The organism is Janthinobacterium sp. GW821-FHT03A03 (assembly GCF_059421435.1).
The window spans coordinates 176,386-233,564 of record NZ_JBWKUZ010000004.1 but is presented as its reverse complement, the minus strand read 5'-3'; the positions used below and the strand labels follow the sequence as shown (position 1 = coordinate 233,564).

53 protein-coding genes and 1 pseudogene are annotated in these 57,179 nt (G+C 59.7%); 32 read left to right on the top strand and 22 right to left on the bottom strand.

All coding sequences use genetic code 11. The features are described from left to right. Window positions 1-9: 9 nt before the first annotated feature. Window positions 10-735, bottom strand: coding sequence for a helix-turn-helix domain-containing protein (locus AC07VI_RS11900; RefSeq protein ID WP_226935584.1), 726 nt, complete (start codon window positions 733-735; stop codon window positions 10-12). A 359-nt stretch (window positions 736-1,094) separates the two neighbouring features. Here AC07VI_RS11900 and AC07VI_RS11895 point away from each other — a divergent pair, with 359 nt between their 5' ends. Then, window positions 1,095-1,811, top strand: a complete 717-nt coding sequence (locus AC07VI_RS11895) for a response regulator (protein ID WP_226935587.1) — start codon at window positions 1,095-1,097, stop codon at window positions 1,809-1,811. A gap of 364 nt (window positions 1,812-2,175) precedes the next feature. Here the strand turns inward: AC07VI_RS11895 and AC07VI_RS11890 are convergent, their stop codons facing one another. The 3 genes from AC07VI_RS11890 to AC07VI_RS11880 all read right to left on the bottom strand — a co-directional run bounded on the left by AC07VI_RS11890 (window position 2,176) and on the right by AC07VI_RS11880 (window position 4,217). Beyond that, entirely contained in the window at window positions 2,176-2,961 is a 786-nt protein-coding gene (locus AC07VI_RS11890) for a Crp/Fnr family transcriptional regulator (RefSeq protein ID WP_086145211.1), read from the bottom strand. A gap of 3 nt (window positions 2,962-2,964) precedes the next feature. After that, on the bottom strand, window positions 2,965-3,678 hold the full coding sequence (locus tag AC07VI_RS11885) for a helix-turn-helix domain-containing protein (protein WP_086145210.1): 714 nt from the start codon (window positions 3,676-3,678) through the stop codon (window positions 2,965-2,967). Between the two features lie 104 nt (window positions 3,679-3,782). Beyond that, the gene (locus AC07VI_RS11880) at window positions 3,783-4,217 is read right to left on the bottom strand and encodes a lipid-binding SYLF domain-containing protein (protein ID WP_157792405.1); all 435 of its coding nucleotides are present in this window, start codon (window positions 4,215-4,217) and stop codon (window positions 3,783-3,785) included. Window positions 4,218-4,650: 433 nt separating this feature from the next. On the opposite strand from AC07VI_RS11880, the pseudogene AC07VI_RS11875 reads away from it, so the two are divergent. The 4 genes and pseudogenes from AC07VI_RS11875 to AC07VI_RS11860 all read left to right on the top strand — a co-directional run bounded on the left by AC07VI_RS11875 (window position 4,651) and on the right by AC07VI_RS11860 (window position 6,883). Further along, window positions 4,651-5,103 (top strand): annotated as a pseudogene (locus AC07VI_RS11875) (Hsp20/alpha crystallin family protein). Between the two features lie 87 nt (window positions 5,104-5,190). Continuing rightward, on the top strand, window positions 5,191-6,240 hold the full coding sequence (locus AC07VI_RS11870; protein ID WP_086145208.1) for a zinc-dependent alcohol dehydrogenase family protein: 1,050 nt from the start codon (window positions 5,191-5,193) through the stop codon (window positions 6,238-6,240). Between the two features lie 100 nt (window positions 6,241-6,340). Next, on the top strand, window positions 6,341-6,577 hold the full coding sequence (locus tag AC07VI_RS11865) for a hypothetical protein (RefSeq protein WP_216356328.1): 237 nt from the start codon (window positions 6,341-6,343) through the stop codon (window positions 6,575-6,577). An 81-nt stretch (window positions 6,578-6,658) separates the two neighbouring features. Then, the gene (locus tag AC07VI_RS11860) at window positions 6,659-6,883 is read left to right on the top strand and encodes a nitroreductase family protein (RefSeq protein WP_216356327.1); all 225 of its coding nucleotides are present in this window, start codon (window positions 6,659-6,661) and stop codon (window positions 6,881-6,883) included. Between the two features lie 156 nt (window positions 6,884-7,039). On the opposite strand, the gene AC07VI_RS11855 is transcribed toward AC07VI_RS11860, so the two are convergent. The 3 genes from AC07VI_RS11855 to AC07VI_RS11845 form a co-directional block, all read right to left on the bottom strand. Then, on the bottom strand, window positions 7,040-7,876 hold the full coding sequence (locus AC07VI_RS11855) for a universal stress protein (protein ID WP_086145207.1): 837 nt from the start codon (window positions 7,874-7,876) through the stop codon (window positions 7,040-7,042). 663 nt (window positions 7,877-8,539) lie between these two features. After that, window positions 8,540-8,911: a hypothetical protein gene (locus tag AC07VI_RS11850; protein WP_086145206.1), complete on the bottom strand. Its 372-nt coding sequence runs from the start codon at window positions 8,909-8,911 to the stop codon at window positions 8,540-8,542. Window positions 8,912-9,110: 199 nt separating this feature from the next. Beyond that, a complete protein-coding gene (locus tag AC07VI_RS11845; protein ID WP_099420866.1) occupies window positions 9,111-9,899 on the bottom strand; it encodes a universal stress protein in 789 nt (262 codons plus the stop codon). 16 nt (window positions 9,900-9,915) lie between these two features. On the opposite strand from AC07VI_RS11845, the gene AC07VI_RS11840 reads away from it, so the two are divergent. Next, window positions 9,916-10,218, top strand: coding sequence for a hypothetical protein (locus AC07VI_RS11840; protein ID WP_492993767.1), 303 nt, complete (start codon window positions 9,916-9,918; stop codon window positions 10,216-10,218). An 889-nt stretch (window positions 10,219-11,107) separates the two neighbouring features. On the opposite strand, the gene AC07VI_RS11835 is transcribed toward AC07VI_RS11840, so the two are convergent. The 6 genes from AC07VI_RS11835 to AC07VI_RS11810 all read right to left on the bottom strand — a co-directional run bounded on the left by AC07VI_RS11835 (window position 11,108) and on the right by AC07VI_RS11810 (window position 18,778). Beyond that, window positions 11,108-11,545, bottom strand: a complete 438-nt coding sequence (locus tag AC07VI_RS11835; protein ID WP_492993769.1) for a helix-turn-helix domain-containing protein — start codon at window positions 11,543-11,545, stop codon at window positions 11,108-11,110. Between the two features lie 709 nt (window positions 11,546-12,254). Continuing rightward, a complete protein-coding gene (locus tag AC07VI_RS11830) occupies window positions 12,255-12,692 on the bottom strand; it encodes a hypothetical protein (protein ID WP_086145201.1) in 438 nt (145 codons plus the stop codon). Between the two features lie 50 nt (window positions 12,693-12,742). Then, entirely contained in the window at window positions 12,743-16,546 is a 3,804-nt protein-coding gene (locus AC07VI_RS11825; protein WP_492993771.1) for a type VI secretion system Vgr family protein, read from the bottom strand. After that, window positions 16,546-17,325: a type IVB secretion system protein IcmH/DotU gene (gene icmH, locus AC07VI_RS11820; RefSeq protein ID WP_099376116.1), complete on the bottom strand. Its 780-nt coding sequence runs from the start codon at window positions 17,323-17,325 to the stop codon at window positions 16,546-16,548. The genes AC07VI_RS11825 and icmH overlap by 1 nt, the downstream gene beginning before the upstream one ends. Before the next feature lie 9 nt (window positions 17,326-17,334). Further along, the gene (gene tssK / locus AC07VI_RS11815; RefSeq protein ID WP_086145198.1) at window positions 17,335-18,681 is read right to left on the bottom strand and encodes a type VI secretion system baseplate subunit TssK; all 1,347 of its coding nucleotides are present in this window, start codon (window positions 18,679-18,681) and stop codon (window positions 17,335-17,337) included. Beyond that, window positions 18,650-18,778 (bottom strand): hypothetical protein, encoded by a 129-nt coding sequence (locus tag AC07VI_RS11810; protein WP_301178803.1) that lies wholly within the window; start codon window positions 18,776-18,778, stop codon window positions 18,650-18,652. The genes tssK and AC07VI_RS11810 overlap by 32 nt, the downstream gene beginning before the upstream one ends. Before the next feature lie 261 nt (window positions 18,779-19,039). On the opposite strand from AC07VI_RS11810, the gene AC07VI_RS11805 reads away from it, so the two are divergent. The 18 genes from AC07VI_RS11805 (at window position 19,040) to AC07VI_RS11720 (ending at window position 38,201) form a co-directional block, all read left to right on the top strand. After that, entirely contained in the window at window positions 19,040-19,618 is a 579-nt protein-coding gene (locus AC07VI_RS11805) for an outer membrane protein assembly factor BamD (protein WP_086145258.1), read from the top strand. 68 nt (window positions 19,619-19,686) lie between these two features. Further along, window positions 19,687-20,196 carry a type VI secretion system contractile sheath small subunit gene (gene tssB / locus AC07VI_RS11800; protein ID WP_086145197.1) on the top strand — a complete coding sequence of 170 codons (510 nt, stop codon included), beginning with the start codon at window positions 19,687-19,689 and terminating at the stop codon, window positions 20,194-20,196. 4 nt (window positions 20,197-20,200) lie between these two features. Beyond that, on the top strand, window positions 20,201-21,685 hold the full coding sequence (tssC, locus tag AC07VI_RS11795) for a type VI secretion system contractile sheath large subunit (RefSeq protein ID WP_086145196.1): 1,485 nt from the start codon (window positions 20,201-20,203) through the stop codon (window positions 21,683-21,685). 29 nt (window positions 21,686-21,714) lie between these two features. Beyond that, a complete protein-coding gene (locus AC07VI_RS11790; protein ID WP_086145195.1) occupies window positions 21,715-22,206 on the top strand; it encodes an Hcp family type VI secretion system effector in 492 nt (163 codons plus the stop codon). 146 nt (window positions 22,207-22,352) lie between these two features. Next, the gene (gene tssE / locus AC07VI_RS11785; protein ID WP_086145194.1) at window positions 22,353-22,841 is read left to right on the top strand and encodes a type VI secretion system baseplate subunit TssE; all 489 of its coding nucleotides are present in this window, start codon (window positions 22,353-22,355) and stop codon (window positions 22,839-22,841) included. Between the two features lie 2 nt (window positions 22,842-22,843). After that, window positions 22,844-24,688, top strand: coding sequence for a type VI secretion system baseplate subunit TssF (gene tssF, locus AC07VI_RS11780; RefSeq protein ID WP_086145193.1), 1,845 nt, complete (start codon window positions 22,844-22,846; stop codon window positions 24,686-24,688). Beyond that, window positions 24,652-25,746, top strand: a complete 1,095-nt coding sequence (tssG, locus tag AC07VI_RS11775; protein WP_099420871.1) for a type VI secretion system baseplate subunit TssG — start codon at window positions 24,652-24,654, stop codon at window positions 25,744-25,746. Before tssF ends, tssG begins: the two co-directional genes overlap by 37 nt. Window positions 25,747-25,792: 46 nt before the next feature. Beyond that, window positions 25,793-28,480 carry a type VI secretion system ATPase TssH gene (gene tssH / locus AC07VI_RS11770; RefSeq protein WP_086145191.1) on the top strand — a complete coding sequence of 896 codons (2,688 nt, stop codon included), beginning with the start codon at window positions 25,793-25,795 and terminating at the stop codon, window positions 28,478-28,480. A gap of 15 nt (window positions 28,481-28,495) precedes the next feature. After that, a complete protein-coding gene (locus AC07VI_RS11765) occupies window positions 28,496-31,033 on the top strand; it encodes a type VI secretion system Vgr family protein (RefSeq protein WP_086145190.1) in 2,538 nt (845 codons plus the stop codon). Between the two features lie 37 nt (window positions 31,034-31,070). Next, window positions 31,071-31,319 (top strand): hypothetical protein, encoded by a 249-nt coding sequence (locus tag AC07VI_RS11760; RefSeq protein WP_143450787.1) that lies wholly within the window; start codon window positions 31,071-31,073, stop codon window positions 31,317-31,319. Continuing rightward, window positions 31,316-32,230: a DUF4123 domain-containing protein gene (locus AC07VI_RS11755; RefSeq protein WP_157792404.1), complete on the top strand. Its 915-nt coding sequence runs from the start codon at window positions 31,316-31,318 to the stop codon at window positions 32,228-32,230. Before AC07VI_RS11760 ends, AC07VI_RS11755 begins: the two co-directional genes overlap by 4 nt. After that, window positions 32,227-32,703 carry a hypothetical protein gene (locus AC07VI_RS11750; protein WP_143450788.1) on the top strand — a complete coding sequence of 159 codons (477 nt, stop codon included), beginning with the start codon at window positions 32,227-32,229 and terminating at the stop codon, window positions 32,701-32,703. The genes AC07VI_RS11755 and AC07VI_RS11750 overlap by 4 nt, the downstream gene beginning before the upstream one ends. A 1-nt stretch (window position 32,704) precedes the next feature. Next, window positions 32,705-33,211 carry a hypothetical protein gene (locus tag AC07VI_RS11745; RefSeq protein WP_143450789.1) on the top strand — a complete coding sequence of 169 codons (507 nt, stop codon included), beginning with the start codon at window positions 32,705-32,707 and terminating at the stop codon, window positions 33,209-33,211. Between the two features lie 103 nt (window positions 33,212-33,314). Next, window positions 33,315-33,818, top strand: a complete 504-nt coding sequence (locus tag AC07VI_RS11740; protein ID WP_143450790.1) for a hypothetical protein — start codon at window positions 33,315-33,317, stop codon at window positions 33,816-33,818. A 1-nt stretch (window position 33,819) separates the two neighbouring features. Next, on the top strand, window positions 33,820-35,955 hold the full coding sequence (locus tag AC07VI_RS11735) for a T6SS phospholipase effector Tle1-like catalytic domain-containing protein (protein WP_492993778.1): 2,136 nt from the start codon (window positions 33,820-33,822) through the stop codon (window positions 35,953-35,955). Window position 35,956: 1 nt separating this feature from the next. Further along, window positions 35,957-36,223: a PAAR domain-containing protein gene (locus tag AC07VI_RS11730; protein ID WP_034788038.1), complete on the top strand. Its 267-nt coding sequence runs from the start codon at window positions 35,957-35,959 to the stop codon at window positions 36,221-36,223. A 7-nt stretch (window positions 36,224-36,230) separates the two neighbouring features. Then, the gene (locus AC07VI_RS11725; RefSeq protein ID WP_492993780.1) at window positions 36,231-37,571 is read left to right on the top strand and encodes a hypothetical protein; all 1,341 of its coding nucleotides are present in this window, start codon (window positions 36,231-36,233) and stop codon (window positions 37,569-37,571) included. A gap of 129 nt (window positions 37,572-37,700) precedes the next feature. Beyond that, window positions 37,701-38,201 (top strand): DUF3304 domain-containing protein, encoded by a 501-nt coding sequence (locus AC07VI_RS11720; protein WP_492993782.1) that lies wholly within the window; start codon window positions 37,701-37,703, stop codon window positions 38,199-38,201. Between the two features lie 266 nt (window positions 38,202-38,467). Here AC07VI_RS11720 and tssA read toward each other — a convergent pair whose 3' ends face one another. The 7 genes from tssA to AC07VI_RS11685 are packed head-to-tail and all read right to left on the bottom strand — an operon-like array spanning window position 38,468 to window position 47,876. Beyond that, on the bottom strand, window positions 38,468-39,508 hold the full coding sequence (gene tssA / locus AC07VI_RS11715; protein WP_099376123.1) for a type VI secretion system protein TssA: 1,041 nt from the start codon (window positions 39,506-39,508) through the stop codon (window positions 38,468-38,470). A gap of 19 nt (window positions 39,509-39,527) precedes the next feature. Next, the gene (locus tag AC07VI_RS11710; protein ID WP_492993784.1) at window positions 39,528-40,346 is read right to left on the bottom strand and encodes an OmpA family protein; all 819 of its coding nucleotides are present in this window, start codon (window positions 40,344-40,346) and stop codon (window positions 39,528-39,530) included. Window positions 40,347-40,348: 2 nt separating this feature from the next. Beyond that, window positions 40,349-41,329, bottom strand: coding sequence for a type VI secretion system-associated protein TagF (gene tagF, locus AC07VI_RS11705; RefSeq protein ID WP_086145180.1), 981 nt, complete (start codon window positions 41,327-41,329; stop codon window positions 40,349-40,351). Further along, window positions 41,326-45,231 carry a type VI secretion system membrane subunit TssM gene (tssM, locus tag AC07VI_RS11700; protein ID WP_099420638.1) on the bottom strand — a complete coding sequence of 1,302 codons (3,906 nt, stop codon included), beginning with the start codon at window positions 45,229-45,231 and terminating at the stop codon, window positions 41,326-41,328. The genes tagF and tssM overlap by 4 nt, the downstream gene beginning before the upstream one ends. 46 nt (window positions 45,232-45,277) lie before the next feature. Next, a complete protein-coding gene (locus AC07VI_RS11695; protein ID WP_492993786.1) occupies window positions 45,278-46,714 on the bottom strand; it encodes a hypothetical protein in 1,437 nt (478 codons plus the stop codon). 31 nt (window positions 46,715-46,745) lie between these two features. Next, the gene (locus tag AC07VI_RS11690; protein ID WP_099376125.1) at window positions 46,746-47,015 is read right to left on the bottom strand and encodes a PAAR domain-containing protein; all 270 of its coding nucleotides are present in this window, start codon (window positions 47,013-47,015) and stop codon (window positions 46,746-46,748) included. Between the two features lie 15 nt (window positions 47,016-47,030). Then, window positions 47,031-47,876, bottom strand: coding sequence for a M15 family metallopeptidase (locus tag AC07VI_RS11685; protein WP_193068840.1), 846 nt, complete (start codon window positions 47,874-47,876; stop codon window positions 47,031-47,033). A 217-nt stretch (window positions 47,877-48,093) separates the two neighbouring features. Here AC07VI_RS11685 and AC07VI_RS11680 point away from each other — a divergent pair, with 217 nt between their 5' ends. Continuing rightward, a complete protein-coding gene (locus AC07VI_RS11680; protein WP_139842661.1) occupies window positions 48,094-48,855 on the top strand; it encodes a hypothetical protein in 762 nt (253 codons plus the stop codon). After that, window positions 48,852-49,529 carry a hypothetical protein gene (locus AC07VI_RS11675; protein ID WP_099376126.1) on the top strand — a complete coding sequence of 226 codons (678 nt, stop codon included), beginning with the start codon at window positions 48,852-48,854 and terminating at the stop codon, window positions 49,527-49,529. The genes AC07VI_RS11680 and AC07VI_RS11675 overlap by 4 nt, the downstream gene beginning before the upstream one ends. On the opposite strand, the gene AC07VI_RS11670 is transcribed toward AC07VI_RS11675, so the two are convergent. Beyond that, entirely contained in the window at window positions 49,526-49,669 is a 144-nt protein-coding gene (locus AC07VI_RS11670; protein WP_172404902.1) for a hypothetical protein, read from the bottom strand. The genes AC07VI_RS11675 and AC07VI_RS11670 overlap by 4 nt on opposite strands. Between AC07VI_RS11670 and AC07VI_RS11665 the strand changes: the two genes are divergently transcribed. Continuing rightward, window positions 49,664-50,359 (top strand): putative type VI secretion system effector, encoded by a 696-nt coding sequence (locus tag AC07VI_RS11665; protein WP_143450793.1) that lies wholly within the window; start codon window positions 49,664-49,666, stop codon window positions 50,357-50,359. The genes AC07VI_RS11670 and AC07VI_RS11665 overlap by 6 nt on opposite strands. A 14-nt stretch (window positions 50,360-50,373) precedes the next feature. Further along, window positions 50,374-51,156, top strand: a complete 783-nt coding sequence (locus tag AC07VI_RS11660; RefSeq protein WP_494808796.1) for a hypothetical protein — start codon at window positions 50,374-50,376, stop codon at window positions 51,154-51,156. 56 nt (window positions 51,157-51,212) lie between these two features. On the opposite strand, the gene AC07VI_RS11655 is transcribed toward AC07VI_RS11660, so the two are convergent. Continuing rightward, complete coding sequence (locus tag AC07VI_RS11655) at window positions 51,213-51,830, bottom strand: DUF4291 domain-containing protein (protein ID WP_086148290.1); 618 nt, start codon at window positions 51,828-51,830, stop codon at window positions 51,213-51,215. An 824-nt stretch (window positions 51,831-52,654) separates the two neighbouring features. Between AC07VI_RS11655 and AC07VI_RS11650 the strand changes: the two genes are divergently transcribed. The 4 genes from AC07VI_RS11650 to AC07VI_RS11635 all read left to right on the top strand — a co-directional run. After that, window positions 52,655-52,831, top strand: a complete 177-nt coding sequence (locus AC07VI_RS11650) for a hypothetical protein (protein ID WP_157792400.1) — start codon at window positions 52,655-52,657, stop codon at window positions 52,829-52,831. A gap of 59 nt (window positions 52,832-52,890) precedes the next feature. Next, window positions 52,891-53,736, top strand: coding sequence for a phage tail protein (locus AC07VI_RS11645; protein WP_492993793.1), 846 nt, complete (start codon window positions 52,891-52,893; stop codon window positions 53,734-53,736). A gap of 28 nt (window positions 53,737-53,764) precedes the next feature. Continuing rightward, entirely contained in the window at window positions 53,765-54,703 is a 939-nt protein-coding gene (locus AC07VI_RS11640) for a tetratricopeptide repeat protein (RefSeq protein ID WP_086148288.1), read from the top strand. 60 nt (window positions 54,704-54,763) lie between these two features. After that, window positions 54,764-57,179, top strand: a 2,416-nt coding sequence (locus AC07VI_RS11635) for a two-partner secretion domain-containing protein (RefSeq protein WP_494808795.1), incomplete at its 3' end; no start/stop codon positions are given.

Sequence of the window (57,179 nt, the reverse complement as noted above, 5' to 3'; positions counted from 1 at the left end):
TATGCGGGTTCAATGATTGGCGGTTGCTTTTGAGCTGAGGGGCTGTCTTGCCTTGGCTTTGCGCGACAATGTTGTGGCGATATCTTGCGCTTCGATGTCGTCGTCGTTGGCGATGGTTTCGATGGCGCCGTAATCGCATATACGCAGATTCTTGCCATCTGTGTCAATCCAGCCATTTTTCCTGAACTTCGACATCAGGCGGCTGATGCTTTCCATGGTCAGCCCCATATGGTTGCCTATGTCTTCGCGTGACATGAGTACTTGAAAGTGGCTACTTGAGTATCCTCTCGCGGCATAGCGCGCTGACAGGTCAAGCAGGAAAATGGCGAAACGCTGTTCGGCCCTGCTACCCAGGAAGCGCATAATGCGTTGCTCGCGATTAATTTCGTCGCTCAGCATCCTGTGGAAGTGCTGCTGCAATATCGGGACCTCAGCACATAGTTCTTGCAGGTGCAGGAAAGGAACTTCACATACTTCGCTGTCTTCAAGCGCCATGGCATTGTTATCCTGGAAACCGCTGCTGATCGCGCTCATCCCAAGTAACTCACCAGCCATATGGAAGCCGGTGACATACTGTTTTCCACGCATATTATCCTGAAATGTCTTGAACTGGCCACAATGAATAATATACAAGTTTTGAAATGTTTCGCCGACACGGAAGAGCAGATGGTTCCGTTCGATCCAGCGACGTTTGCCGATGATCTTGTCGAGTTGCGTTATAGCGCGCTCATCCAAGCCGGACGGTAGACAGCGAATCCGGGAGCTGCATTTAGCGCACGTACTGGCTGGAGAATGGGTGGTTGCTCGTAACGAGAGCAAAGTATGGCATGCGTTCATTTACTTCCCCAGTCCTGGTAAGTGGTGTCAAGGAGTTGATTTTTCTTCTGATTCCCTCTTGACATAGTATGTGCGCGGATGGGTTCGCCCGATATAAGATAAAGACCTAGCTTTGCGTAGTGATTTATCTGGTGCGTTGATGTGGGGGATCACCTACGGACCGCAAACAGGGGGGCACCAGATTTCATGATTGTTCATCGCTCCGATGTTGTGCTGGATTAACTTGATTATCCTTGCATGCATGGCCTTCCGATGGCATGGAAGCATCCGTTGACGTGGTTGCCAGTTCAGCGGAAAATAAAATGCTGTTTTTCAGGGAATGGATGCGAGCTATGGAAGCGGAAGGCATTCGTGTGCTGTTGGTTGACGATCAGGCCGTAGTGCGCAATGGCGTCGGCTTAATGCTGAGTATGGCAGCAGACATCCGCATCGGCGGCGAGGCAAGGAATTTTCAGGAAGCGGTCGAGCGTGTCGCCAGCGAGGAATTTGACGTTGCCCTGGTGGATATCGTCATGCCTGGCAAGAACGGTCTGGAGCTCTTGAAATCGTTACGTGTCATGAAGCCCGGTATGGCCGTACTGATGCTGAGCACATATTCAGAGGAGGTCTACGCCTTGCGTGCACTGCGCCTGGGAGCGGCAGGTTACCTGACCAAGGATGTGTCAACGAGCATCTTGATCGAGGCAGTGCGCAAGGCGGCATCCGGTGGCCGGTATATCAGCGCAGCGTTGACGGAGCGGTTGACCACGCTGATCAGCAAGAAGGGAGCGAGCGGGGCGCATGAGGTGTTATCGGAGCGTGAAATGGAGGTCTTCCTGCTGATTGCCGCAGGCGAATCGCTGATACGCATCGGGGCAATGCTGCAGCTGAGCCCCAATACTGTGACGAGTTACCGCGCGCGCATTCTGATCAAGATGGAGTTGTCTTGCAACGCTGAATTGACGCGCTATGCGCTGGAGCATGGCATGCTGTAAGCGGGAATGGTGTCGAAGGAGTGCCGTGATATCAGGCTACCATTTTTTCGATGGAAATGCCGGCGCTCATTGCCTGCTCAATGATCGCCAGCCGACGTGTGGCGTATTACTTTCTCGCCAGCACTCATGGCGAGCTGAAGAGGTAACGTCTCCTTGGGCGTGGCTGTGAGTCACTGCGGAAGACACTCTTGATGGGAGCGTCGCTCCGTAGCCCCGGACCTGGTTTGAATACGCAGCGCGGAAAACCAGGTCCGGCACCGAAGTAACCATGATCTGGATCAATCCAACGTACGTTAACAACCGCAATATTTCTCCATCACACTGTCAACGCTCATCCATAGTGCCATCGTTATTTTTCTGGCACTCAGAGTGTTGCATGTTCCAGTGTGCTTTCATGCGTCGCCGGAGATGGGGCATATTGCCCCGTAGCGATCTGCTGCAAGGCTGGCCTGTCGAGCAACTGGAGATGACGATGTCTCACTGACAGGATGCCAAGCCGCTGCAGGCGGCTCAGCAGTCTGGCGATGGTTGCATGGGTCACACTTAGATAGTCTGCAACTTCTTTACGCGATAACACAAGGTCCAGGTATGGCCCCTTGCCATTTTGTTGTGTCTCTTTCCAAACCAGCTGCAACAGGAACTGAGCGAACTTTTGTTCTGCATGGTGATATCTGAGCAGGAGAGTAAGGTCATACAGTCGAGCCAGTTCCTTGCTCAGCATCTGTTCCAGGCGCAAGAAGAGTCCAGGAAAGTGCTGGCCCGTTTCTACCAGCTGTACATAAGAAAACTCGCATACTATGCTGTCGCAGACAGCTGTCGTGGTATCCGTATAGTGCGTAAGGCTAATGCTGTCGAGTCCCAACAAGTCTCCCTTACCTGACAGTCTGGTAATGCACTGCTCTCCTCGATGGTCGAATTGATAGGATTTAAACTGGCCATGGCGAATGGCATACAGGCGCCCCAGTGCCGGTTCATGTATGCTTTGCAGGGTTGCCCCTCGTCGTAGGTGATGCTGCCGCAGTATGAATCCTTCGACCTTGGCGCAGTCCGTATCGTTCATGCCTGCAGGCAAACATCGTTCGCGGGCGTGGCAATCGCGGCATGAGAAGGACTTCGTCCCGTGATCAGTGAGATTGGCTGCCGTGGACATGAGTCAACTCCCCATAGCGTGGCTAAGCTCCGTACTGAAGGTGGCGCGGTTGCCATTCGCAAGCGCCATCTGTTCAAGTGCTGACAGATCCGTGATAACGATGTCTCGGTTTTCAAGCAAAATGAGGCCGGCCAGTTTGAAATGGTGCAGTAGTCTGCTGACACTTTCCGGGGCAAGGTGCAGATAGTTGGCGATGTCGGGGCGTGACATCGGCAAGCGATAGCGTGTCGGCGCGTCGCCCTGTTGACCATACTGCCGGGAAAGACGGAGCAAGAAGGTGGCGAGGCGCTGTTCCGCAGGACTGCGATATAGTTGTAGAGAGGTATTGCGGATATCCAGAATATTTTGACGGATGAGACTATGGAACAAGAGCGGCTGCTGGCGCAAGGTGGCGTAGCCAATCTCGCACACTTCACTGTCCTCCATCGCGACGGCCGTACCAAGATGTTTTGTCTGCCCAATACTATCGAGTGCCAGGAAGTCGCCGCATACAGGAAAGCAGGTGATTTTTTGTGCGCCAGTTCCATCAGCGCGGTAGTGCTTGAAACTTCCGTAGCGTATGGCAAATACGCATTCAGCAACGGGATCGCCAGCGCGATACAGGAACGCCTTGCGTCGTACCCGGCTGCAGCGACCGTCGATTCGCCCGCTGTCAAACTGGCGCACGCCGAAGGCGCGAGCCGAATGGACGGCGGGGGCTATGTCGTTGTGCATCATATTCTCCTGGGCAGGCGAGTCAACTATACTGACCCCGTGTTAATGTGGCGCTTGGCGGAAACAGCTCGTGCATCCGCGGCGGCGGGCAGGCGGCTATTGTTGCCCTACTTGTTCGGCGCACTGACTGGGCCAAGCGCCTGTTGCAGACCTTGCACCTGATTGTCGCTCACATGGTCGCTGAGCACGTCGTTGGCCGACAACTTCCTGTGATAGTCAGCATCAGTCATTTTTTCATCGTAGCGGATATCATCCACGCTCACGGCTGCCACATCGGTAAAGATCGCTCTTGCGCTTGACCAGGCAATCACGTTTCCATTGCCAATTGACCCGCGGGCAACCCTTGTCCAATTGGCGACAGCTAGTCCCGGATCGGCACCCACGGAGAAATTAATTCGCTGCGTGAACCGCTGAATGGCCTTGTCATTGAGCAGGACGAAAGCGAATGGTCCCACTACTGTACCTACTTGCAGTCCGACACTGAGCTCTCCCAGAGTAAAAAATGCGGGGGAGCTCCATTTTCCGTTATCGCGTTTGCGCAACAGGACACCGGTATCCACCTGCTGGGATTGAACGATGCCGGCGAACTGGCGAACTGGCGAGCAAGGCGCCGCAAAGTAGTATCCCGACAGGTTTAATGTTGCTAATCATGGCCGTTCTCCTGCGCACGCGTAGATAACTTCCTTGCACACTACAGCCGGGCACAGGTCGCTTGCCATGATTTACATCAAGGTACCAGGGGAATATGCTTGCTTAGGTAAAGCAATGCCTGTGATTGTCCAAGGAATTTGGATGGGTATTCTGTGCATGTTGCAAGACTAAATCGTTTCTCTGCGATCGATTGCTGACATTTTTGACGAAGATCATTTATCAAACAGACAAACAGTAACTGGCGATTTATATTGAAACATGAAGGACGAGAATGTCGCGTTCGCGTTGATGGGCAGTCAATGGCCTGACTAAAAAGAAGGAACCATGGCAAACCATCTGACCCTTTTCGATCCGTTCTGCGACCTGGCCAGCATCGATTCTCTGCGCAACATAGATGACTTCTTCCGGGACATGGGTTTCAAACATGCTCTCAAGGATTTTGTGCGGCCATCCCAGATTCGGCTCGACGTTACTGAAAGTGATCAAGCGTATTGCGTCAAGGCCGAACTGCCAGGTTTTAAGCTGGAAGAAATATCCGTGGATATCGATGGAAATCGCGTTTCGATCGCTGTTGAGACGAAGTAGGAGCGCTCGGAGACGAAGGGCGAGACGATGCTCCGTCGTGAACGTTACATCTGGCAATATTTGCGCAGTTTTTCGCCGGGACAGGATATCGATGACGCCAAATCAGTTGCCAAGTACCGTGACGGTGTGCTTGAGTTGACACTGCCGAAACGAAAAAGTAGTGCGGCGAAGAACTTGATCATTGCTTCTTGATGAGAAATGTAGCAGTCATGCGCGCAGTTATGCATGTGCACTAGCCTTGATGGACTATTGTCTGCAGTGCAAAATGGGGAGTAAGGTATGCGCGCGCTGGTGTATGAAGTTCCAGGCAATCCGGTACTGTGGAACAAGCCAGTTCCAGTGATACTGTTTCCGACTGATGCTATCGTCCGGATAAGCAAGACCACGATCTGCGGAACTGATTTGGATATCCTGAAAGGGAAAGTGCCCACTTGCCTTCCGGGCACAACCTTGGGCCATGAGGGCATAGGCGTGATTGATTCGGTGGGCAGTGCTGTCACGGGTTTTCACCCCGGTGATGGCGTGCTGATTTCCTGTATCAGTTCCTGTGGCCGTTGCGAGTACTGTCAGCGTGGCATGAGTTCGCACTGTGTCGATGGGGGCTGGATACTGGGGCATAAAATTGATGGCACTCAGGCCGAGTATGTGCGGATTCCTTTTGCGGACACGAGTCTGTACAGGATTCCACCCGATGTCGATGAAGATTCGTTGGTCATGCTTAGCGAAATTTTGCCAACAGGTTTTGAATGTGGTGTGCTCAATGGCAAAATCCAGCCTGGCAGCAGCGTTGCGATCGTGGGGGCCGGCCCTGTCGGCCTGGCCGCATTGATGACCGCCCAGTTTTTCGCTCCATCCAGCATTATCATGGTCGATGTTGATCCACATCGTCTCGAAGTGAGTCGCCGGTTTGCTGCAAGTCACACGGTGCGGGCAGTTGAGCGCGCAGCCGCCATTGCAGTATTGGGGCTGACAGGTGGACGCGGCGTTGACACGGCGATAGAGGCGGTCGGGACTCCCGCCACGTTCGAATTGTGTACATATATCGTTGCGCCTGGCGGTACGGTCGCCAATGTGGGGGTGCATTATCGTCCGGCAGATTTGCATCTGGAACAGCTTTGGTCGAAAAATATCACGATCACTACTCGTCTGGTGGACACCACCACCATCCCACAGTTGCTGAAGGCGGTGCAGTCCGGACGACTCGATGTATCTGGTCTGATTACACACCGCTTTATGCTGAAGGACATCGTCGAAGCCTATGCATTGTTTGCTGATGCAATTAGCGCACGGGTATTGAAAGTCATTATTGCGGCCAATCATGTATGTTGAGCGGATAATCACCACCATGTTTGACACACCATCGCGCCCTGGCTGCCCTGGCGTCTGCGGCAATCGGCGGGACGGCCGAGTAGCGTGAAATGGAGGCGTGGTGAGTAGAACTGTGCAGGAGAGTGAGCTTTTGCCATTGATGGGGCCGGCCTCGTTTGAACTCGATGCCGACATCAATGTATCGGGCATGGCGCTGATTGAAATACTGAAGCTGCGCGGTGCGCAGCGCGAATTTAGCGAACGTGAGCTCTCGTGGTACAGGCTCTCGCGTTTGCTGTGGCCCGCAAATGGCCGCAATCGTGAGACTTCAGGCCATAGAACTGCACCTTCTGTCTGAAATGCGCAGGAAATTGATATTTATATTGCGATGGCAAGTGGTCTATACCGCTATGATGCGCAGGCGCAGGCGCCGGCACTGATGCAGCAAAGTTCCGTCGACATGCGGCCGTTGACCGGCAAGCAGGATTTCGTGGCCAGGGCTCCGCTCAATCTGCTTTATGTCGCCAATTTGTCGCGCATGCCCACCGAGGAGCAGGCCAAGCAGTTGCGCGTTGCCGCACTTGATGTCGGCCAAATCAGCCAGAATGTTTACCTGTTTTTGCGCCGCAGAACGATTGGCTGCCGTTGCGCGTGGATGGTTTGATCAAGAGGAGCTTGCTGAGGCCATGGCATTGACGGCGGGACAGCATGTGATGCTGGCGCAATCTGTTGGCTATCCTCTGGTTTCGCAGGCGCTGTCGCCGCCTGTCTCTCTCTCTGTGAGAAAATGCAAGGATGCACGCAGTTCCCGAGTAAGTGCTTAGTGTGACAACAGCAGCGGTACTCTGCTCTGGCTTAGCAGGCTGTGCGTAGTGCCACCCAGTATCCATTCATGGAAGCGGCTACGGCCATAGGCACCCGCGACAATCAGGTCGGCCCCACTGTTCTGCGCGCGACTGCACAGAGTGGTGGCAGACTCAGTGACGTTGTCGTGGCAGTTCACTTCAACCGGGATCCCGTGGCGTACCAGATAGCGCGCCAGGTCCGCTCCAGGCTCGTCGCCGTGCTGCTTCCCCACATGTGGATTGAGTACCATAATCTGCACCCGTTGAGCGCGCAGTAACAGCGGCATGGCCCCAGCCACAGCGCGGCTTGCTTCGGGACTTGCGTTCCAGCCAATAACGATGGATCGCCCTGGTACTGCTACCGGCCCGACGCCATCCGGGATAACCAGCAGGGGCCGGGGGCTGTGCATTGCGAGATACCCGGGCAATCGTGTGGACCAGATGAGGCCAGGGTCGCTCAGGTCGCTTTGGCCGGTGATGATCAGGTCGCAGTAGAGCGACTGCAGTATCAATGCATCGGCAGCGTGGCTGTCTTGAAAACGCGTTTCGTACGAGGCCACACCCAGGCGGCGGCAATGACTATCGAATTGTTGAAGTTGTTCCAGGGCCGCTTCACGCATTGGTTCATAGTCGAATTGCAACAGGGGAGTGAGCGCCGCCACGCCAAAGACAATATAGTCGAGTTGTTCGCCCCCGCTTGCTGTCGTACCGATCAGGTGGGCCCCGTACTTCTGCGCCAATGCGGCCGCAACTTCCAGGCGTCGTCCAAAGCCGGAAAACTGGTCGGCATACATGAGGATGGTTTTGTACATGGTCGGCTCCTGGGCAGATTGCAATCTAACGCTAGGATCAAGTTACTTGATTCGCGTTGCGTTGTCAGGACATCAATTGATCCTCGTCATGCGATATAGATATTTAATGCTTTCTGGCAGAATAGTCGCGTCCGTCGTTGTGCACAAATTGTGTGCGTGGGTAGGCCATTGGAGTGCCGCGCCAAGCGCGCTCAAGGTCAGTGATGCGTCTCGGATGGGCCGCGCGTGCTGTGGCGCAGGCAGTTAGCGCCGCGGTAGCGCCATCCTCGCGTTGCGAAGTTTCAGGCGTTTTATCCACCAACCGTAGTCGCACAGTTTTTCGGCGATTTCCCCTCTGTATTGCTTGGACCTGGTGAGGTTTCCTTTCGCACTACATGGAGGCACTATGTGCTGAGCCATACAGTATGCCCATACCGTTTCGATCGGTTCACGCTCCAGCAATTCTTCGCAGATCAGAGTATGCCGTAGCGCTTCATTTACTGTCACGTCCGTGTACTCCGCGTGGGCGCAAGGGGAAACTCGGCCGTGTGCGCGCTGTCCAGTTTCGACGCGACGGACAGTATCGGGGGGCAAGTGCGAGCAGGCTTTCATATTGTCGATAACCGCCGGGAGCCTCGCTGCTGGAGGAGCCGGAAGATCATGCGTGTTGGACTCGCTGCATGGCTAGGATACGGCAAATTTTCGTAATTCTATAGCGTAGTCGGATACCGTTGCATTGGCACCTTCCAGTATGGAGTTTTGCATGTCAAGCATGATCTTGAACAAGTTTGACCGGTAAACATTGTTGGCCGAAACCTGTGGTTTCAGATAAGCAAATCCCAGTTCGTAACGGCGAGCCAGGCTGCAGTTCTGCATGCACAGCAGTAGGGTATCTATGTTGGCTTCCGACAATTCCCGAGCGTAGCGTATATTCAGGCGGGATATCTCGGAACTGCAGTCGAGTGTGTGCTGCGCTATTGCGTTATAGCGATTGATCAGGGAAAGCTTCCCGTTCAGATGGAGCTGTTCGGGCGTATTGGCATTTGCATCAGGCATAGTTTTCTCCAGATTGGTCTATCGTGACATGAAAAACGGCTTCAAAGTAGTGAGGTGGCAACTAATTCAGTCTAGCGGTTTAAGTTCAAAACAGAGAAAGCGCAATTGACATTCATCAACCGGCTGGGTAATTTCTATTGAGGGTGTCCGCTCATGTTGCATTGCTGGATAACGCGATCCGTGTCCATTACCAGCAACCCTAGTGAGACATCAGCACTGGCAGCGTCATTGAGCGTAGCAGTGTGCGCGTGGCTCCGCCCAGCACTATTTCATTCCAACGAGGATGGCCATAAGCGCCCATCACCAGGAGGTCGGCATTCAGTTCTTCCGCCAGTGACAGCAGGGATTCACCCACTGACATACCGAGTATGACCGTGTGTTCCATGACTTGGACCTGAACGCCATGGCGCGCAAGGAACATGGCGATGTCGGCACCAGGTTTTCCCGCATGAATGCTGGATTGTGGAGTTGGAGGGAACATGACGAGAGTAATGCGCAGACTGTGGCGCAGCAGCGGCAGCGCGTCGGTGACGGCGCGGGTGGCTGCCTGGCTGCCGTCCCAGGCGATCAGCGCGTGCTGATCCAGATGCTGGTAGGTGCCCGTATGTGGCACGACCAGGATCGGTCGGCCTGCATGAAGTGCCACATATTCGGGCAGATGCCGGGGCTGGCCACCGTCGTCGCCATGTGGGATGCTTTGGCTCAGCACGAGCAAGTCGGCCTGGCGTGCCTGCAGTATCAGGTTCGTTTGGGGATCATGGTCGCTCAAGCGACGCTCGCAGGATACATCGATAGAGCGGGACTGGCTGTCAAAGCGCCCGAGAGCATCCACGATGCTGCGCCTGGCCTCATACAGGTTCGATAGTGGTGCCGTCGCAGTACCGATCAGGTGGGCCTGCTGACTACGAGCAATTATTCCTGCCAATACGACACGTTCGTGAGCCTGAGGCGTTGCATCAACATGGACAACGATCGTTTTATAGTTCATGACGGGCACCTGTTGGATGAATGATGGCAGCCTAACAAATCCCGCGAGAAAAATTTATGATTTACATCATGTAGTTCCTCATAATGGTTGGTATTGTGGGTCAAGTGACTTCAAACAAATCGGTGTGACCGAAACCCAGTTCATAGTTCAGTATGGAGATCACGCTGGGAGTGATGCGCGCAAATACCAAGCCGGGCCACGGTGGCGCAGTATTTGCATTGATGAGCTGTCGCAGTTGTGGGAAATGAAACAGCAACAGGTCGGCTACATGTTCCGTCTTGTCGGCATCATGGACAAGGGCGGCATTGCCTGCCATTGACAGCCCCCGTATATGTTCCCAGTCCTGATAGGGGGGATGGCCAGAGAGACCTTGTCATGCTGGCGGATACTGTGCGCCTTTTGACTGCCCAGACCAATACATGAATACAGGATCAGATCGTCATGCACACATACTTAATGACTGTCGCTTGCGGGTAGCCTTAGTCGTGTCGATCGGCAGTCAGTTGCGCTTTATCAAATGCCAATACGGTCCGATTGACTGCCCTGCTTGAGACTTGAAAAGCGGCGCCGATATGGGCTATGGTGAAAACGGTTGAGAGATAGGAGCGTTCCATCGTCTGTGTCGCTATAGCGGGCCTGATATTGCGTTATTTACAGGGTGACAGCGTGGCACTGAGAATTGGCGTATTCTTAAATTCGTCGGAACACTTCGATTGCTGCTGTGCTGAAATGAATGCGTTGTCGCCCAGAAGAATCGGATAACAAGTGCGAGCAAGCGGACTGGTGTCTCCTATCCCGGCTGCGACAAACCGGCAATAACGGATTTTTCTGGGGAAGGTATTTTTGAGGGTATGTGCAATTGAATTACTTTGTAAATACTGAAAAATCAGAGGCTTGGCTTCCTCATTGCGCATCGGATAGGAGTGGTGCGGTGGATTTAACTCATTGATTTTAAAAAGATAAGTATATGGATATTGATGGTTCAAGAAAGAGCAACGGCCACTTTTTTGATGTGGGTTCGTGGATCCCGGTTAAGGAGTGCCAGCATCGACGCTCCACCGCGATTTCAGGTCAATGGTTCCGGGCCGCCATCAGGTCGTTTTTTTGACTACACGGGCCAGCGCATTGATCGCGCTGCGGGTATTTTTTCCCGCGAACTGTAGCAACCCACCTATCACGAAAGTCTTTCCACTAAGGAAGGGAGCTGGTTATTTTTCGCTCTTGCCTGCAGACCTGGCGCAATCCCGTGCTTTTTTGTGCATCGCTTCGAGGCCCTGATGCACAAGGTCCAGCACTTCCATTTCTACGGTGCTGCCATTTTGCATGGCCAAGCGCTTTACCACCACGGCAAGCGCAGGGGGAAGTTCCAGGAATTTCAGGATCAGCCCCCCTCCGGCAGGCACTGGAGGGTCGATTTGCGTCCCTCTGGCGATGGGCAACGTCCCGTGCACAAGCCAGGCGGTGCTGACGCCAAGGGCCGCGGCAATTTTCTCTGCCGCTTCCATACGCAGTTTCGCTTTTCCTGCTTCGTAGCGATACAGTTGCGTGGGATTGATGCCTGCCAGATCGGCAAGCAGCACTTGTGAGATACGCAGATTTTCGCGGCAGCTTTTGATCCGCTCTGAGACTTGGGTATCGCCAGACATATATTTTGCCTTTCACTTTCACTTTTACTTTCAATATACAGCGTTCGTGAATGACCGGCTGTCGCGCGCCCGCCGCCGTAATGATGAAAAGCTACGGCAGGGCTTTGTCATCGATCACCTGGCCACCAGCATGGATTTTACCGTCTGTGCGCCACATCACGGCACGCCTTGTTTCGCATTTCTTGCGGTTAATCTGGATCAAAGGTCGTTGCCAAGCGATGTCGCGGCCTGGTCTTGCGCAGATGACGGTGTCCTGGCTCTGCGTTGCGGCCTGGGCATATCTTTGAAGCTCTTGGATCATCCCTGGGATCGCTGTCCTTGCTGATGTGCCGATACGAAGGCTTCAGCGCCCAGAAATGCCATGCGGTTGGCGCATGCGCTGCGCCAGATTTGCTCATCTCAACGCGCGAAGGAAGGTGGTCGAGAACGCCTGCGACCTGATGGCGTCCGATTTTGCAGCTGGATTTTTTGTGAGGTCGACAGTGGGGATCTCCCCAATTTCGCTCTTTTCTATTCTTGGCGTAGTTGCTCACATGAGACATTTCTGTACGCCCCATGAGTGAGCCGAGAGAAAGCCAATTCTGACATGCGGGGCCGGACGATTGTCGTGGCCTGTCAGCACGTGGCCGGACAGCGATATCCTTTCAGTGGCGACGGCACCTGCTGGTAGACGCCAAGGCTGTACAGCATCATCCACGCCAGCATATTCTTATTCCTCTTTTTCAAAGACGCGGATCTTTGCGCCGCCCTGGTAGTCCTGCAGCTCTGCTTCGCCATCGATGCGTATGTTGCCCTTCAATATCACTTCCACGCTGATATCGACTTTGTCGATGCGAAACGTCTCAATGTCGGTGGGATGCACATCGATTTCCATGGAAACCGAGGCGCCTGGCGCAATTGTGGTGAATTGCGTTTTCAGCGCCGGATTGGCCAGGCCACGGCGGGCGTAGGTGACGGCGCCCGTATCGGTATCGATGAATTTGACGATCGGGCCCGACTTGCGCAGGTAGTCGAGCGGAAAACCGATATCGCGGCTGCCATCGTTGCGGATGGTGACCAGCATGTCGATCGGCTTGCGCTGATAGACGCAGCCAGCGTTGCCCAGGCATTGCAGGGAAATGGAGAGGGGAGCGTGAGTGCTCGTCATGTTATTGGCTTTCGATGGTAGTGCCATCAGCATGGCATAGATAAGCAGTGTCAGACAATATCGCATCGTATTTTCCTGCCGATTTTTTTGCTCAGTAATTCCTGTGCTTCAATCGCGATATTCCAGCCGTGGCGTTTCAATATCCGCGCGCCTTCCGCATACGACATGATCGATTGCGTCAGGTCTTCCGGCGAGGTGCCGTTGACGTGGCAAACGATGGGCTCGTCGAGCGTGCCGTCCGGTTTGAAATAGCGTACAGTTTCTTCGAACTCCGTGTACGAGTATTCGTCGGGCATGCCGACGCAATGCCCGAATTCATGCGCATACGTGGTCAGTGCCGTTGCCAGCGACACGTTCATGACGTCGCCGGTCACGTTTTCGCGGTCATAGCGCTTGTGGATCTGCAGCGTGTAGTGCTGCTGATCATCGACCCAGAGGACGCGGAAAACCACGGGCAACACTTTTTTTCCGCATTGCGGATCATTGATTTCAAGCCGGAACTTGTTGTTCCAGTTGCCCTCGATGCCGGCCGTCGCGTTTTTCTGCGCCAGCGCCACCACGTTGGCGCGCTGCTTGACGCGCAGCGCCGCCGATTCCGTGCCCTTGTCGCTCTCTTCCAGCGCCTGTCCTGCCGCGTCCAGTACCGTGATGGCCTTGAAACGTACTTCCACCACCACGGGACGGTCCGTTTTTGCCGGCACGTACAGCTTGAACCAGATCTTGTCCTTGTATTTGTGCGGCGTGCCGTCGTGCTGGAACGGCTGCGCATAGCGGCCATAAGAGGGACCGGCGATTTCCTTTTCGTAGTCCTCGATCCAGCAGGCCGGCAGCTTGACCAGCACTTCCTTGCGGCGCTTGTTATCCACCGGCGTGGTGCTGGAGTCGCCTGCCGGCTTGTATTTCGGTTCCGGCGGGGTGTCGGTCCTGGCTCTGGCTGCCGGCTGCCCTGGTGAACCTGGGACCGGCGCCGGAGTTGAAGAGGGGGCGGGTGCCGGGGCCGCACCCTGGCCGCCCACGGTTTTCAGCAGCTCGATCACCAGCGCCTCGGCGGCGGCTGCTGCAATCACATGCGTCAAGCCCTTTTCGTCCGTCATGCCGCTCTCATAGCTGCCATCTTCGCGCTTGATGCGGTAGGGCTGGCGCGGCATCGGTTCACCCGTGTCGCGGTCGCGCAGCACGAAGCCTTCATCGAACAGCTTGATGCGCGTATCGGGCAGCGCCGGCAGCATGCCGGCCGCGCTGGCGCCGCCGTTAAATAGGTGCTGGCCACCCTTGACGGTGAAGTTGCCGGGGCAGGTGAACGTGATATTGCCGCCCTCTAAGGTGATCGACGACTGCCCGGCCTGCAGGGTGATCTTCTGGTTGGCCTTGATGTCGATGCTGTCGTTGACCGAGATCACGGTAATGGCCTTGTCGGCCAGAATCTCCAGTTGCCCCGTATGTGCCTGCAGCGATACCGGGCCGTTGGCGGCGATCGCCTGGATGCCGCCGGTGTGGGCAAACAACCCATGCGCACTGGCCGACACGCACGAATAAGTGTGGCCAGCCGTCATGTGCAGGTCCGATTGCGTGGTCCATTGCAGCTGCTGGGCCGCAAACATGACGGTCGAGCCGGGGGTGGCCCAGTTGATGCTGGCGGGTGCCTCCATCAGTACCAGCGGCTGGCCGAATTTTTCCACCGGCTGGTCGGTGGCCAGTTTGCGCTCGCCTGCGCTGGTCTTCAGCGCTTCCTGCCCGCCCAGGCTAGCCTGGTATTTGCCGTCCTGCTGCGGGTCGATCTGTTTGATCAGGTCCAGCTGGGCCTGTTTCGCTTCCTGGCTGAACAGGGCGGTTTGTTGTTGCGCGGCCTCGGCCAACGACTTGTTCAGTTCGGCCGCGCCTTTCAGCTGGCCCAGCGCTTCCGCAGTGTCGAGCTGGGTAGAGGTCACGCCCGCGCCCGTCCGTGCGCGGGCGCTGGTAGAGATGAGTACGCCTTCGCCGCCGCGCAGCACGGTCCAGGCGTCGGTGCGCAGTTCGAAGCCGCTGCCGCGGTAACTGCCGCGCTGGGCCGTGCCCACGCCTTGCTGTACCAGGTAGCCGAGGTTCAGCTGCGTGGCCGCGCTGCTCGTCGCCAGGCGGGTGCGCAACTGGCCCGGCGTGTCGTCGATTACCCACTGGTTATAGCCGCCGCCATCGAAATTATGGCTGTGGATGCCGGAAATGACGCCGGCGTGGTTGACGTCCGAATCGACGCCGGCCGCATAGGGCGGCGCGTCGTTGCCCGTATAGAGCTGGGCCACCACCAGCGGGCGGTCCATGTCGCCTTCGATGAAATCGACCAGCACTTCGGTGCCGATGCGCGGCGTAAATTGCGAACCCCAGTTCGGACCGGCCAGCGCTTCGGCCACGCGTACCCAGGCGCCTGACGCTTCGTTGCCGGGAGCGTTGCCCTGTTGATCCGTGTTGTGCGTCATGCCGCCCGGATTGGCGGCGCTGCCGCGTTGCCAGGCGAACTGGATGCGTACCTGATGGTCGCGTCCGGTGGTGGCCACGCTGTCGGGCAGTCCGACCACCAGTGCCGTTTGCGGCCCCAGCGCGCTGCTGGCCTGGCACGCAGCGGTGGCGCGCGGCACGATGGCCACGCTGGTGCGCACGCAGCCGAAGGTGTTGCGGTAGGTGCCGGCCTCAAGCTGGCCATCGAGCAGGCTGGCGACGTCGCCCAGACTGGCTATTTTCGACAGTTTCGACAGCACCGTCGTCAGCGCGCCGCCGGCCGGCCCCAGATTGTTGCGTGCCTGGTGCTCGACCCACAGCACGGTGAACTGGTTGGCGCCATCGGGATAATGCTCGTGCTGCAGCAGGTCGAAGGCGTAGCCGGCAGCTATGCGCCGCACCGCGCCACCGCCCGTGAATTGCTTGTTCTCCAGCTCCAGCGCCTGCAGCATGCGCAGGCCGCGCGGACCGGCCGCCGTGCTGTCGGCATGGCGCCGTTCGCCGGCGCCGTCGTACAGCGGCAGGGGCGGCAATTCGCCGGCCGCCAGGCTGGAGCTGTGTTCGGCGGCCGGCGCCGCCAGCTGCTGCGGGTCCCAGCTGCTGATGCCGACCGCATTGGGCCGCACCTGGCGCCGCGCGCCGAAGCTGTTGATGGCGTCATCGGTATCGCTGGCGCGCACGCCGTGAAAGCGCAGGCCGGCAACGCCCGGCGTCGCTGGCGCGACGGCCTTGCTGTCGAAAATGACCAGCTTGTGCTTTGCCTGTCGTGCGTTCTGTTGCGTGCCTTCTTGTGCCGCGCCATCCTGCTCGTGCTCGAAGCGCCAGCTCAGGCCTTCGAAAGCAAGCACGCGGGTCAGGAAGGCCAGGTCGCTCTCGCGGTATTGCGTCCAGACCGGGCGCGGTGCCAGTTCCTGGCTGACATCGAATTCGAAGCGGACCTGCGGATAGTCGCCAAGCAGTTCCGTGATGAGGTCGCGCGCGTTCTTGTCCTGGAAGATATAGCTGTCGCGGCGCAAGGCCAGCAAGGCCAGGGCGGGTTCGAGGCGCAGCCGGTAGCGCGCCACGCCGCCGTCGGCGCCGGCAAAGGCGCAATCGGTGCACAGTCCGTGCCAGGCGCGCCAGCTACCGTCGGGCTGCAGCAGCTTGACCGTGATTTCTTCGCCGAGAAAGCTGGCCAGGTCCAGGCTTGCCGCCGTGCTCAGGGCATCGAGCTCGAAGCGGAACAGTTCATTGACCGCCTCGCGGCCCGTCAGCCGTTCGGCCATCAGCGATTCGGACAGGTTCGATTCCTGCGCCGTGCTCAGCGTGATCAGCCGCGCATGCTGGGACAGGCCGGTGCCGAACACGTCCAGGGCAGTGTCTGTCGTTGCCAGGCCGCTCATTACGGCAACGTGATGGTCAGGTTGGCCGTGCGTGGCGCCAGCTTGACGATATCGCTGTAGGCGTTCATCTGGCGCTCCGTGTTTTTGGCCAGCATGGTGCGCAGGCCCAGGTAGCCCAGTGCGCTGATCAGCGCGAACACCGAGCACAGCACCCATAGCGGCACGTCGTTACGCAACTTGTGCGCGATCTGGTCGGGGCGCTCCGCATGTGGTGCAAAGCCGGCTTTCTTGCCCTTCATCTGGGCGATCTCGTCGCCCAGGCGGGCCGTCAGGTAGGCCAGTTTTTCAGAGCCTTCCAGGATATAGCGGCCCTGGAAACCGAGCAGCAGGCACATGTGGAACACTTCCAGCGCCTGCAGGTGGGCGCTGCCGCGCGCACGCAGTGCTTCAAGGCGGATGAAGAAGTTCTCGCCGGCCAGCTGGTCGCCGAACAGCACCAGTTGCAGCGGCCGGCGCGCCCAGTCGTCGCGGATGGCATACGGCGAGCGCAGGATGATTTCGTCGACAGCCGCGCAGAATGCGTATTTGGCGGCATCGATATCATCGGCCGAGGCGCCATGCTTTTTCGCCGCGTGGCCGAACTCGTCGAGAAACTGCGTCATTTTTCTGATGAAGTCAGCATTATCTTGCGGGCCGCTGCCGTTTTTCAGCATGAACAGGGCATAGAAACCGTCGTACATCAGATCGCTCAGCGTATGTTCAGTGCCTGGGCCGGCCGGTACGCTCGATGCATACGCGGCGGAGCCGCCGGACATCAGGGAGGGGGCGTTTGCATTCATCGTTTATCTTCAGGAAGTGATGGCGACAAGTTCAAGTTTCAGGTCCCGCATGCCGGACGGAACGTAGACCGAGATCGACTGGGCCTGCAGCATGCGCTCGTACATCTGGCCCTTCGCCTCGATGGTGAAGTAATACGTATCGGGCCGCACCGGCACGGCGGCCGGCACCTGCGGCGTGTGCTGCAGGCGCACGCCGGGCAGGGCCGACAGCACGAATTTTTCCACGTCGTCCGGCGCGCCGATCTTGAAGCGCAGCGGCACCACGTCCACCAGTTCCACGCCCGGCATGTCGGCCGAGACGCCCAGGTAAAACGCGGTCTTGTCGTCGATCTTGCCCGAGTCGAGCTTGCCGTGATGGTAAGACGGCTTGACTTCGGTCAACGCAATGGCGAAATATTTTGACGAGATCACCGTATCGAGCAGTTCGCGGATGATCGCGTGCAGGCGCGCGAATGACGGCCCGGGATCGGCGTGCTGGTAGGCCGGCAGGTCGGCCAGCGCATGGGTTTTCGAGAACGTCATCAGCGCGCCGGCCAGCGCCAGCAGCGCTTCGTACAAACGCTCCGGATGCAGCGCCGGATGATGGAAATAATGGCTGAGCGAGGCGAACGCGGAACTGGCCGTGTGCAGCAGCCAGAACGAGGACATGTCGCCGGAACGAAATTCGATCACATTCTTGCTCGGTTCGCGGTGGTGGCCGTACAGGGCGTTCACCTTTGCCTGCAGCGCATCGATCAGGCGGCGCAGTTGCAGGAACAGCAGCGGCGCGCTGCGGATCGACAGGCTCGGCGGCACGAACGACGGGTCGGGCTCGAAGCCGCCGGTCGACAGGCGCCGCAGGCGCAGCAGGGGGAAGCTGACATACGAATCGCGCGGTTCCGATTCGGCCACCAGGCGCAGTGATTTTTGCAGGTAGGCCAGTTCGGCCTGCGCTGCATGGGTGTACAGGTCGGGCGTTTCCAGGTTGGCCTGGCCGTAGCGCGCCGCGCTGTTGGGCTGGCCAAGCGCGGCAAAGTTGCCGCCGAAATGCTTGAAGGCGGGCAGGGCGGCATAAAACGTGACTGCTTGCTGAGATTGCTGCAGCGCGCTCAAGTCCAGGGCTTCGGGCAATTCATCGGCGCCCGGCGCGTTGTAGATTTCGCCGTCCTGGAATACCAGCGACAGTTCCAGCAGCCGCAGGGTGTGATTGCTCAGCGCATCGCGGTCGATCTGCATGTGGTTGACACCCCAGGCGTAGGGATGCAGCGCCTTGATACTTTCGTGCAGGCGATGCTCATGGTACTGGTCTTGCTGCTGGAAGTGCTGGGGGCGCAGAAACAGGCCTTCACCCCATAACAATTTGCTTGTAATGCTCATCGATTGCCCTTTTGCCTGAGGAATAAAAGCGCGGAGAACGCTGCCGCTCCGGGCTCTCCTGACGCGCGATCGCCGGCTTGCCGGCACGGTCGATCATTCAATATTTGCAACAAGAAACTATGTGCTTTTTTCACAACTGCAACAACATTAACATTATCTGGAAGAAAGGTGCGTACGGTACGTTTTCCGCATGGCGCCGGCCTTTGCGGCCGATCGGAATGTGAGATTTCGCGTATTTTCTATTGAACGGAGTCAATATTAAATCCGTGTTAGTCTCGCAAAAATAAGAATTTAGCAACTATAAATTGCAACTTTTTTTCTAATGACCGCGTCATCTTTTTTTGAGGGAAACCAGATCATGTCTCGCCCATTCACATGCCATTTTCTTGCTGCGGTTGCCTGCGCATTGACGCTCAGTGCCTGCAGCACCACCCCTGCCGTCAAGACGGCGCCGCCGCCGCCCTCGCTCGACGAACTGATGGCAAAGGCGACCCAGGCTGCCGGTTCGGGCAACAACGAAGCGGCCCTGGGTTTGTGGAAACAAGCCGCTGACGCATTCCCAGCCGACAAAAATCCATGGGCCCGCATGGCACAGACCCGCTATGAGGCGGGCCAGTACGGCGACGCCATCATCAATGCCCAGGAGGTGCTGGTGCGCGACCCTGCCGACAAGCTGGCCAACAGCGTCATTGCGATCAGCGGGCTGCGCCTGTCGACGCGTGCATTGGCTGACTTGAGCCGCCAGAACAATCTGTCCGGCCCGCTGCGCACCGAGTCGCAGGATCTGGCCAAGCTGCTGCGCGAAAGCCTGGGCGAAACCGTGCTGGTACCGGCGCCGGCCGCGGCGCAGGCGCGCGACAAACCACCGCGTCCGCCGCGCAGAGGGGCGGCCAAGGCTGCCGAAAGCAGTGCCAATCCCTTCGATGGATTGAAGTAAAACCGGGGCAGCAAAGCAGTTACCAGGGCATCGCCGATGCCGTCGATTATTCGTAAAGGAATGATGTCATGTCAAAAAAAGAAAGTGTTCAAAAACGCCTGCAAAAGGTCCGGCCGCCACGCGTGCAGATGACGTATGACGTGGAAATCGGCGATGCGATTGAAAACAAGGAACTGCCCTTTGTGATGGGCGTCGTGGGCGACTTCGGCGGCAATTCCGAAGTCGAGCAAAAACGCCTGAAGGACCGCAAGTTCATCGGCATCGACCGCGACAATTTCGACGAGGTGCTCAAGGGGGTTGAGCCGCGCGCCGCGTTTGGCGTGTCCAACGAGCTCAGCGATGAAGGCGGCCTGCTGCGGGTGGACCTGCGCTTCAAGTCGCTCAACGACTTCCGTCCCGAGGCGGTGGTGGAGCAGGTGGCGCCGCTGCGACGGCTGCTCGAAGCGCGCACCAAGCTGGCCGACTTGCGCAACAAGCTGGCCGGCAACGACAAACTGGAAGATATCCTCAACGACGTGCTCAACAGCACCGAAAAGCTGGCCCAGCTGGAACAGCAATCCACCGCCAAGAAAGACTGATCCCATGTCCGCTCAACTGACCCCCACCTCCGGTGCCGCCGCGACCACCGATATCGGCTTGCTCGACCAGATCGTCGAACAAAGCAAGGTTGCCAAATCCAGCGTCGAGCATGCTCGCGCCAAGGATCTGATTTCAGAACTGGTCAGCCAGGTGATGGAAGGCACCGTCGTGGTGTCGGATAACCTGGCGGCCACCATCGATGCACGCGTTGCTGAACTGGACAGGCTCATTTCGCGGCAGCTCAGCGCCATCATGCATGCGCCCGAATTCCAGAAGCTGGAAAGCAGCTGGACCGGCTTGCATCACTTGGTGGATAACACGCCCACCGGCACCAACCTGAAGATCAAGATGCTCAACGCCACCAAGCGCGAGCTGGTGCGCGATTTCCAGAGCGCGCTGGAATTCGATCAGTCGACCATGTTCAAGAAAGTGTATGAAGAGGAATTCGGCACTTTCGGCGGCGCGCCATTCGGCGCGCTGCTGGGCGATTTCGAATTCACGCGCCAGCCCGAAGACATGTATTTCCTCGAACAGATGTCGCATGTGGCCGCCGCCGCCCACGCGCCTTTCATTTCGGCCGCATCGCCCGAGCTGTTCGGTCTCGAAAGCTATGCCGACCTTGGCAAGCCACGCGACCTGGCCAAGGTGTTCGACACGGTCGAATACGCGAAGTGGAAGTCGTTCCGCGAATCGGAAGATGCGCGCTACGTCGGCCTCACGCTGCCGCGCTTCCTGGGGCGCCTGCCGTTCAATCCGGCCGATGGTGCCACCGTCGACGGTTTCAATTTCGTCGAGGATGTCGACGGCACCGACCACCAGAAATACCTGTGGTGCAATGCCGCCTATGCCTTTGGCACGAAGCTGACGGCGGCCTTCGACGACTACGGCTGGTGCGCGGCGATCCGCGGCGTGGAAGGCGGCGGCCTGGTCGAAGACTTGCCGACCCATACCTTCAAGACGGACGAAGGCGAGGTGGCGCTGAAATGCCCGACCGAGATCGCCATTACCGACCGGCGCGAAAAGGAACTGAGCGACCTGGGTTTTATTTCCCTGGTGCATTGCAAGAACACCGATTACGCGGCGTTCTTCGGCGCCCAATCGGCGCAGAAGGCCAAGAAATACAACACCGATTCGGCCAATGCCAATGCGGTGCTCTCGTCGCAGCTGCAATACATCTTTGCCGTCTCGCGCATCGCCCACTACATGAAGGCGATGATGCGCGACAAGATCGGCAGCTTTGCCGCCGCGTCCAATGTCGAAGAGTTCCTCAACCGCTGGCTGATGCAGTACGTGCTGCTCGACGATAACGCCAGCCAGGAGCAGAAGGCCCAGTTCCCCCTGCGCGAAGCATCGGTGCAGGTATCGGAAGTGCCGGGGCGTCCGGGCGTCTACCGCGCCGTTTCCTTCTTGCGTCCCCATTTCCAGCTCGATGAGCTGTCCGTTTCACTCCGTTTGGTCGCGGAGCTGCCGCAATCGACCAAATCCTGATTTTTTCATTAATAACCGAAAGGAATGACATGGCAATCGACGTTTACTTGCAAATTGATGGTATCAAAGGCGAATCCACCGACACCTCCCATAAAGATTGGATCGAATGCAAGTCGGTTCAATGGGAAGTGCTGCAGCCGAAGTCCGCCACCGCCTCGACGGGCGGCGGCCATACCGCCGAACGTACCGAGCACAAGGATATCGTGGTGGCCAAATTGGCCGACCTCGCCACGCCGCTGCTGCTGCAAAATTGCTCATCTGGCAAGACGATTCCGAAAGCCAAGTTCGAATTCCTGCGCGCTGACGGCCAGGGCGAGCGCATCAAGTATTTCGAGATCGAGCTGGAAAACGTGTTGATCAGCAGCGTGGCACCATCCGTCGCACCTGGCGACATCCTCGGCGAACACCTGTCGATCAAGTATTCCAAGGTCAAGTGGAAATACACGCAGCAAAAAGTCGGTGGTGGCTCCGGCGGCAATACCTCCGGCGGTTGGGACTTGTCGGCTAACAAGACGATTTGATCGACAACGGCCCTTGCCGGATGAGGCCGTTTCGGCCAGCCGCCGCTGGTGGCTCCGGCCTGTGCCTGTGTGACTGATTCTCCCGAATCAAAGGGCCGCCGCGGGCCGCCCTTTTGTTCCTTCCTATTGCCAACCACAGGATACCGATGAAGGGTTTTACGCCGGGATTGTTCGACCGCCTGATGGACATGCCTGTCCAGGGCGCTTCCAGCAGCACCGTCTCACGCCTGTCGCTGGAAGATTTGAAAGACACCGTGGCGCGCGACCTGGAGGCGCTGCTCAACACGCGCACCGTGATACCGGAAGCGCTGCTGAAAAAATTTCCCGAATGCGGCCGCTCGATCGTCACTTACGGCCTCAATGATTTCGCCGGCCTGAGCTTGTCGAGTTCCGACGACCGCGCATATATCTGCCAGTGCCTGGAAAAAGCCATTGCGCGCCATGAGCCGCGCCTGCGCAGTGTGCGCGCATCGCTGGAAATCCAGGAAGGCTCGATCAACCGCCTCAATTTTGCCATCACCGCGCTGTTGGTGGTGCACTCGGCGCAGGAACCCGTCAACTTCGACGCCATCCTGCAGCCGTCAAGCCTGCATTACACGATCAGCAAGGCGCGCCGTGCGGCGCAAGGAGCCTGAACTTGGAAGATTTGTTACCGTATTACGAACGCGAGCTGGGTTTCCTGCGCCGCTATTCGCGCGAGTTTTCCGAGCGCTACCCGAAGATCGCTGGCCGCCTGCTGATCGGCGGCGAAGTCTGTGAAGACCCGCATATCGAGCGCATGATCCAGTCCTTCGCATTGCTCAACTCGCGTATCTCGAAACGCCTCGATGACGATTACCCGGAATTCACCGAGGCGCTGTTCGAGGTGCTGTATCCGCATTACCTGCGGCCTTTCCCTTCGTGCTCGATTGCGCGCCTCGACTACAGCGGCGCGGCGGCGCAGCTGACGGCCGCCACCGAGATTGCGCGCGGCACCGAACTGGCGACGCGCCCCGTCAAGGGCGTCGCGTGCACTTTCCGCACCGCTTATCCCGTCACCGTTGCGCCGCTGGCGCTGACGCAGGCGGCGTTTGCCGCCATCATCGACGCGCCCGAGCAGGTACAACTGCCGCCCGCTGCCACCTCCAGCATTAGCATCGTCATCGAAGCGACCGCCGAACAGATCAGTCTGGCGCAACTGGGCGTGGCGAAGCTGCGCGTGTTCATCGACGGCGAACCCTCGTTTTGCGCGGCGCTGCGCGACGCGCTGTTCATGCGCACGGTCAAGGCCTACGTGGAAGCCGACAACAACGGCCGCTGGAGCGCGCTGCAACAGATCCCTGTCAGCACCGCCGGTTATGCCGAAGATGACGCGCTGATCCCGTTTTCGGCCCGCTCCCATCCGGCCTACCGGCTGCTGACCGAATACTTCTGCTTTCCCGAAAAATTCAACTTTTTCGATATCGACCTGGCCGCGCTGTGCGCGCCGCTGCCGTCCGGCTGCCGGCGCATCACGCTGCACCTGGCTCTGGCAGGCCTGCGCACCGATTCGAATACGGCGCGCATGCTGGGCACCATGTCGACGAATAACCTGCTGCTGGGCTGCACGCCGGTGGTTAACCTGTTCCGCCAGCGCGGCGAGCCGATCCGGCTGACGCACACGGCCGCCAGCTATCCTGTGCTGGCCGATGCACGCCGCGCCTACGCCTTCGAGGTGCACGCAATCGAATCGGTGAAGCTGGTGCGCCAGACGCCGCAAGGGGAGTCGGTCACCGAATTTCGCCCCTTCTATTCGCTGCGCCATGGCCAGACACCGGCCAGGGACGGCCATTACTGGGTGATGCGGCGCGATGACGCCATCAGCGAAAAAAGCCCCGGCTACGAGACCGAGATTTCCATCGTCGATATCGACTTCGACCCGGCCGCCATCGAAACCGACACCCTGAGCCTGGAGCTGAGCTGTACCAACCGCGACCTGCCGGCGCAACTCACCTATGGCCTGCGCGGCGGCGACCTGTTCCTGGAAGGCGGATCGAGCGTGCGCAGCATCAGCTTCCTGCGCAAGCCGACCGAGTCGCACCGCTTTGAGCGGGGCCGCGGTGCACACTGGCGCCTGATCTCGCACCTGTCGCTGAACCATCTGTCGCTGTCGGGCAGCGGCCTGGAAGCGTTCCAGGAAATGCTGACCCTGTATGACTTGCCCCGTTCGGCGACCTCGCAACGGCAGATCAGCGGCATTGCGGCGATCGACCACAAGGCGGCCAATGCCTGGCTGCCCGGCAATCCCTTCGCCTGCCTGGTGCGTGGCATCGAAGTGCGGCTGACGCTGGACGAAGAAGCTTTTGTCGGTAGCGGTATCCATGCGTTTGCCCATATCGTCGAGTGTTTTCTCGGCCTGTACGTGCATGCCAACAGTTTCACGCAACTGGTGGTGCTGTCGAAAAAATCGGGAGAGGAGCTATTGCGATGCAAACCACGCAGCGGCGATTTGAGCCTAGTGTAATCGAGCGCCTGTTCGCCGAGCCTTACCGCTTCCAGTACTTCCAGGCCGTGCGCATGCTCGAGCTCTGGCTGGCCCGCAACGGCATGGTGCGCGAAGGCGCGGTGGCCAATTTCCTGCGCTTTCAAAATTCGGTGTCGCTCAATTTCGCGCCCAGCCAGCTCGAAGCCGTGCAGACCGAACCGCGCGAGCTGGGCGCCTTGGCAACCGACATGCGCGCGCTGGGCGAGGCCGTGCGGCGCGCCGAGCTGAAATACGTCCGCATCACGCCGGCCTTCATGGGTTTTCTCGGCGTGTCCGGCGCGCTGCCGGCCCATTACACGGAACGCATCGCCGCGCACCAGCTGTACGAAAAAGACGAGGGGCCGCGCGCCTTTCTCGACACGTTTTCCAACCGCGCGCTGGCGCTGTTCTACGAAGCGTGGCGCAAGTACCGCCTGGAGCTCAAGTACCAGCTCGATGGCAAGGACAAGTTCCTGCCGCTGCTGCTGTCGCTGGCGGGCCTGGGCCATGAGTCGCTGCGCCGGCGCCTGTACGACGATGGCGATGGCGTGCTCGACGAGTCGGTGGGATTTTTTGTCGCCGCCATGCGGCACCGGCCGCCATCGGCGGTGGCGATGGGCCAGGTATTGTCCGCGTATTTCGGCCAGCCGATCAAGGTGATCCAGTTCGTCGGCTGCTGGTACGACGTGCCGCGCGACCAGCAAAGCAGCCTGGGCGGCATGAACGCCATGCTCGGTTCGACCGCGCTGGTCGGCGCGCGCGTCTGGCAGCGCGATCTGCGCATGCGGCTGGTGGTCGGCCCGCTGGCGCGCGTCCATTTCGACGCCTTCCTGCCGGGCGGGCCGGCGGCGCGCGCGCTGGAAAAAATGCTCACCATGTTTACCGGCCTGTGCCTCGAATACGAAGTGCAGCTGGTACTGCGCGCCGACGACGTGCATGGCGTCACGCTGGAGCAGCCGCGCAGCGGCGGGCGGCTCGGCTGGGATAGTTTCCTGATCACCGCCGGCGCCGCGCAGGACCGCGGCGACGTGCGCTACGAACTCCATGCGCTGGCATGAACCATCTTCTTTTTTTTATCCGCTTCCAAACAAGGACCTTCGCCCCATGAGCATCAACCTCAAGACGCTGATCAGCAAGCTCAATGACACCAGCCGCACCGCCGCCACCCGCGCCGCCGGCATCTGCGTCGGCCTCGGGCAATACGAGGTCGACCTGGAACATCTGTTCCTGGCCCTGCTGGAGCAGCCGGCCAGCGACTTCGCGCTGATCGCCCGCCACAGCGGCATCAGCGTCAACATGCTCGAAGCGGACCTGCAGGCCGAAGTAGCGCGCCTGCAGACCGGCAATGCGCGCACCCCCGTGTTTTCGTCCAGGCTGCCGAAGCTGTTTGAGCACGCCTGGCTGATCGCCTCGCTCGACGTGCAGGCCGGCCGCCTGGCCAGCATCCGCAGCGCCCATCTGCTGCAGGCGCTGCTGACCGATCCGGAACTGGCGCAGCTGGCGTACCGCGGCTCGAAACTGTTCAACAAATTCAAGCTCGACGACTTGAAACATAATCTCGACAAAATCACGCAAGGCTCGCAGGAGGCGGCCGGCGCCCCGGCTGCCGATGGCGAGGCGGGGGAGGGCGGCGAGGGAGGAGGAGACCCCGTCGGCGAACTCGAAGGGCGCGCGGCCGCATCGAAAACCCCGGCGCTGGACCAGTTCACCACCAAGCTGACGGCGCGCGCGCGCGACGGCAAGGTCGACCCGGTGATCGGGCGCGATGCCGAGATCCGCCAGACGATCGATATCCTCATGCGCCGCCGCCAGAACAACCCCATCCTGACGGGCGAGGCGGGCGTCGGCAAGACGGCCGTGGTCGAAGGTCTGGCACTGCGCATCGCGCAAGACGACGTGCCCGACGTGCTGAAGGGCGTCGAGATTCATACGCTGGACATGGGCCTGCTGCAGGCCGGCGCCAGCGTCAAGGGCGAGTTCGAGAACCGTCTGAAAAACGTCATCGACGAAGTCAAGAAAAGCCCGCACGCCATCATCCTGTTCATCGACGAAGCGCACACCATGATCGGCGCCGGCGGCACGGCCGGCCAGAACGACGCGGCCAACCTGCTCAAGCCGGCCTTGGCGCGCGGCGAGCTGCGCACGATTGCCGCCACCACCTGGGGCGAATACAAGAAGTATTTTGAAAAGGACGCCGCGCTGGCGCGCCGCTTTCAGGTCGTCAAGATCGAAGAACCGAGCGAAGAACTGGCCTGCGCCATGTTGCGCGGCATGGCGCCGCTGATGGAAAAGCATTTCAATGTGCGTGTCTACGACGAAGCCATCACCGAAGCGGTACGCCTGTCGCACAGGTACATCTCGGGCCGCCAGCTGCCCGACAAAGCCATCAGCGTGCTCGATACCGCCTGCGCCAAGGTGGCGCTGGGCCAGAACGCCACGCCGGCCCTGCTGGAAAACCTGGTCAAAGAGCTTGACCGCATCGACGCCGAAGTCGCGACGCTCGAGCGCGAGGAAAGGGGCGGCGGGAACCACCCGGCGCGCCTGACAGACTTGCGCGCACAGCGCAGCGGCGCCGCCGGCGAGCATGCGGCGCTGGCCGCGCGCTGGGAAAGCGAAAAGGCGCTGACGGAGAAAATCAAGGCGGCGCGCCAGGAGCTGGAAAGCGCCGGCGCCGGCCAGGCAGGCACGAAACCGGATGCAAGCCAGGCGGGCGACCTGCAGGCCTTGCTCAAGGACTTGCGCGCCTTACAGGGCGAAACGCCGATGGTGCCGGTGCAGGTCGACGGCCACGTGGTGGCGGAAATCGTCGCCGGCTGGACCGGCATCCCGCTCGGCAAGATGGTCAAGGATGAAATCCGCACGGTATTGAAACTGAAGGACATGCTGGAAGAGCGCGTGCTGGGCCAGTCGCATGCGATCGAGGCGGTGGCGCAGCGCGTGCGCACCTCGCGCGCCAACCTCGATGACCCGAACAAGCCGAAGGGCGTGTTCCTGTTCGTCGGCCCGTCCGGCGTGGGCAAGACGGAAACGGCGCTGGCGCTGGCCGACGTGCTGTATGGCGGCGAGCGCAAGCTGATCACCATCAACATGAGCGAATACCAGGAAGCGCACAGCGTGTCGGGCCTGAAAGGCTCGCCGCCCGGCTATGTCGGCTATGGCGAAGGCGGCGTGCTGACCGAGGCCGTGCGGCGCAACCCGTACAGCGTGGTGCTGCTCGACGAAGTGGAAAAAGCCCACCCGGACGTGCTCGAACTGTTCTTCCAGGTCTTCGACAAGGGCGTGATGGAGGATGCCGAAGGGCGCGAGATCGACTTTAAAAATACCATCATCATCCTGACCTCGAACGTCGGTTCGAGCATCCTGATGCAGGCCTGCCTGAACGTGGCGGCGCCAGACCTGCCGACGCCGGAACAGCTGGAGGAAAAGCTCCGCCCGCAACTGGTCAAGACCTTCAAACCGGCCTTCCTTGGGCGCTTGAAAGTGATCCCGTTCTATCCGATCTCGGACGATGTGCTGGTCAATATCATCGGCCTGAAACTGGGCAAGATCGCCCGGCGCATCGCGGCCAATCACAAGGCCGAATTCAGCCACGACGAAGCGCTGGTCGAGGCCGTGCTGGCGCGCTGCACCGAAGTCGATTCGGGCGCGCGCAATGTCGACAATATCCTCAACGGCACCGTGCTGCCCGAGATCGCCGAGTCGGTGCTGGCCAAAATGGCCGAAGGCGCCGCGATCACGAAAATCAAGGTCAGCGCCAGCAAGCAGGGGCAGTTCAAGTACACCATCAAGTAGAAGGAGCCGTATTTCATGGCTGAGTTGCAACAGGAACTGGAAAACATGTTCGCGGGAATGGGCCAGCACGCCAGGCTGCTCAAGCTGGACACGCCGCTGGGAGCCGACGTCCTGCTGGCGCAGCGCGTCCATGCGGTGGACCGCGTGAGCCAGGGATACGACTATATCGTCGATCTGCTGTCGCTCGACGAGGCGCTGGAACTCAAGCAGCTGATCGCCCAGGAAGTGACCTTGTGGGTACTGCAGCCGGACGCCAGCTACCAGCCCGTCCACGGTTACGTACACACGGCCAGGAAGCTGGGCAGCGACGGGCAGCTGTCGGTCTACCAGATTGCTTTTGCCAGCTGCCTGCATTTCCTAAAGTTCCGCAAGGACGCGCGCATCTGGCAGAACAAGGGCGCCGACGACATCATCGCCGACGTGCTGGGCGGCCATCCGCAATGCCAGGGCAAGTTCAGGTTCGACCTGAACCAGGCGGTGCGCCAGCGCTCGTATTGCACGCAGTACGAGACGGACTGGCAATTTGTCATGCGCATGCTGGAAAGCGAAGGCTGGTACGGCTATGTCGAACAGGCGGCCGATGGCAGCGGCCATCAGTGGATCATCACCGATTCGGTGCAATCGCTCAAGCCGCTGCAGCCCGGGCAGATCGCCTTTCACCGTGCCGATGCCACCGAGGAACTGGACAAGATCGTCCAGTGGGGCGGCGCCCGCACGCTGTCGAACAGTCAGCTGGCGACCCGCACCTACGACTACAAGGCGCCTCGCAGCGGTCAGCAGAATGCCGTGCAGATCTTGCCAGGGCACGGCAGTATTCCGTCGCAGCTCGAGGTCTATGAATATACGGGCGCCTACAGCAGCGCCGACACCGAGCACGGCGCGGAACAATCGCGCATCCGGGTGCAGGAGTGGGAATCGCGCATCAAGCGGTTTTTTGGCACCTCGGGCGTGCGCCGGCTGCCGGTAGGCTGCTGGTTTACCTTGCTCGACCATCCGGCCCACGCCGAGGAGGCGGCCGAGGAGCGCCAGTTCGTCGTGCTGGACGTGGAATGGGCGATCGAAAACAACCTGCCGCTGTCAGGCATGCAACAGGATTTTTCGGGCAGCCTGCAAGGCCGTCTGCTGCAGTTCAAGGAAGAGGCGGGCCTGAAGTGCGCCGGCCTGGCCCAGCCCGGCGCCGGCGATGAGCGCACCGGCCACTGCTTCAACCGCTTCGAAGTGCAGCGCCGCAGCGTGGAATACCGCAGCGCCTGCGTGCACGCCAAGCCGGCCATGCATCCGCAGACGGCCACCGTGGTCGGTCCGGCCGGCGAGGAAATCCATACCGATGCGCTGAACCGCGTGAAGGTGCGCTTCCACTGGGATCGCCTCAATCCCGGCGACGAAAAGGCCTCGTGCTGGGTGCGCGTCAGCTATCCGAATGCCGGCGAGGGATATGGTGCCGTGCATGTGCCGCGCGTCGGCCAGGAAGTGATCATCACCTTCCTGGACGGCGACGTGGACCGGCCCATCATCACGGGCCGCATCTACAACGGCGAACAAGCGCCGCAATGGCATACCGATGGACGCATGTCGGGCTACAAATCGAAGGAATACAAGGGCGCCGGCTTCAACCAGCTGGTGATGGACGACAACACCGAGCAGAACCGGGTGCAGCTGTACAGCAGCAATACCCATGCGCAGCTGAACCTGGGCTATCTGGTAGGGCAGCAGGGCAATCAGCGCGACGGCTTTTTCGGTTCCGGCTTCGCCCTCAATTCGGATGCGTATGGCGCCATCACCACGCAAAAGGGACTGTACATCAGCACCTATGGCCGGCCCGGCGGGCGCGGCTCCCAGCTCGACGTGCGCGAGGCATACGATCAGCTGACGCAGGCGCACGAGCTGGCGCAAAATCTGTCGGACGTGGCGGAAAAGTCCAGTGCCGAGGCACTGCCGGGGCAGCAGGCGTTCCAGCAATTCATCGACGCGACCCAGGCGCAATACGACGGCGCCGGCCAGCAGGGCGCCAACCGCTTCGCCGAACCGGTGCTGCTGGCGGCGTCGCCGGCCGGCATCGGCCTCGCCACGCCGAAGAGCACGCATCTGCACAGCGGCGAGCAGGTCACCATGTCGTCGGGCGAGGATATCAATTTGGCTGTCGGCAAGAGCCTGATCGCCAGCGTCAAGGAGAAAATCAGCCTGTTTGCCTACAACGCGGGCATCAAGCTGTTCGCCGCAAAAGGAAAGGTCGAGATCCAGGCCCACGGCGGCGACATCGACATCATCGCCCAAAAAGTATTGCGCCTGCTGTCAGCCACCGACCGCATCGAAATTTTCGCCAAGAAGGAGATCATTCTCGGCGCCGATGGCTCGGCCATCAGGATCAACGGCGCGGGCATCACCGACATGACGAGCGGCCAGCGCATCAGCCATAACGCCGACTTCTCGATGCCCGGCCCGAAGACCATGCCGTATGCGCTGCCGGTGCTGCCCATGGAAGTCTGCATGGAATGCCTGAAAAAGCGCGCAAAACAGCGTACGGCCTTCGTCAACAAAGGATCGCAACGATGACATTTTCATCGCTGGAATACATAAAGGATAGAACATCATGAGGCACGACAAACGAGATATGTCCGGCAAGTCATTGCAGCCACTGCTGTCAGGCCGGCGCAGTGTGCTGGGCTTGATAGGACTGGGTGTGATGATGCCGCTTGCGGCTTTCGGACAAAAAAATAAAACCACGAAAAAGGCGGCCGCGGCGCGTGGCGCGGTACGGTCGCAGGGAGTCTGCAAGGAATGCCTGCAAAAGCGCGCAAAACAGCGCTCCGCCTTCGTCAACAAAGGACCTCAACGATGAAATTTTTACCTCTGGATCAGGCTTCGTTTGAAGCAAACCTGGCAAGTGCGCTCGACAATCGTGAACTGAGCTGTTATGCCATTGTCGACCAGGCGCAGGACGGCACGCTGCTGGCGCGCTTTGAAAAAGAGCAGATCAGCATGCGCAGCAAGTGCCTGCTGCCAGCGGCGCTCGGATCCGACACGGAAGCGTACGCGCCCCATCTGGTGGCGTTGTCGCCACTGGCCGCCGATATCGAAACGTGGCCGGAAATCGCGCAAGGCGCCGCCAGCCATCCCGCCAGCCTTACGCTGCTGGCAAGTACTGATGATTTCGACACGCTGTGGGAAAGCCTGGCGGCGTTTACCGAGATACTGCTGCCGGACGGCACCGACATGATTTTTGCCTTCTGGGACCCGGCCATCCTGGGCACCCTGATGGGACAGAAAAGCGACCTGACTTTGCACGTAGGCGTGCCGGCGCTGACCGTTTCCCAGCGCGAGCGCCTGCTGCAGGGCATACAGGCATGGTGGTACTGGGACCGCGAAGGCCATCCGCAGCAGATACTGCCAGGCGAAAACGACAACGGTCTGCCGCCCCATCAGGTGACCTTGCCGCTCAAGCTGGCCCAGGTGCAGGTCGACATGCTGGTCGAAGCGGGCATGCCGGACCAGCTTTTGTCGATGCTGCAGGAGAACCAGCCGCAGCTGCTGATGGATATTCCACGCGCGCAGCACTACCGTCTCGTGCAAAAACACCTGTTGGCCGCCCGCAAACTGAAGCTGTCCGGCATGCGCGACATTCTTAACTACATCTGCGCCGCCTTGATCTACGGCGACAAGCTCCAGACCAACCCGGCCATTGCGTCACTGCTGGCGCAGGTCAAGGCCGGCGACATCAGCTTTGAAGCCGCCATGGACCAGTTTCCATGAGTATCTGGAAACAAGAAGCAAGGAAGCCAGGCCGTCGGCTGGCGCTCGGATTGATCGCGTGCGGTTTGATACTGCCGCTGGCGGCGTGCGGGCAGAGAGTGCAAAAAGAAACAGCATTGCATGTGGAAGTGTTCTCCTACGTTGACCGGGTCATTTCCGACATTTCTTTTAACGGTACTGGCCTGGGCGTGATGAACAGGTATGGTGGCACTGGGACCATCACCGACGTTTATATTCCATTCGGGATTCAGACATTGAAATGGACTTTGGACGGGCCGGAGGGAACACCGCGCAATGGCGAGCGTATGACCCCAAAGAATCAACTTGTCATTTCACCGGAGCAGATACCGCCGGGAACGCGTTATCTCGGCATACATGTTTATCCCGATGATACGGTTGAGTTCACCTTTGCGGAGTCCATACCTGAACGAACAGTTCGAGGCAAGAAAATTCTGGCGGCGAGAAAGAAATGACATGCGTGACAAGGATGGAAAAAACTCGGCAACTCAAAAATTGGCACCTTCGCCGCCAAGCAGGCGTCACGTCATCAGGGTGATTGCGCTAGGGCTGGCAATACCGCTGGTAGCGTGCGGCCGGACGGTACGGAAATATATAGTATTGGACGTGGTCATGTACTCCAATGTGGACAGAGTCATTACCGATATTATTTTTAACGATACTGACTTGGGTGTGATGAACAGATTTGGTAGTACTGGAACCATTGTCGGCGTCGGTATTCCGTTGGGAATCCAGACATTACAATGGACCTTGGGTGGCCCAAAAGGTACACCACGCAATGGCGAGGTTGTTACCATCAATAAACAATTGACAATATCGCGGCAGCAGATACCCGAGGGAACTCGATATCTTGGCTTGCATCTTTATCCGGATGATACCGCTGAAGTTACATTCGATAAATTTCTCCCGCAGAGAACCCAGCGTGGAAAAGAATATCGTTTGAAGAGAAATAAAAATGAATGATGCCAATGAACTCTTCGAACATAGATGCGTAATGCTGGTGTGAAGCAGTGATAAAGCGAGGTTTCTAAGTAGGTAACTGATAAACGGGGAATAAGGAAGCATCATGAAATACGATAAAGGTTATGGTTTCGAGGGTGACGAAATTTTGCCACTTGCAGCACGACGAAGTGTGCTTGGTTTTTTCGGACTATTGTTGTTGACGCCACTGATGGCGTGCGGTCAAGGAGGAAAAAAAATGCAAAAAGGAATAGTTCTCAATGTGGAGATGATTTCTTATGTCGATCACGTCATTACTAACATTATTTTTAATGGTGAGGACCTTGGCGTGATGAACAAGTTTGGTGCCACTGGCACCATTGCAGGTGTTCGTATTCCGTTCGGCATTCAGACATTACACTGGGAATTGGACGGGCCGAAAGGAACGCCGCGCATAGGTGAGGTAGTGACCTTGAAGAACCAGTTAGTTGTTTTGCCTGAGCAGGTACCTGCTGGAACACGCTATCTTGGGTTGCACCTCTATCCAGATGAGACCGCGGAGATAATTTTCTCTGCGTCCGTTCCTGAGGTTAGTGTACGCGGTAAAAAAATACTCGCTGCGAGAAGATAATATGGATGAGGACGATAATTTGATTGCGGCTCGTGCGTGCAATCGTGATGCTCCATGCGGGAAGCCAGGTGCATCACAGAGCTGTGCTGATATTTTGAATATCTGCATATTCTTTGATGGAACAGGTAATAATAAGGATGAGGATAATAAGACTCGCCGTTGGTCAAATCCTGCGCGAATGTGGCGATCAGCTCAGTTTCTGAAGAATAGTGATAAAGGAGGTTCAAACTACGCAATTTATGTTCCAGGCGTAGGCACAAAATTTAAAGACGAGTCTACCGACTGGATGGAATGGCCAGACAATAAGTTGATGAAAGTGCAGGATTCAGAGGCCGCTGGACGTGGATTAGGTGCCGGTGGAACGCGACGAACCGGGTTCGGGCAAACTAACGTTGACGAGAGCTTGCGAGCCGCCCTTGTAAAAAATGCCAAACAGCTGAATATTCCGTTAACGGCTTACGCAAAAAATGGAAAACCGGAGAATATCAATGGTCTTGCTGCCGCTATCGAGGCACATGGTTTGATTACCATTATTAATCTCTCTATCTTCGGTTTTTCGCGCGGCGCAGCGCTGGCCCGTGCATTCAGCAATGACATGATGAAAGAGTGCGCTACTGGAAAAGATGGCGTACTTCGTTATAAAGGGGTACCCATACGCTTGCACTTCATGGGATTATTCGATACGGTCGCCTCTTTTGGTCTACCGTCGCTCACCATTGATACTCCCTTTAACGAAAAGAATCTGGTGGTGCCACATGCGATCGAACGTTGCGTGCATTATGTGGCAGCCCATGAGCTGCGTTTTTCGTTTCCAGTCGATTTGATCAGGAAAAACGGCGTGCTCAGGTCTGGTTGGACCGAGGCCGTTTATCCGGGCGCGCATTCCGATGTGGGAGGGGGATACGAGCCGCTGAAAGAACAGAAAATATCGAATAACTATGCGCGTATTCCCATGCGCGACATGATGCGCGAGGCTTTTAAAAGAGGCGTTCGTTTGGTTGACTATGACGATCTACCTAAATTTGGGGAAAAAATATTTGAGGATCGTTTTGAACTCAGGCCTGAGGTCGAAGCCTCGTACAAGCAATATATGGCAGCAATTGGTGCCCCCGCCACCGTGGAACAAGCGGTCACGGCTCACATGAAAGCCCTGTACTCTACCTGGGGAACGATGAGCAAGCGAAAAATCAAGACGCCTGACTTGATCGAAGCGGAAGGCAGGAAGGGCGACAGCAAAAAAGGCCATCCGGGCATTGCGCGTGAAGCCGAGTTGTTGCTGGATGCCGCCAAAGCAAAAGAATTTGTCGTGTCGCACATTCTGCCCACGGTATCGGCAGCAACGCTGCAGGTCATCGGCATGAAGTACAGCATGATCATACGCCCGGACAAGTGGCGGCTCGATGCCTGGCAAGCGACGGCGTCCGATCCCGTACTCAATTTCATCAAATCCGCGGTGCATGATTCCAAGGCCGGCTTCATGGGTGGCATCGAACCATTCAGCTATTTCCGTCCGCGCGGCATGGCCGAGTCGTCGCGCAATGTGCTGGCGCAAGGCTTGGACTGGCTGGACGATACCGTCACTGCCATCAAGAAGGGCGTGATCAAGGTGTACCACCGGGCCGAGGGCGTGGTGATGGAAACCTGGGAAGGCGGCAAGCGGGTGGCCACGCATACGTACAAGGTGGGTGAAAAATTTGTCGTCGAGACCGTGAAGGCGGGCGTCACCTATACGGTGGAGGTGTATCAGAGCGGCAAGCAGGTCGTCATCGCCGCCGCAAAGCGCGGCCAGCAGATGGTCATCACGTCGATTAATGTCGTCAAGAAAGAGGTCAGCGATGCCGCCACGGCCGTGCAGAAAAAGGCCGGCGAGGTGGTGGACGCGACACAGGAGCTGGCGGCCGAGGCCGGACGCAAGGTGCAAAGCGGCGTCAAGCAGGCCAAGGACATGGCCACCGAAGCCGCAGGCAAGGTGCAGCGTGGCGCCAGCCAGGCCCAGGAGATGGCCACGGAGGCCGCACGCAGTGTACAGAGTGGCGCCAGCAAGGCGGCCAAGGCGGTTGGCGACAGCATCGATGCGCAGGCCAAAGCGATCGAAGATGGCTGGAGTGCCTTCCGGCGCAATCAGCTGGGATTCTGACATGGCGCTCGCAATCATCCGGCTCGGCGACAAAACGACCCACGGTGGCGTCGTGGCAAGCGCCTCTCCCGTGCACACGATCCGCGGCATCGGCATCGCCAGGGTGGGCGACATGGTCGCGTGCCCGCTGCCGGGCCATGGCAGCAATCCCATCATCGAAGGCAGCGCCGTCTTCAGTATCGGCGGGCGCAAGGTGGCGCTGCATGGGCATAAAAGCGCTTGCGGCTGCGCGCTGATCGCCAGCCTGCCCGTGGCCACGATAGGGTAGGCGCATCATGAGCGATATTTCTTTGCCACAAGTACCGCCGGTACACCGTCCGCGCCGTCGGCTGGTGTTCAGGATCGTTTTGTGGATACTTGTGCTGGCAATTGTCGGCATTGCCTGGATTGTCCTGCTGGCAAGCGTGGCGCCATCGCGCCTGGATCTGTCAGGCGGGGGCGCGATACTGATGCTCTGCACGCCGCCCGTGCTGCTGGCCTTGCTGGGCTGGACCAGCCTGCAATTTCTTTCTGCTCCAAAATCCGTGCCGTCTTTGCCTGAAAGCGCGCCTGCCTGCGTGCCGTCGCCAGAGGTCGCGCCGGCGCTTCCCGTGCCCCTCGTGCGCTTGCGGATCGGCGCCTGGAGTGCTTTGACGCCGCATGGCGCCGTGACCGAAACGGCCGAAGGCAGCAAGGCGCGCAAGCAGGTCTTCAAGCCCGACAAGGCCATCCTGCACCCGTCCGGCTACCCGGCCCATGCGGGCATCGTCGATCCGCTCGATCTTGCTGCGACGGGACATGCCGCCGGCACGCGCCTGCGTGCGCCGCGCGTCATGGCCATGCTCGCCGCCATTCTTGACGACCTGCATGCGCAGCAAGGCAGCCTGGTTCGCCGCGAAGATGGCCCGGTGAGCGTGTACTGGCTGGCGCCCGATGCGATATCCGGCGACGAGGCGCAGGGCGCCGTCTTTGCAAGGGCCTGGCAGCAGTCGGCCTGGCGTGACATTGCCTATGTCTTGCAGGCGATGCGGGCCGGCGAGGCCCACCTTTTCAGCGTGCTGTCGAGCCTGCAGAGCGGCATCGGCCAGCCTGGCGTTGCCTGCACCATCATCGTCGGTGCCGACAGCTTGCTGGACCCCGAAGAACTCGCGCCTGCGCTGGCGCTGGGGCAGGTGTTCTCCAGCGGCGCGCCACAGGGCTTCATTCCTGCCGAAGGCGCGGGCGGCATCGTGCTGTGGAATCCCGAGAGGGCGCCGGAGCCGGTGTGGGCAAATGCCGCAATGCTGGGGCCGGTCAGCATCATGCATGGCGCGGCGCCGCACGTTGGCTTGCGCGGCGTGATGTCCGCTGCGATCACGGCGTCGGGCATGGACGCCGCCGACATCGCCCATGTCGTCAGCGACGCCGATCACCGCACTCAGGCAAGCATGGCGGTGGTGACCGCCATGCAGCAGGTGCTGGCCGGTCTCGACCCGCTGGAACAGCGGCTGAGCCCCATGGAATCGGCAGGCAGTTTCGGCATCGCAGCGGATCTGGTCCATCTTGCGCTGGCCGTAGAACTGGCCAGTGAAAAGCCGGCGCTGGCGCTCGGCACCACGGGCGGACAGTGCGCTGGCGTCGTGGTAATGCCAGCCTGAGCGGCAAGGGCGCCCACGGCAGACCGTTTGGCAGGCGGGGCTACCACTATAGACAGCTGACTTCTAAGGCGGATTTGATTTTCATTTCAACCTCAGGGTGTATTCGCTCGGGGAATTTCAGGAACTAATATGACAAAAAGACTATTTCCGAGAAATTTACGCAATGTGTTTTTATGTGTTTTCGTGGCCTTTTCAAATATGGCTTGTAGCAAGGAAACGATGACGATTGACGTGAATATGACTGCATATAACCATACCGAGCATGGGGTTGGCGGCTACGTCGTGACACTCGAAGACGGATCTTCAGCCGAGGCTGGATACCTGAGCCCAGGTGAAGGCGGTGGAGGAAAAACCTGCTGCCTGTCTATCCCAGCGACATGGACGCCAGGCATGAAAGCGGCGATTGTCATGCATACTGTAAAAAATGGTAAGCCGGTTCGGGTGGAGAAGACTGTCGCTATCCCTCATTACAATTCTTCCGATGCCGACAGGTTTGTCGTCCATTTTCTTCATGATGGAAGTTATAAGATACTTGTAACAAAATATTTGCTGGGACATCGAAAATATCCCCTCGCTGGCAAGGAGGCGGAACTGGAGCCGGGCGTTCCACTGGAAATAATATGGGAATAGAAGGTGTGAAAATAATTCAGGCGTTTTTGTAAAACAGGCACAGCAATGTTGCCAGGCTATGGGATGTGCATCTTGAAGAACTGGCAATAGATTATTTTTGCAAAAAAGTCAATTTGAAATATGCCTATGCAGAGGCCGAGTGGAAGGCGCGGCTGTTAAAGCGCTGGTGCGAGGAAGACCGTGAAAAAGCGAGATCAGACTGCGCCAGGCACAACCACTGACACCCTGGTGGCCACGGACGCGCCGCCAGGGTGTGAGCAGCGGTTTCAGCCATTCTCGGGCGGCTGAACGCCCAGCAACTCTTCGATATGCGCCAGCGAACTGGCGTCCTTGACCACCGAGCGCAGCCAGCTGTGCAAGTCCTGGTCGGCGGCATTGGCGGCCTTGTCGGCAAAATACGAGACGGGGCTGTGCGGCTCGGTGCGGCGGAAGAACTGCGCCACGGCGCGCAATTGCTCGATCGCCTGGGCGCGCGTGGTGACGGCGCCCGGTGGGCCGGCCGGGATCGCCGGCATGGCCGGCGCCATCGCGCTTGCGGCAGCGGTTGCGCCGCTCGCCGCGACGGGGACGGCGGCCGGCGCCACATTGGCGGGCATCACGCGCAGCATCGCTTCGACGGCTTCGCGCGCGGTGGAGAAGGCCGGGCTGTCGTTGCCCAGCCGGGCGTCGACGACTCTTTCGAGCTTGCGCAGCGCTTCCAGGCAATCTTGCGCGTCGACGGCGAAGCTGGCGCAGAAAGCGGCCGAGTTGTTGCGCCGCGCCGCTTCCATGTCGGACAACTTGACGCCCTCATGCTGCCTGGTGGAATCGCCCATGCCGGCCTGGCGCCGCGCCGTCTCGAAATCGATGGCGGAAAAGGCGCCGCCCGGGCCGCCCGTGACGGGCACCTCGCGCAGCAGCGCCGGGATGCGCGAGAGTATCCAGCTCAGGTTGCCGATGCGCTGCTCCTGGTCGCCGTCTTCCGCTTCCGGGAACAGGCCCCGGTCCCAGTATTTTTCGCACAGCCCCGCCAGCACCAGCAAGCCTTCGGCCATGCCGCGCAGGTGGTGGCGCTTGGCGCCTGCTTCGGTCAGCCAGACGGCCAGGCGCAGGTCCTTGCTGCTGCCGGCAAGCAGGCCGGCGCAGCTGCGCACGACGAAGTCCCAGTCGGCTTCCTTGAGGTCGGCGACCCATTCGCCCTGGTCGAGCGAGGGGTCGTCGAACTTGCGCGCCAACGTGATGGCGTCGAGTTCGGGCGAAAACGCCAGGTCCACGCCTGCCGGTTGTTCATTGCTGATCGGAAGTAATAACTGTTCGGCTGAAAACATGTGTTCCTCTGATAGATGGTTATTGCGCCATGCGAAATTCAATGCGCCGGTTGCGGGCGCGCCCGTCCACCGTGTCATTGCTGGCGATCGGCCGGTCGGGGCCCTGGCCCGAGGCCGTCAGCAGTTCGCCGTGGATGCCCTTTGATGCCAGGTAGAATTTGACGGCCTCGGCCCGAGCCTGGCTCAGGCTTTGGTTACTGGCGCGCAAGCCCTGGTTGTCGGTATGGCCGATGATTTCCACTTTACGTCCGGCCAGCTTTTGCATGGCTGCCGCCATTTCATCGAGGATGGCGCGCCCCGATGGCGTCAGCATGGTCTTGCCGCTTTCAAATTCGATGGTGCGGTTGGCCAGGGTGGTGTCGAGCACGCCTTGCTCGCTGGCTGACACCCGCAAACCGTTGTTGACGGTGTAGGTGGGATTGAGGCTGGTGGCGATATCGCTGGCGATCTTTTGCCGCAGCGCCTCGTTGGCCACTTCGCCGCGCACGCTGACGACGCTGCCGTCGATCTTCAGCTGGCCGCGGCTGATCTGCTTGAGGTTGGGCGACAGCAGCTTTTGCACATAGGCGTTCCAGTTGGCGGGCAGCACCACCTGGCCCACCGCGATCTGGTCGACCACCTTGTCGGCGCCATACAGGTCGCGCAGGCGCACCAGCACGGCGGCCTTGCTTGCTTCGTCGGGCACGGTGCCGCTGGCCAGCACCTGGCCTGGCTGCGGCGTGGCGGCCATGGGTATCGAGATGGAGGCTGGCGCGGGTACAGGCGCCGGCACTTGCGCTGAAGCGGGTATGGCGCTCAGCGCCACGCCGAGGAGGAGAACAGTCCGGGATACGCGCATGGTCAGGTTCCGATAAAGGCGGCGCGCAGGGAATCGCGCGCCGATTTGAGCGAGAGGTTGGCTTGCGCCAGATAGGTCGATACTTTCTTGATCGCATAGTCGCTGCCGACCTGTTCCTCGACCCAGTCCAGGTCATCGAACGCGATATGGTGGTCGAGCGCCGCTTGCGGGTTCATCAGCACATGCAGGGTCTGCGCCGAGGCGCCGGAAAAGCCCAGCACCAGCGTCTGGCGGCCGCGCAGCCGGGTGATGAACAGCGCCAGCTCGAAATCGGCGCGCGCCAGGAACGGCGTGATCAGGTGCATCCAGAACGCCGCCACCATGTTGCGGTACAGCGGATCGGCCGGCAGCGGCAATTCCAGGCTTTTTTCCAGCCGGCTGGAACTGCTGGCCATTACCGGCTGCAGCAGCAGGCCCAGCGCCAGCAGCACTTGCCGCACCGTGCCCGTGAAGCCGGTCGGCGCCAACAGCGCGTCGAGTTCGCCCACGGTCTGCATGTCGAGAAAATCGTTGAAGGCGGCTTCATAGGCGGCGGCGCGCAGGTCGACGTCGATGCTGGCATGCGTGGCCGCCTGCAGCGCGCTGCCCGCATCGGGACCGCGCATGTCCTTGCTGAGCGCCTCGCAACGGTTCCACAGGCGCGACAGCACCAGCGGACAGTTGGCGACAAACGCGGCCGGCTGGTCCACTTCCATGGTGCTCATCATCAGGAACGGGAAGCGGCGCGACGAGGCATCGCTGCTGGCGGCGATATGGCCGGCGATGGCGCGCCCCCGGCGCGGGCCGATAAAGGCGAAATGCATGGGCGGCAGCGCATCGTAGGTCAGCTTCCAGCGCGCGTCGGCGCTGAACAGGTCCATCGCCTGCGCCAGCCAGTCGTCGAGGATCTTCAGCAGGGCCGGGTTGTCGCTGGCCTTGACGAAGTCGCCGCGGCTGGGCAGCTTGCCGAAATAGCCGATGGGGGTGGCAGTGGTGCGGTTCATGGCGTGACGGCGGCATTGGCCGCGATGGCGCCGGCAGGGGCTGCCGGCACGGGAGAGTTGACGGCAGGCACACTCTGGGCCACGCTTTCCGGCAGTTTCAGGCCGCGGAAGCCGGCAGCGCCCGACGCGGTGCTCGGCGCGGCGGCCGGCGCCGGCGTGGCGACGATCTTCAGGTTGGCCGCCACGGTCACGCCGCTGTTTTCCCAGCTTAGTTCAAACACGCCGCCATCCTTGCGCTTGCGCTTGGCCGAATCGATCATTTTCTTCAGACCGAAATGCCCAGGTTCGTTGAGCAACACGATCGTGCGGCCTTCCGGCGTGATGGCGCTGATGCGCGCGCCGGGCGCGCCTTGCGGATTCGGCCAGACCATATGGACCCAGGGCTGTGGCTGGCCGCGCCAGCGCAGCGCCTGGCCGTCGATCTCGATCGTGTACTCGGTGGCGCCGTTGGCGGCCTGCGCCTGCAGGTCGAAACGCGTTTGCGCCTCGCCGGCGCCGGCTGCCGTGGCCACGCCGTTGGCGCTGAGCGGCGCGATCCAGCCGGGGAAGCTGGCCACCACGGACGGCGCCAGGCCGATGCCCATGTTGGCCCAGGTCTTGGCGCTGAGCGCGTCGCCACGGCGCACTACCAGCGGGCCGATGGTGGTATTGAAGAACTTGGCGATGCTGCCTTCCGGTCCGAATACGAGGCCGATGTCTGCATTGCTGGCCTCGCTACCGGAGCCGGGCGAGAACGGATACTTGGGCGCCAGGGTCTTCTGGAATGGTTCGAGCACCTGCGCCAGCCAGACCTTGTTGATTTCCGTCTCGGTCGGTTTGATGATGACGGCGAAGGTTTGCATCAGCGGGCGTACCAGCAGCGGCCGGATCGCCTGTTTTTGCGCGTCGGTCATGCCGGTCAGCATCTGTTCATCCACGTACTTGAGCGCATCGGCCAGTTCCGAGCCGGTACCGTCGAGCGTTTGCTGCATGAACTGCTTGGCGCCGGGGCCCGTATCGCCCTGGTTCTTGATCTGGTTGAAGCGGGCGCGCAGCTTCGATAGCGCTTCCATGTAGCCGCGCATCAGCGAAGCGTCCTTGTCCTTGGTCACCACCAGGCGGGCGACGCCGGAAAACTCGCGGCCCACCGGTCCCATCGGCAAGGCGCCGGCGGCGGGCGCGCCCGTGCCGACGTTGACGTTGATGCCGGAGGGTTTCTGGCGCAGGATGGTTTCCTTGAACCAGCCCATCATGCCGCGCTGGGCGCGCTGCAAGCCCTGGCCCAGCAGCGACGGGTTGTCCCACGAGGTTTCCTTGTACACCGTTTCGATCAGTTTGTTGATCGGCGAGGTTTGCGGGTCGCCGAGCCGGTTCATGGCCGCCGCCGCATTGTCGAAGCCGTTCAACTCGCGGATGCTGACGCCCTGGATGAATTTCTGCCATTCCCTGGCGTAGTCCGTTTTATACAGTTCGACCAGCGCTTTCTGAATCTGCTCGGGGCTGCCTTCGAGGGTCAGGTCGTCATTCGAGGCCGTTTTCAGCACCCAGTCGGCGCTTTGCAGTTCGCGGTTGGCCGCTTCCTGGAAGGCTTGCTGGATGAATTGTTCCCAGGCGTCGCGCGTGAAGGTGCCGGGGATGGCGTAGCTGCCCAGCACCAGTTCCTTGTCCTGCTCGCCGACGATGCGCGCCACCGTCATCGAGGCGAAGCGCGTGGCCGCGCGCGCCTTGACGTCGGCGTACACGCGCTCGCGCGCCGGCATGCCCCGCACCACGCGGCGCAGGCTGTCGCGCGATTGGTCGACCAGCGCCAGCTTGCTGTCGATCCTCGGCCAGGACGGGTCGTTGATCTGCGTCAGATAAAACGAAATCATGCGTTCAGCGCTGCGTATCATCTGCTCGCGCGGCATGCTGCCGCGGTTGCTGTCGAGCCAGACACGCCAGAAACGGGTCAGCTGGTCATTCAGGTGGCTCGCTTCGGCGCGCGACTTGTCGCTCAGCATCAGGTAGGTCTTCAGCGCGTTATACGCGTCTTCCACATTGGCCGGCGAGGCATCCTTGAACTGCTGTGCGCCCAGGTTGACGGCGGCGGCCGTGGCTGGCGGCGCGGCGGCAGGGGCGCTGGCCAGGGCCGGCGTCGGCGTGGCCGCCACCGGTGCGGCCAGGGTGCCGGCTGGCGCGGGCAGGGTGGCTGCCGCGCTGGCCGATACCGCGCCCGACTGAGGCGTGCTGGCCATCGGCTGCAAGCGGCTGGCGCCGGCGTTGACTTCGGCCAGGAAGGCTTCCAGCGATTGCGCGACCGGGCCCAGCATCACCTCACGCACGCCCGAGAAATACTCCTCGCGCAGTTTGCGCTCCAGCAGATCCCCCTGGTACAGCCCCAGGCCCAGCGAGACGGGCCGGCTGTTGCGGTAGGAGTCGAGCTGCTCGATCCGGTCCTGCAGGATTTCCAGCGCTTCGAAGCGCGATTGCAGGTCGAGCCGCTTGTCCTGCACCTTGATCGCCTGGTCCAGGTCGGCCTGCACATTGGCCACCAGCTGGCGGTTGGCCATGTAGGACCAGCTCCAGCCGGCCAGTGCCAGGCCCACCAGCGCCGTGGCGGCAAAGAAGGTGGCGTAGCGCAGGCGGGTCTTGGCTGGACTGGCATACTGGGCCACCAGTTCCTTGTCGGCGAAGATTACCTTGCGGAACAGATTGAGCAGGAAATAGCCGTGCTGGTCCTGCACCGCGTTGTGTTGCTGCGGTTGCAGTTTCAAGTCGAAGCGCTGCGCCACGCGTTCCGACGAGGCCGATACCGATGCGCCTTCCTGCAGCGCGCTGGTGAAATAGAAGCCGCGCATGACAGGCTTGAACTGGAACGGATTTTCCTCGAACAGGGTGGCGATGAAGGCGCGCAGCGACCCCTTGATCGCGCTGAATTCGAGCGGGAAGGTGAACACGCCCGGCGGCATGCGTTCGTTCTGCTGCAGCGCCATGCTGGCCAGGCTCAGCTCTTTCAGGCCGTCATACAGCTCGTCGAAACGCTGGTCGAACTGCTCCAGCACGTCCTGTTTGGAACTGGTCTGGCTGTACGGCAGGGTGGCGCCCCATACCCGGTCGCGTTCGCCGCGTTCCGTGTCCTGGAAAAATTCGTTGAAGCCGGTAATCAGGTCGGCCTTGGTGAACACCACGTAGACGGGCGCGTGCACTTCCAGTTTTTCCGTCAGCTCCTGCACCCGCTGGCGCAGGTTCTTGGCCAGGTTGATGGCAAACTCGGGCCGGCTGCCGGTCAGTTCGGCAATGCTGACGGCGATGATGATGCCGTTGATCGGCGCGCGCTTGCGGTGTTTTTTCAGCAGTGACAGGAAGCCGAACCACTCGGCGCGGTCTTCGTCGTTGACCGAATAGCGGCCCGCCGTGTCGAGCAGGATGCCGTCGGTGGTGAAGAACCAGTCACAATTGCGGGTGCCGCCGATGCCTTGCACGATCTTGCTGTCGGCAAACGGAAACTGCAGGCCGGAATTGGCGATCGCCGTGCTCTTGCCGGCCGCCGGATTGCCGATGATCATATACCAGGGCAATTCATACAGGGCCGCGTCACCCGACAGCTGGCCCAGTTTGGACGTCTTGATGGTGCCGATCGCCTCGAGCATGCGCTTGCGGATGGCTTCGGTTTCCTCGCGCTGGGCGGCTCCCGCCTTGGGCGCCGCGCCGGCTGTCTGCTGTTCCAGCATGCCGCCGAACCGGGCGGCATCGCGCTGGCGGCGCCTGCGCTGCAGCCACCAGACCACGCTGGCGACCAGCAGGACCATCGCCAGCGGCGGTACGATCCATGCCAGCGGCCATTGAAAGATGACGGCGCAACTGGCCAGCAGCGCGGCCAGCGCCACGAAGCCGATGGCGAACAGGCTGAAACGGGTAGTAATGGAATGCCAGAATCGTTGCATCATAGTATGAGGGGCCAGAGGTTGACAGGCATGGTGGAGGAAGGATTCATGTCGCGGCGAGGATTTCATGGGCGACGGCCGCCCCACCCACCACCACGGCAGCGCGGTGGAAGGCGTCGAGGTTGCTCAGGAATAACACCTGGCTGGCATTGCCCGCCGCTTCGTGCCGCGCCAGCACCAGCGCGGCCAAGGTGGCTACCTGGCCACTCTGGCCGCAGGCCGCTGCCACGCTCAGCACGTCCTCGCTGAGATCGATATCGGGCAGCAGCGTGCCGGCATTGTTCATCAGTTCGATCATGCGGCTCGAGCGCTGGTCGGCATCGGCGTAGAGCCGCGTGATCGCGGCAGGGGCGACAGACGCCGCCGACATGGCCTTGCCGCCCAGCTCGGCGAGCAAGCTGGCATCGCCATGGCCGCGGCTGTCCGCCGACCGGCCGCGCACGGCAGTGCTGGCATGGTGCAGCAGTACCGGCGTATCGGCCTGCAGCGCCGCCGCCTGGGCTGCATCGGCCAGCAACAGGCCGGCCGCGCCTTCGCCGGGAATCTGTCCGCCCGGCTGGCCGGTATTGAACAGCAGGTCGCGCGCGATCCAGTCATGCATGGTCAGCTCGCCGATATGGGAAGCGCAAGCGAGCACGATGGCCAGGCAAGGCAGCGCTTGCAAGGCAGCCTGCGCGGCCAGCTGTTCGATCAGCGCCAGCGGCCCGCTGTCGCCGGCCAAATGCGTGCTGAGCTTGTCGGATGGCCAGCCTTGCTGTGCCGCTTGCGCGTGCAGCCAGGCGGCACCCGTGTCGCGCTGCGGCTTGTCCCAATCGGACGGCAACAGCAGATGCAGTTGCAGAGTCGGCAGGGCGGCGCGCGCGCTCGTTTGCGCCGTCTTGTCGTCGTCGAGCGCCGCGTGCATCGCCGCTTCCCGCATCAGTTCGTTCAACACGCCAGCGCCCAGCGCCAGTGCGCGCAGGTGTTCGGCCTCGAAATGCGGCGCCGCATCCCGCGCCGTGTCGGCCGGTCGGCGCCGCAGCCAGTCGTCCAGCAGTTCCTTCTGGCCGTCTTCATCGAGGCCGGCCACGCGGGCGCTCATCACGGGGTAGCCCTGCGCGTCGGTCAGTTCGGGATCCAATTCGGGGCGCTGCTGCCTGTCCTGCAGCGCTGCCGCCAGTTCCGACGCCGAGTCGCCACCGGGCATGCGCAGGGCGGCGGCGGCCAGGTGCAGCGGCGCGCGCGGCGGCGCTGCGTTGCTGGCCGGCATGGCCTCACCGCCGGCGGCATCGGCCGGCGCCGGTGCCGGCGCTGCCAGCCTGGACAGCAGTTTCCTGCCCAGCCACCAACTGGTGAGCAGCGCCAGCGGCAACGCCAGCATGGTGCCGGCCAGGTCGCCCGTCGATGGCATGCGCGTGCTGGTGCGCCAGTACCAGATTGCGCCGCCCCAGCACAAGGCGAACGCGGCCAGTATCAGCAGGCTGCGCCGCAGCCACGGGCGCATCAGCGCCGCCCCTTGCATCGGCGGCCGGACGTCATAGCTGATCCGTGGTGGCTTGCTGGCTGGCGATCAGCATCGCGCCGCAGCTGGTCTTGTCGCCGTGGCGGGCCACCGGCTTGCCGTCGACGATCCAGCTGGCGTCGCCGCTGACGATGGGGCAGGTGCCATGGCCCGGCAGCGGGCACGAGACCTTGTCGCCCACGCGCGCCACGCCGATGCCGCCGCTGTCCGTCATCGCCGAGGCTTCCAGCACGCTGCCGCCATGCGATGTTTTGTCGCCCAATCTGATTACGGGACCAGCCATATGTGCTCCTTCCAGTCATCGTTGTTTTTTCATTACACCCGGCACGCGCAATTCCGTGTGGCCGAAATCCATCATCTTCCAGCGGCCGCCCCAGGTCATGCCGACCGATTCGGCCACTTCGCCATACAGCTGATAGCCGCGCATGGCCCAGGGATCTTTTTCCGAGATCACCAGCTTGCCGTCGCGCAAAAAAGCGCAATCGGCGGCCAGGCCAAACTGATGCCAGCTTTGGAACGCGGCCGCATTGCTGACATTGCTGCCCATGCCGGCCAGCATGTTTTGCCGTTCGGGACTGCGGTAGCCTTCCAGGATGGCCATGTCGTAACCATGTTTTTCCTTCATGATCTTGAACACCAGCAGCAGCCTTTGCGCATACTCTGCATTGAGCAGCGCCCAGTTGCGGCTGGCCGATACCAGCATCGGCCGAATCTGCTGCACTTCCTCGGTGGCGAACACCAGCGGCGGCAGGTCGAGCGGCGGCACCAGCTGTTCGCCTTGCAGCAGGGCCGACACCTGCGTATTCATTTCGCGCGTCGAAACCGCATAGCCGCCCAGCATGTTCTTGCTGCCTGCCAGCAAGGCGATCGTCGGCGGCAGGCAGAGCACCGCCGCACCGCCCAGGAACAGCAGGTAATGGCGGCGCACGAATGCCGCGCTGCCGAGCAGCGTACTGGCGCCACTGCGGCGCAGGGTGTCGAGGCCGGCGTTCCTGCGCCGGGCCAGCCGCGCGAGTCGTGCCGCCAGGCCTTGTTCGGCCGTCGCCAGCGCCCGCAGCACCAGTTCGCGGCCGGATGGAAACAGCGCCAGCCAGCTGATCAGGCATGCGAGTAAAAAATAGAGTGCCACCGCCAGTAAAAACACGCCCGCTCCGTTCGAAAAAAGGCGCCATGCATGGGCAGTTGAATGCCGCGGTGCCAGCGTTTGCGCTAATATTGCCTTAGAGTATATCTTACTAACTTGCTAATTACGGGGGCTATATTTCAATTGTGCGCCGGGTCGGCACTGTTGATTTCCTAACATGCGTCACGCTTTTTTTTATTGTCGTAAGGTGTTGTAAATATTGACAGGAGTTAAGATTTTGCAAAGCAATGACGACAGCCCAAGGCCATCGACACGGCCCAGCTTATTGACGCCCGCGCAACAGGCCGAGGCCGACCGCAGCCGTATCCTGAACCATCTCGAAGGCGGCGGTCGGCCCGCGCCCGTGCCTCGTGAAGGCAGGCGCTCCGGCCGGTGGGCCGTCTGGGGTGGCATGCTGGCCGGCGCCCTGCTGTTGCTGGCCACCGGCGCCTGGCTGGGGCAGCGCGAAACGGCGGCGCAGGCCGAACCGGCGTTGGCCAGCACGGCGCCAGCGCCGGAAACACCGGCCGTGGCCAGCGCCCCTGTCACCGCCGCGGCCAGCATACGCGAGGAGGAGCAGGCTCTGCCTCAGCAGAGCCTGAGCGAAATGCTGGGCGCCGGCATGCCGGCCCCGGTCTCGGCTCCCGTGCCCAGCCCCAGGGATGTGCTGAGCCAGGCGCTTGAGACGCCGCAGAAGAGCGCGCGCAAGGCGGCGCCGCCAAAAAAACCACCGGCCAAGCCGCTCAAACCTGCGGCGCCGGCCAAGCCCGCCACCACGCCGGAACAGGAAAACGACGTGGCCCTGCTGGCCGCGCTGGTATCGCACGCCCAGGCAGGCACGGCGCCCAAAAAAGCAGCGCCCAGCCTGCAAGCTCAGTTGCTGCAATGCAGCAAATTGAGGCCGGCGGCGGCCGATGGTTGCCGCCAGAGAACTTGCGCCGGCCGCGTCGACAAGCCTCTGTGCAAGGCGGCCAGGGCTGCGGCGCAAGGCGCGCGATGAGCACAGCGCTGCTGGACCGGGTGGGCGCCGCGTCGGGAGCGTTCTCCGGCATCACGCGCTTGTACGAGCTCAAGCTTGAAGCGGCAGCGCGCAGGATGCGGGCCCGCTGCTGGTGGAAGCGTTCGCCTGCGACGAGCAATTGCAGACGGCTGGTCAACGGGAAAGCAGTCTGCGGGTTTTTCAGAGACGCCGGCAAGATCAAGGATGGCGACATCGTCAAATTGCTGGTGACACAGAGAAAGGATGTGCTGTACGTGCACAGTTTGCTTTGCATAGGCGATAGCTTATTTTTTGATGCCATTGAATGCTTATTGCGGAGAGCGTGCTTCGTTCTGGAACTGCATGAGATTTGCAAGGGACCTGACCCCGGCTATCTGGATCATCCTTGCTCTGATGCTTTTATTATCCATCGATGTATCTTTGGAAAAGACGAGAATTTAATTTCGATATCCGGCATCATATTCGTGATGCCGCTGATTTTTTGTTTTTCTTTCGCATATTGGAGCTTTGGAGCCATGCGTGGCTCTTCAATATATGCGACCGAAATTTTCGCTGCGCATGGTTTTCCAGGGCCAGGCGACTTTGATATGCGCAAGGGCGCTACTTTATTCAAAGGGCATAGCTATGGTTTTATTGGATGTGGCCGTGAATTGGCCTTGAGAAACATGGTTTAAAATGCAATATCCAGTCCGCCTGATAATTGCTGGGGTGGATTTCCGTTCATTTTAAATTGAATCCAAATCAATCCCTGCATAAATTGACGATATTGCTGGGGAGATATTGCCAGCTCACTGATTAAGAAAAATATATGCATGAATTATCCTATAAGTTGGTCAGCGGTATTGTTGAAGGTTTGAGAACTTCCGACATGCATGTCAATTATTTGAAGAGCGCTGAAAAAAACAAAAAAATATCTGGTTTGACGGCGATTGTTCAGGCTGCCGCAGGGGAGCCAGGTGCTGTTCATAGCGCACAGGCAGCGACAAGTGACGGAGATCCTGTCACAGGCTTCACCATGAGTGTAGGGGGCAAGTTGGTTGTCGGGAGTTTCTGGAGTGTTGATTTTAGGGACGGAGACGAAGTTCAAGTTGTTGGCTGCCAAAAAGGCAATGAATTCAGCGCTGTCGCAGTCGTTGACGTACAGGAAAACAAGATATGGATGCAGCCGCATTCCGAACGTGGAACAACGGCAAAAAAATTGCATCTATTAAAATGTTGTGGCTATGCTTTTGTTGGCTTGTATGTTTTGCAGATATTGGCGGCATTTTTTGGCGGTGTCCCGCTCTGGTTCATGTTGATTTGCGCTACCTTTAACACTTTGATTGTTTTATTTGTGACTGTTGGCTTGAGTTGGAAAGATTTTATGGAATTTTCAAAGGAGATGAATAGGGTGGGAAAGACACTTGGGATTGCTGAGCCGGAAAAAATTGATCTTTTTAAAAGTACCAAGAGGATGAGGAAAGCAGGAAGAGCCGATTTGCCGATGGGCGTATATTATCTTTAAATTAGCTAAATAACATGGTAAATGCCTTGGGTTTTCCTGATGAGCTGATTTTCGCCCTGGAAGGAGAAATGAGGAATTTTCATTTCTCTAGAGCAACGGTGGACCTGTTGCATGGCATTGAAAAAAATATTGCGGCAAAAACGCTTGCCGGTGGTGTAGCCGCCGCCATCAATGCCATGCCTGGAACGTTGGCAAATTCAGCCATGCTAAGTTTGTACGATGGCGAAGATCTGCATAATTTTGCCGGACTGGTCAATGGACATGTCGTGTGTGGTGTTTTTGCCGATGTGGACAAGATTAAGAATGGCGATTTCGTCAAATTGGTGGTGGAAAAGAGAGGCGAGATCCTTCACGTGCACAGTTTGCTTCGCATTGCGGATGGCCTGTTATTGATGCCGTTAAATGCTTATTGCGGAGAGCGCGCCTTTTTCTGGAGTTGCATGAGATTTGCAAGAAATATGATGTTATTTGTCTGGATTGTTCTATTTTCCGGATTTTTCTTGGTTGTTGATGTGTCGCTGGAGAAGAAGGAAGATTTAATTGCGGCATGCGGCGCAATATTGTTGATGCCTGCCTTGTTTTGTTTCCCTTTCGAGTATTGGACATATAAGACCATGCGCGGCTATTCAATATATGCCGAGAAAATTTTCGTCGCATACGGTTTTCCAAGGCCGGATGTGTTTGATGCACGCGGTGGAATTACTTTTTTTGAAAATCACGGCGATGGATTTTTCGCAACTAATTGTAAGCTGGCTCTGAAAAAACACAAGTCAAAATACAGGATTCAATCTATCTGACAATTGTCGAGCAGGGCGCGTTGCATGAGCTACCTTGCTTGTCCCTGCTCCCAGGATCAAGGTGTCGGCGCTACGGATGGATGCAATACTGACGAGTACGGTTTTTCTTGCGGCAGCATGTGCCTTGCTTCCTCAAATTTTTCCTGGGCGAGCAATGCATGGATGGAATGAGCCAGCGGCGTCACGTCCGCCACCCTTGTTATCCATTGATGTACGTAAAGCTCAACAGCTTCTTTGCTGAGGCCGATCTGGATGGCTCGGTATGGTTGCGGCCGCAACAGCAGGTCCCGTTCGGGATCCCACTGGATGCGCACGGGCGATGCCTCCTTCTTCGCCGTCCATTCATCCTTGCTCATGGATGCATCCGCGCGGCTCAGGCAGCCGTGCTCCAGTGCCCATTCAAATCCCGCTCTACTGATATCGATCGCCAGTATGCGTTGCTGGCCAGCGTCTTTGAACCCCCAGCCGGCGCGATACATCATCCATAAGAATGATGGTTTGATCCAGGTCATGCGTTCCATCTTGAATGGCGGCGCAGTCAATGTGCCGTTCGCCAATGCGGCATCCGCGATCACATCCGAATAGGCCTGATAGACACGGATAGTCGCTTCGTCATAGGTGGCCCGGATCTGACGTTCAGGGATGGCTGACGTCGGGTACTGATCATTTTGCATTCTTACCTTTGTTGAAGCCAGGGCGAATCCTGGCAAGCCTTGACATGGCGCTGGCAGCGCCGCTCGGTTCCTGGACGTGGCCTGTAGCCGTCCGCAGCCGGTTGATAAGCTGTGTTGCAAGGCGGATGGCCGCGCTGGCGAACGTCGGGTGTGGTGCATCTTACACGACATGGCGCTGCTCTCCGGCGGGCAGGGCTTCTATCTCGATCGGGAGGCGACATCGACATGGCGATGCAATAGGCAGCTTAGGAATTGGCGTTCTCGGTGCTGCCATCGGAAGGCAGCAATTCTGATTTATGCCACGCTTCGTTTTATCGCGGCGCGTCTGCTGGTTCGAATGAACCATCGTCACAATTGGTCACTTTTGGTGGATATTGGTAGTTTGTTATTTAAGTAAGTCGCTCACTATACTTGGCGGATGAAAGCGCGTACAAGGCAATGGTTGACGACGGAATAGCGGGAGGCCACTACGCAAATGGAATCCCTGTCTGTCAATTCTATCTGCCACATTCTTGTGCTGTGTCAAGGCCACGATGGGATGTCTGTGCGGAAATACCTCTTGGTCATCCGGGTGAAAAATGAATCAGAAGAACATGTGGCCGGACAGTAGATTTGCAGGATGCGGGGCAGGTCTGATCAGTATTTTGTCGAGGGGCTACCTTTTTTGACTAGCCTTTTCTGTTTTCCGTGCCTAGAAGATGAAATCTGCAGTCCGATCAGCACAGTCAGCTAGGTTCATCGATTATCTCGCCGCCGCACCCAGGCCATGCCACTTTTGTCGTTTGCCTATTCGCAGCCTGATCCAGGCTAGAGATCGGATTCAGATGGGCCTGGAAAAGACTGTCGCAGGCCTGCGTTTTACTGCATCACGTCCCGGGACAGCCAATATTCAAATCGACTGCCCGGCGCATCAGCATGTCTACGTCGCGGTAAATAATTGCCCGATTGACCAGCGCCGCAAGCCGGGCAGGCGCATCGATAACGTCAAGGGCAACGGTTGAAATATAGAGAAGTCACAAAGTAAACAAGACGTTCGCTTCAAATCAAGGGGAAATATAAAATGAAATCTGTAGCTAAGAAACACTTTTCTCGCGCCGCGCTGATCACCGGCATCGTCTCGGCAGCCTGGGCGCCCAACAGTTTTGCCTGTTCCGACAGCCCCATCCTGGCGAGCATCTGCATCATGGCCGTGCCATACAATTTCGGCAGTTTCAATCGGCAGTATGTGCTGGCTGACGGACGCGATATGTATATCAATACCAATGTGGCACTGTATTCCCTGATCGGTAACGCTTATGGCGTCGTTACCCAGACGACGTTCAAGCTGCCTGACCTGCGCGGCAAGTTCGTCATCGGCGCCAACGGCGAGGACTACATGGCTGGCGACAAGGGCGGTGCAAATGCGATCAAATTGAAGGTTGCACAACTGCCGCCCCACACGTTCGCGCTGGCCGCGGTTCCCGTCGACCTGAGCAAGCTGAAGGTCGGCGTGGCCTTGCCTGCGCTGACGGGCACGGCACTCATTCCCAGTACCGTTGCGACAGGCACGGTAGCGGACTTGAAAATGAATGTGTCCGGTAGCGCCAATGGGGGCTCCTCGCCATCGGGCGCTTATCTGGGCAAGGCAATCTCTGCGTCCTCCAACATTTATTCCTCGGAGGCACCGGATGCGACACTGAATGCCGGCGCCATCACCGGTGGCACCGTTTCGGTCACGGTGCCTGGCATGGCGGGAACCGTGACTACGGTCGGTGAGAAGCTGGACGGCGTCATCGGCGGCACCGCAACGGCCAGCGGCCAGACGCTTCCCGTCGGAAGTGGCGATGCAATCGATATCCGGCCATCTTTTATCGCCTTGACGTATTACATCGCGGCCTCCAATGGCCTGTATCCAAACAGGGACTAGCACTTTGCGTATTCTCGCCGTTACAACAATGGCCACGCTGCTGCTTGCCGCGCCACAGGCCGGCGCCGCGCCGCGCGACCTCAGCACTGAGCTGAAGCGCGCCGACAAGGCGCTGGCCGCCGAGGACTACGGACTTGCCTACAAGGAATACGCGCGCGTCGCCGCCCGCAATCCCCTGGCGCAATTCAATCTGGGCTTGATCGAACGCGAAGGATGGGGGCGGGCGCGCAATGGGGCAGCCGCCTGCGGCTGGTTCGGCAAGGCGGCGCAGGGCAACATTCCCGCTGCGCAACAGTTTTTTGGCGATTGCCTGGCTGTAGGCATCGGACAGGCGGCCGACGGCAAGGCGGCCGAAGCGTGGTATCGCAAGGCGGCGCAGGCGGGCATCGCCTATGCGCTCTGTTCGGCCGGTCAACTGTATATCGGCGGGCAGGCCGTCGGCAAGGATGTCGGGCACGGCCTGGGGCTGTGCGCGCAAGCGGCGCAGGCCGGGTCGGTGCCGGCCATGCTGCGCATCGCCGACTATTACAAGGATGGCAAGGACGTGCCGCAAGATCTGGCGGCCGCGCGTCATTGGTATCGGCAGGCGGCGGAACACCGCGAGCATCAGGCGCAATACCGCCTGGGCGTGATGCTGGCGCAGGGCGAGGGCGGCGATGTCAACCTGGCGCTGGCCTTGTCATGGCTGGAGCATGCGGCCTCCGAAGGCTATGCGCCCGCCTATTTGCCGGTGGCCATCCTGTACGCCAACAGCGCGCCCGACCCGGCCACTGGCGCGCTGACGCCGGCCAGCCTGGCAAAGATTTACATGTGGAACAGCGCTGCCAAAGCCACCACGAAAAATACCGCGGAACTGGCCGAGATCGAACGTATCGCGCAACTGGTGGATCAGGTGATGCCGGCACAGTGGAAGCCTGCACTGGACCGCCGGGTCGCCGAACATCTGGGCCGATTTTCCGCAAATTAATACATATATAACAAGCGGCATGCCATCCGCGCAGCGCGCCGCCAACCAGAGAAAACCATCATGCGTCATGCCTCTATGAACAGAATCTATCGACTCATCTGGAGCCATGTGCACCATGCATGGGTCATCGTCCCGGAACGCACGAAGGGCCGGGGCAAGGCGGCGAATCGCAGCCTCGTGTTCAGCGCCTTGCTGGCGGCCACCCCTGTTGCCATGGCGGGACCGACAGGCGGCCAGGTGACAGCCGGCAACGGCACCATCAGCCAGAGCGGCGCCACCACCACGGTGACGCAAGCGAGCCAGAACCTGTCATTGAATTGGCAATCGTTCAATACCACGAGCCAGGAAACCGTCAATTTCGTCCAGCCGTCGTCCAGCGCCATTGCCGTCAACCGCATCGGCGACACGCATGCCACCCGCTTCTTCGGCCAGCTCAACGCCAATGGCCAGGTCTACCTGATCAATCCGAATGGCGTGCTGTTCGGCGCCGGATCGCAAATCAACGTGGGCGGCCTGGTGGCCTCGACGCTCGACATCGGCGATGCCGGACTGGGCGGCGCGACGCGCCATTTCAGCGGCAACGGCACGGGCAGCATCGTCAACCAGGGCACGATCAATGCCGCCAAGGGCGGCTATGTTGCCTTCATCGGCAATACCGTCAGCAATACGGGCAGCATCAACGCGGCAGCGGGTGCGGCGGCGCTGGGCGCGGGCAGCGACGTCACGCTGTCGTTTTCCGGCGATAGCCTGGTCAATCTGCAGGTCAAGCAGGGCACGCTGAACAACCTGGCCGAAAATGGCGGCCTCATCAAGGCAGACGGTGGCGCGGTCTGGCTCTCGGCCGGCGCCAGGGATGCGCTGGTGGCCAGCGTGATCAATAACACCGGCATTATTCAGGCGCGCAGCGTGCAGAACGTCAACGGTTCCATTGTGCTGGCGGCTGGCAATGCCGGCACCGCAAGCAATGGCGGCACGCTTGATGCTTCCGGCAGCGGCGGCGCAGGCGGCGGCAGCGTGAAGGTGCTTGGCGGCACGGTCAAGCTGGCGGCGGGCAGCGCGATTGATGTGTCAGGCGAGGGCGGCGGCACGGCTTTGATTGGCGGAAATTCTCTTGGCAGCGGCAGCGAGCAACGCGCACACACGGCCATCGTCGATGCCGGCGCCTCGATCAGGGCCGATGCCATCAGCCGCGGCAATGGCGGCAATGTTGCCGTCTGGTCCGATAACAGCACGCAATTCAATGGCAGCATCACGGCGCGTGGCGGCGCGGTGTCGGGCAACGGCGGCAAGGTGGAAACTTCGGGCAAGGCCTTGAAGGTCAACGCCAGCGCCTCCGTCAGTACGGCGGCGCCCCATGGCGCGGCGGGGGAGTGGCTGCTGGACCCCGATGATATCCTGATCGGCAATGCCAGCATATGGGGAAATTCTTACGGGATCAACGTCGATACGCGCGTCCTGTCGACGGCGCTCAATAACGGCAATGTGACCATCAAGACCACCGGAGCTTCCGCCAGTTGCACGGGCACGCCGTGTGCCCCTGGCAAGCCTGGCAATGGCGATATCATCATCCTCGATGGCATCGGTTACGGCAATGACTACTCCGTCGTCGGATATCCCAGCATTCCTAACTGGACCAGCAACACGACGCTGACGCTCAGCGCCTATCGCAATGTGCAGTTCAAATTTACGAATAATGTTTCTTATGGGGGAGCAATCGGCAATCTTGGCGGAGGCATCGTGGCTGAAGGGGCGGTCAATATCGTGCTGAAGGCCGACAATGGCGGCAGGGGCACGGGCACAGTCTTTTTTGACGACCTTTCCGCCATTGATAGCAATATTTTCCTTGCAAATAATGCCGGCACTGTCAGCATCTATTACAACCCCAGCAGCTACAACACCCCGACGGACTTTACCCCGTACCTCAACAATCCCGGTCAGCTCACTGCGTATATGGCCGTCAATCTGAGCGCTTCGATTGCTCCCAAGGTCTATGACGGCACGACGACCGCGGGATTGGCCGGGCTCAACAGCCTGCTGACCATGCCGAACGGACTGACGCTCGATACTGCCGGCCAGGCGGCCACTTTTGCCGACAAGAATGCTGGCACCGACAAGGCCGTGACGATCACCGGCGTCAGGTTCAGTGGCGGCGGCACCACGATTGCCCATGGTGGCCAGCACTATTACCTGAATGGCCTCGACAGCAAGACGGGGACGATCACGCCCAAGAGCATCAACGTCAGCGGCGTTTCCGCCAGCGACAAGACCTATGATGGCACGACCACCGCCACGCTCACGGGGGCAGGCATTTCGTCGTCCGACCTGGTCGGCGGCGATATCGTTTCGCTGGCAGGCGGCTCCGCGACGGGGACGTTTGCCGACGCCAACGCCGGCGGCAACAAGAGCGTCGCCGTCAGCGGCTACACGCTGACGGGCACGGATGCCGGCAACTACAACCTGGTGCAGCCGGGCAGCG

Coding starts and splice junctions, on each gene's coding strand:
- AC07VI_RS11675 (WP_099376126.1), top strand. CDS start 48,852: ATGAGCACAGCGCTGCTGGACCGGGTGGGCGCCGCGTCGGGAGCGTTC.
- AC07VI_RS11725 (WP_492993780.1), top strand. CDS start 36,231: ATGAGCGATATTTCTTTGCCACAAGTACCGCCGGTACACCGTCCGCGC.
- AC07VI_RS11650 (WP_157792400.1), top strand. CDS start 52,655: ATGGGCCTGGAAAAGACTGTCGCAGGCCTGCGTTTTACTGCATCACGT.
- tssH (WP_086145191.1), top strand. CDS start 25,793: ATGAGCATCAACCTCAAGACGCTGATCAGCAAGCTCAATGACACCAGC.
- tagF (WP_086145180.1), bottom strand. CDS start 41,329: ATGAACCGCACCACTGCCACCCCCATCGGCTATTTCGGCAAGCTGCCC.
- AC07VI_RS11825 (WP_492993771.1), bottom strand. CDS start 16,546: ATGAGCGGCCTGGCAACGACAGACACTGCCCTGGACGTGTTCGGCACC.
- AC07VI_RS11895 (WP_226935587.1), top strand. CDS start 1,095: ATGGAAGCATCCGTTGACGTGGTTGCCAGTTCAGCGGAAAATAAAATG.
- AC07VI_RS11730 (WP_034788038.1), top strand. CDS start 35,957: ATGGCGCTCGCAATCATCCGGCTCGGCGACAAAACGACCCACGGTGGC.
- AC07VI_RS11740 (WP_143450790.1), top strand. CDS start 33,315: ATGAAATACGATAAAGGTTATGGTTTCGAGGGTGACGAAATTTTGCCA.
- AC07VI_RS11710 (WP_492993784.1), bottom strand. CDS start 40,346: ATGCGCGTATCCCGGACTGTTCTCCTCCTCGGCGTGGCGCTGAGCGCC.
- AC07VI_RS11870 (WP_086145208.1), top strand. CDS start 5,191: ATGCGCGCGCTGGTGTATGAAGTTCCAGGCAATCCGGTACTGTGGAAC.
- AC07VI_RS11860 (WP_216356327.1), top strand. CDS start 6,659: ATGCAGCAAAGTTCCGTCGACATGCGGCCGTTGACCGGCAAGCAGGAT.
- AC07VI_RS11755 (WP_157792404.1), top strand. CDS start 31,316: ATGAAATTTTTACCTCTGGATCAGGCTTCGTTTGAAGCAAACCTGGCA.
- AC07VI_RS11790 (WP_086145195.1), top strand. CDS start 21,715: ATGGCAATCGACGTTTACTTGCAAATTGATGGTATCAAAGGCGAATCC.
- tssC (WP_086145196.1), top strand. CDS start 20,201: ATGTCCGCTCAACTGACCCCCACCTCCGGTGCCGCCGCGACCACCGAT.
- AC07VI_RS11665 (WP_143450793.1), top strand. CDS start 49,664: ATGCATGAATTATCCTATAAGTTGGTCAGCGGTATTGTTGAAGGTTTG.
- tssG (WP_099420871.1), top strand. CDS start 24,652: ATGCAAACCACGCAGCGGCGATTTGAGCCTAGTGTAATCGAGCGCCTG.
- AC07VI_RS11670 (WP_172404902.1), bottom strand. CDS start 49,669: ATGCATATATTTTTCTTAATCAGTGAGCTGGCAATATCTCCCCAGCAA.
- AC07VI_RS11840 (WP_492993767.1), top strand. CDS start 9,916: ATGAATGATGGCAGCCTAACAAATCCCGCGAGAAAAATTTATGATTTA.
- AC07VI_RS11765 (WP_086145190.1), top strand. CDS start 28,496: ATGGCTGAGTTGCAACAGGAACTGGAAAACATGTTCGCGGGAATGGGC.
- AC07VI_RS11695 (WP_492993786.1), bottom strand. CDS start 46,714: ATGCGCCCGTGGCTGCGGCGCAGCCTGCTGATACTGGCCGCGTTCGCC.
- AC07VI_RS11735 (WP_492993778.1), top strand. CDS start 33,820: ATGGATGAGGACGATAATTTGATTGCGGCTCGTGCGTGCAATCGTGAT.
- tssE (WP_086145194.1), top strand. CDS start 22,353: ATGAAGGGTTTTACGCCGGGATTGTTCGACCGCCTGATGGACATGCCT.
- tssM (WP_099420638.1), bottom strand. CDS start 45,231: ATGCAACGATTCTGGCATTCCATTACTACCCGTTTCAGCCTGTTCGCC.
- tssK (WP_086145198.1), bottom strand. CDS start 18,681: ATGAGCATTACAAGCAAATTGTTATGGGGTGAAGGCCTGTTTCTGCGC.
- AC07VI_RS11845 (WP_099420866.1), bottom strand. CDS start 9,899: ATGAACTATAAAACGATCGTTGTCCATGTTGATGCAACGCCTCAGGCT.
- AC07VI_RS11890 (WP_086145211.1), bottom strand. CDS start 2,961: ATGTCCACGGCAGCCAATCTCACTGATCACGGGACGAAGTCCTTCTCA.
- AC07VI_RS11645 (WP_492993793.1), top strand. CDS start 52,891: ATGAAATCTGTAGCTAAGAAACACTTTTCTCGCGCCGCGCTGATCACC.
- AC07VI_RS11835 (WP_492993769.1), bottom strand. CDS start 11,545: ATGTCTGGCGATACCCAAGTCTCAGAGCGGATCAAAAGCTGCCGCGAA.
- AC07VI_RS11750 (WP_143450788.1), top strand. CDS start 32,227: ATGAGTATCTGGAAACAAGAAGCAAGGAAGCCAGGCCGTCGGCTGGCG.
- AC07VI_RS11855 (WP_086145207.1), bottom strand. CDS start 7,876: ATGTACAAAACCATCCTCATGTATGCCGACCAGTTTTCCGGCTTTGGA.
- tssB (WP_086145197.1), top strand. CDS start 19,687: ATGTCAAAAAAAGAAAGTGTTCAAAAACGCCTGCAAAAGGTCCGGCCG.
- AC07VI_RS11805 (WP_086145258.1), top strand. CDS start 19,040: ATGTCTCGCCCATTCACATGCCATTTTCTTGCTGCGGTTGCCTGCGCA.
- tssA (WP_099376123.1), bottom strand. CDS start 39,508: ATGTTTTCAGCCGAACAGTTATTACTTCCGATCAGCAATGAACAACCG.
- AC07VI_RS11690 (WP_099376125.1), bottom strand. CDS start 47,015: ATGGCTGGTCCCGTAATCAGATTGGGCGACAAAACATCGCATGGCGGC.
- AC07VI_RS11745 (WP_143450789.1), top strand. CDS start 32,705: ATGCGTGACAAGGATGGAAAAAACTCGGCAACTCAAAAATTGGCACCT.
- AC07VI_RS11885 (WP_086145210.1), bottom strand. CDS start 3,678: ATGATGCACAACGACATAGCCCCCGCCGTCCATTCGGCTCGCGCCTTC.
- icmH (WP_099376116.1), bottom strand. CDS start 17,325: ATGAATGCAAACGCCCCCTCCCTGATGTCCGGCGGCTCCGCCGCGTAT.
- AC07VI_RS11830 (WP_086145201.1), bottom strand. CDS start 12,692: ATGACGAGCACTCACGCTCCCCTCTCCATTTCCCTGCAATGCCTGGGC.
- AC07VI_RS11850 (WP_086145206.1), bottom strand. CDS start 8,911: ATGCCTGATGCAAATGCCAATACGCCCGAACAGCTCCATCTGAACGGG.
- AC07VI_RS11640 (WP_086148288.1), top strand. CDS start 53,765: ATGGCCACGCTGCTGCTTGCCGCGCCACAGGCCGGCGCCGCGCCGCGC.
- AC07VI_RS11660 (WP_494808796.1), top strand. CDS start 50,374: ATGGTAAATGCCTTGGGTTTTCCTGATGAGCTGATTTTCGCCCTGGAA.
- AC07VI_RS11760 (WP_143450787.1), top strand. CDS start 31,071: ATGAGGCACGACAAACGAGATATGTCCGGCAAGTCATTGCAGCCACTG.
- AC07VI_RS11810 (WP_301178803.1), bottom strand. CDS start 18,778: ATGATCGACCGTGCCGGCAAGCCGGCGATCGCGCGTCAGGAGAGCCCG.
- AC07VI_RS11720 (WP_492993782.1), top strand. CDS start 37,701: ATGACAAAAAGACTATTTCCGAGAAATTTACGCAATGTGTTTTTATGT.
- AC07VI_RS11655 (WP_086148290.1), bottom strand. CDS start 51,830: ATGCAAAATGATCAGTACCCGACGTCAGCCATCCCTGAACGTCAGATC.